Annotated in this window: 59 protein-coding genes, 1 riboswitch and 1 other annotated feature (2 of these 61 running past the window's edge); of the genes, 34 read left to right on the top strand and 25 right to left on the bottom strand. The window is 68.1% G+C overall.

What is annotated here, in order from left to right:
* From AC1DSZ_RS12885 to rplS, 4 genes are all read left to right on the top strand, one after another.
* Window positions 1–426, top strand: the 3' portion of a protein-coding gene (locus tag AC1DSZ_RS12885; protein WP_476838763.1) for a carbonic anhydrase. 306 nt of this gene lie to the left of the window's left edge; 426 of the gene's 732 nt are visible here — the last part of the coding sequence; its start codon lies beyond the left edge, outside the window; it ends in the stop codon at window positions 424–426.
* A gap of 3 nt (window positions 427–429) precedes the next feature.
* Window positions 430–1,377 carry a threonine/serine dehydratase gene (locus AC1DSZ_RS12880; RefSeq protein ID WP_476838762.1) on the top strand — a complete coding sequence of 316 codons (948 nt, stop codon included), beginning with the start codon at window positions 430–432 and terminating at the stop codon, window positions 1,375–1,377.
* Window position 1,378: 1 nt separating this feature from the next.
* A complete protein-coding gene (gene trmD, locus AC1DSZ_RS12875) occupies window positions 1,379–2,059 on the top strand; it encodes a tRNA (guanosine(37)-N1)-methyltransferase TrmD (RefSeq protein WP_476838761.1) in 681 nt (226 codons plus the stop codon).
* A gap of 121 nt (window positions 2,060–2,180) precedes the next feature.
* Complete coding sequence (gene rplS / locus AC1DSZ_RS12870; protein ID WP_188520142.1) at window positions 2,181–2,573, top strand: 50S ribosomal protein L19; 393 nt, start codon at window positions 2,181–2,183, stop codon at window positions 2,571–2,573.
* 31 nt (window positions 2,574–2,604) lie between these two features.
* Here the strand turns inward: rplS and AC1DSZ_RS12865 are convergent, their stop codons facing one another.
* Both AC1DSZ_RS12865 and AC1DSZ_RS12860 read right to left on the bottom strand, forming a co-directional pair.
* The gene (locus AC1DSZ_RS12865) at window positions 2,605–4,032 is read right to left on the bottom strand and encodes a hypothetical protein (RefSeq protein ID WP_476838760.1); all 1,428 of its coding nucleotides are present in this window, start codon (window positions 4,030–4,032) and stop codon (window positions 2,605–2,607) included.
* 10 nt (window positions 4,033–4,042) lie between these two features.
* A complete protein-coding gene (locus AC1DSZ_RS12860; protein ID WP_476838759.1) occupies window positions 4,043–4,951 on the bottom strand; it encodes a glycosyltransferase family 2 protein in 909 nt (302 codons plus the stop codon).
* A gap of 183 nt (window positions 4,952–5,134) precedes the next feature.
* On the opposite strand from AC1DSZ_RS12860, the gene leuC reads away from it, so the two are divergent.
* A complete protein-coding gene (gene leuC, locus AC1DSZ_RS12855) occupies window positions 5,135–6,538 on the top strand; it encodes a 3-isopropylmalate dehydratase large subunit (RefSeq protein WP_476838758.1) in 1,404 nt (467 codons plus the stop codon).
* Between the two features lie 71 nt (window positions 6,539–6,609).
* Here the strand turns inward: leuC and AC1DSZ_RS12850 are convergent, their stop codons facing one another.
* Window positions 6,610–6,921, bottom strand: a complete 312-nt coding sequence (locus tag AC1DSZ_RS12850) for a hypothetical protein (RefSeq protein ID WP_476838757.1) — start codon at window positions 6,919–6,921, stop codon at window positions 6,610–6,612.
* A 239-nt stretch (window positions 6,922–7,160) separates the two neighbouring features.
* Between AC1DSZ_RS12850 and AC1DSZ_RS12845 the strand changes: the two genes are divergently transcribed.
* The 3 genes from AC1DSZ_RS12845 (at window position 7,161) to leuD (ending at window position 8,493) form a co-directional block, all read left to right on the top strand.
* On the top strand, window positions 7,161–7,322 hold the full coding sequence (locus tag AC1DSZ_RS12845) for a hypothetical protein (RefSeq protein WP_244644024.1): 162 nt from the start codon (window positions 7,161–7,163) through the stop codon (window positions 7,320–7,322).
* 51 nt (window positions 7,323–7,373) lie between these two features.
* The gene (locus AC1DSZ_RS12840) at window positions 7,374–7,796 is read left to right on the top strand and encodes a metallopeptidase family protein (RefSeq protein ID WP_476838756.1); all 423 of its coding nucleotides are present in this window, start codon (window positions 7,374–7,376) and stop codon (window positions 7,794–7,796) included.
* Between the two features lie 91 nt (window positions 7,797–7,887).
* The gene (leuD, locus tag AC1DSZ_RS12835; RefSeq protein ID WP_476838755.1) at window positions 7,888–8,493 is read left to right on the top strand and encodes a 3-isopropylmalate dehydratase small subunit; all 606 of its coding nucleotides are present in this window, start codon (window positions 7,888–7,890) and stop codon (window positions 8,491–8,493) included.
* Between the two features lie 115 nt (window positions 8,494–8,608).
* Here leuD and AC1DSZ_RS12830 read toward each other — a convergent pair whose 3' ends face one another.
* The 6 genes from AC1DSZ_RS12830 to leuB all read right to left on the bottom strand — a co-directional run bounded on the left by AC1DSZ_RS12830 (window position 8,609) and on the right by leuB (window position 13,297).
* Window positions 8,609–10,177: a GMC family oxidoreductase gene (locus tag AC1DSZ_RS12830; RefSeq protein ID WP_476838754.1), complete on the bottom strand. Its 1,569-nt coding sequence runs from the start codon at window positions 10,175–10,177 to the stop codon at window positions 8,609–8,611.
* Window positions 10,178–10,198: 21 nt separating this feature from the next.
* On the bottom strand, window positions 10,199–10,741 hold the full coding sequence (locus AC1DSZ_RS12825) for a Twin-arginine translocation pathway signal (protein WP_476838753.1): 543 nt from the start codon (window positions 10,739–10,741) through the stop codon (window positions 10,199–10,201).
* A 53-nt stretch (window positions 10,742–10,794) separates the two neighbouring features.
* Window positions 10,795–11,190, bottom strand: coding sequence for a VOC family protein (locus AC1DSZ_RS12820; protein ID WP_476838752.1), 396 nt, complete (start codon window positions 11,188–11,190; stop codon window positions 10,795–10,797).
* Between the two features lie 7 nt (window positions 11,191–11,197).
* Window positions 11,198–11,617: a c-type cytochrome gene (locus AC1DSZ_RS12815; protein WP_476838751.1), complete on the bottom strand. Its 420-nt coding sequence runs from the start codon at window positions 11,615–11,617 to the stop codon at window positions 11,198–11,200.
* A gap of 102 nt (window positions 11,618–11,719) precedes the next feature.
* Window positions 11,720–12,073 (bottom strand): ribbon-helix-helix domain-containing protein, encoded by a 354-nt coding sequence (locus AC1DSZ_RS12810; protein WP_476838750.1) that lies wholly within the window; start codon window positions 12,071–12,073, stop codon window positions 11,720–11,722.
* 111 nt (window positions 12,074–12,184) lie between these two features.
* The gene (gene leuB / locus AC1DSZ_RS12805; RefSeq protein WP_476838749.1) at window positions 12,185–13,297 is read right to left on the bottom strand and encodes a 3-isopropylmalate dehydrogenase; all 1,113 of its coding nucleotides are present in this window, start codon (window positions 13,295–13,297) and stop codon (window positions 12,185–12,187) included.
* A 144-nt stretch (window positions 13,298–13,441) separates the two neighbouring features.
* Here leuB and AC1DSZ_RS12800 point away from each other — a divergent pair, with 144 nt between their 5' ends.
* On the top strand, window positions 13,442–13,939 hold the full coding sequence (locus tag AC1DSZ_RS12800) for a DsrE family protein (RefSeq protein WP_476838748.1): 498 nt from the start codon (window positions 13,442–13,444) through the stop codon (window positions 13,937–13,939).
* 3 nt (window positions 13,940–13,942) lie between these two features.
* On the opposite strand, the gene AC1DSZ_RS12795 is transcribed toward AC1DSZ_RS12800, so the two are convergent.
* From AC1DSZ_RS12795 to AC1DSZ_RS12785, 3 genes are all read right to left on the bottom strand, one after another.
* Entirely contained in the window at window positions 13,943–15,127 is a 1,185-nt protein-coding gene (locus tag AC1DSZ_RS12795) for a lytic murein transglycosylase (RefSeq protein WP_476838747.1), read from the bottom strand.
* 69 nt (window positions 15,128–15,196) lie between these two features.
* Window positions 15,197–15,496, bottom strand: coding sequence for a hypothetical protein (locus tag AC1DSZ_RS12790; RefSeq protein ID WP_476838746.1), 300 nt, complete (start codon window positions 15,494–15,496; stop codon window positions 15,197–15,199).
* A gap of 68 nt (window positions 15,497–15,564) precedes the next feature.
* Entirely contained in the window at window positions 15,565–16,431 is an 867-nt protein-coding gene (locus tag AC1DSZ_RS12785; protein WP_476838745.1) for a hypothetical protein, read from the bottom strand.
* A 472-nt stretch (window positions 16,432–16,903) separates the two neighbouring features.
* On the opposite strand from AC1DSZ_RS12785, the gene AC1DSZ_RS12780 reads away from it, so the two are divergent.
* Window positions 16,904–17,962 (top strand): aspartate-semialdehyde dehydrogenase, encoded by a 1,059-nt coding sequence (locus AC1DSZ_RS12780; protein WP_476838744.1) that lies wholly within the window; start codon window positions 16,904–16,906, stop codon window positions 17,960–17,962.
* Between the two features lie 173 nt (window positions 17,963–18,135).
* On the opposite strand, the gene AC1DSZ_RS12775 is transcribed toward AC1DSZ_RS12780, so the two are convergent.
* Together AC1DSZ_RS12775 and AC1DSZ_RS12770 are read right to left on the bottom strand one after the other, a co-directional pair.
* The gene (locus AC1DSZ_RS12775) at window positions 18,136–18,486 is read right to left on the bottom strand and encodes a hypothetical protein (RefSeq protein WP_476838743.1); all 351 of its coding nucleotides are present in this window, start codon (window positions 18,484–18,486) and stop codon (window positions 18,136–18,138) included.
* Window positions 18,487–18,530: 44 nt separating this feature from the next.
* On the bottom strand, window positions 18,531–19,256 hold the full coding sequence (locus tag AC1DSZ_RS12770) for a DUF429 domain-containing protein (RefSeq protein WP_476838742.1): 726 nt from the start codon (window positions 19,254–19,256) through the stop codon (window positions 18,531–18,533).
* 88 nt (window positions 19,257–19,344) lie between these two features.
* On the opposite strand from AC1DSZ_RS12770, the gene AC1DSZ_RS12765 reads away from it, so the two are divergent.
* A complete protein-coding gene (locus AC1DSZ_RS12765) occupies window positions 19,345–20,232 on the top strand; it encodes an HpcH/HpaI aldolase/citrate lyase family protein (RefSeq protein ID WP_476838741.1) in 888 nt (295 codons plus the stop codon).
* Window positions 20,233–20,247: 15 nt separating this feature from the next.
* On the opposite strand, the gene AC1DSZ_RS12760 is transcribed toward AC1DSZ_RS12765, so the two are convergent.
* The 4 genes from AC1DSZ_RS12760 to AC1DSZ_RS12745 all read right to left on the bottom strand — a co-directional run bounded on the left by AC1DSZ_RS12760 (window position 20,248) and on the right by AC1DSZ_RS12745 (window position 23,413).
* Window positions 20,248–20,529, bottom strand: a complete 282-nt coding sequence (locus AC1DSZ_RS12760) for a toxin-antitoxin system HicB family antitoxin (protein WP_476838740.1) — start codon at window positions 20,527–20,529, stop codon at window positions 20,248–20,250.
* Window positions 20,529–21,023: a putative toxin-antitoxin system toxin component, PIN family gene (locus AC1DSZ_RS12755; RefSeq protein WP_476838739.1), complete on the bottom strand. Its 495-nt coding sequence runs from the start codon at window positions 21,021–21,023 to the stop codon at window positions 20,529–20,531. The genes AC1DSZ_RS12760 and AC1DSZ_RS12755 overlap by 1 nt, the downstream gene beginning before the upstream one ends.
* Complete coding sequence (locus tag AC1DSZ_RS12750) at window positions 20,986–23,010, bottom strand: methylmalonyl-CoA mutase family protein (protein ID WP_476838738.1); 2,025 nt, start codon at window positions 23,008–23,010, stop codon at window positions 20,986–20,988. Before AC1DSZ_RS12750 ends, AC1DSZ_RS12755 begins: the two co-directional genes overlap by 38 nt.
* A gap of 94 nt (window positions 23,011–23,104) precedes the next feature.
* A complete protein-coding gene (locus tag AC1DSZ_RS12745; RefSeq protein WP_476838737.1) occupies window positions 23,105–23,413 on the bottom strand; it encodes a hypothetical protein in 309 nt (102 codons plus the stop codon).
* 154 nt (window positions 23,414–23,567) lie between these two features.
* Here AC1DSZ_RS12745 and ccrA point away from each other — a divergent pair, with 154 nt between their 5' ends.
* Window positions 23,568–24,854, top strand: coding sequence for a crotonyl-CoA carboxylase/reductase (gene ccrA, locus AC1DSZ_RS12740; RefSeq protein WP_476838736.1), 1,287 nt, complete (start codon window positions 23,568–23,570; stop codon window positions 24,852–24,854).
* Between the two features lie 5 nt (window positions 24,855–24,859).
* Here the strand turns inward: ccrA and AC1DSZ_RS12735 are convergent, their stop codons facing one another.
* The gene (locus AC1DSZ_RS12735; RefSeq protein WP_476838735.1) at window positions 24,860–25,753 is read right to left on the bottom strand and encodes a YihY/virulence factor BrkB family protein; all 894 of its coding nucleotides are present in this window, start codon (window positions 25,751–25,753) and stop codon (window positions 24,860–24,862) included.
* A gap of 177 nt (window positions 25,754–25,930) precedes the next feature.
* Between AC1DSZ_RS12735 and AC1DSZ_RS12730 the strand changes: the two genes are divergently transcribed.
* The 5 genes from AC1DSZ_RS12730 (at window position 25,931) to AC1DSZ_RS12710 (ending at window position 31,586) form a co-directional block, all read left to right on the top strand.
* Window positions 25,931–26,812, top strand: coding sequence for a DMT family transporter (locus tag AC1DSZ_RS12730; protein ID WP_476838734.1), 882 nt, complete (start codon window positions 25,931–25,933; stop codon window positions 26,810–26,812).
* A 94-nt stretch (window positions 26,813–26,906) separates the two neighbouring features.
* Complete coding sequence (locus tag AC1DSZ_RS12725) at window positions 26,907–28,586, top strand: acyl-CoA dehydrogenase family protein (protein WP_476838733.1); 1,680 nt, start codon at window positions 26,907–26,909, stop codon at window positions 28,584–28,586.
* A gap of 62 nt (window positions 28,587–28,648) precedes the next feature.
* Window positions 28,649–28,933, top strand: coding sequence for a hypothetical protein (locus AC1DSZ_RS12720; protein WP_476838732.1), 285 nt, complete (start codon window positions 28,649–28,651; stop codon window positions 28,931–28,933).
* A 108-nt stretch (window positions 28,934–29,041) separates the two neighbouring features.
* Window positions 29,042–29,677, top strand: coding sequence for a 2OG-Fe(II) oxygenase (locus tag AC1DSZ_RS12715; RefSeq protein WP_476838731.1), 636 nt, complete (start codon window positions 29,042–29,044; stop codon window positions 29,675–29,677).
* Between the two features lie 109 nt (window positions 29,678–29,786).
* Window positions 29,787–31,586, top strand: a complete 1,800-nt coding sequence (locus AC1DSZ_RS12710) for an ABC transporter ATP-binding protein (protein WP_476838730.1) — start codon at window positions 29,787–29,789, stop codon at window positions 31,584–31,586.
* On the opposite strand, the gene AC1DSZ_RS12705 is transcribed toward AC1DSZ_RS12710, so the two are convergent.
* Window positions 31,573–32,280 carry a fused DSP-PTPase phosphatase/NAD kinase-like protein gene (locus AC1DSZ_RS12705; protein WP_476838871.1) on the bottom strand — a complete coding sequence of 236 codons (708 nt, stop codon included), beginning with the start codon at window positions 32,278–32,280 and terminating at the stop codon, window positions 31,573–31,575. The genes AC1DSZ_RS12710 and AC1DSZ_RS12705 overlap by 14 nt on opposite strands.
* Window positions 32,281–32,447: 167 nt before the next feature.
* Here AC1DSZ_RS12705 and AC1DSZ_RS12700 point away from each other — a divergent pair, with 167 nt between their 5' ends.
* The 4 genes from AC1DSZ_RS12700 to AC1DSZ_RS12685 all read left to right on the top strand — a co-directional run bounded on the left by AC1DSZ_RS12700 (window position 32,448) and on the right by AC1DSZ_RS12685 (window position 36,809).
* On the top strand, window positions 32,448–32,954 hold the full coding sequence (locus AC1DSZ_RS12700; protein WP_188520308.1) for a GNAT family N-acetyltransferase: 507 nt from the start codon (window positions 32,448–32,450) through the stop codon (window positions 32,952–32,954).
* A gap of 114 nt (window positions 32,955–33,068) precedes the next feature.
* Window positions 33,069–33,602, top strand: coding sequence for an inorganic diphosphatase (gene ppa / locus AC1DSZ_RS12695; protein WP_476838729.1), 534 nt, complete (start codon window positions 33,069–33,071; stop codon window positions 33,600–33,602).
* Window positions 33,603–33,717: 115 nt separating this feature from the next.
* Entirely contained in the window at window positions 33,718–36,312 is a 2,595-nt protein-coding gene (locus AC1DSZ_RS12690) for a DUF3772 domain-containing protein (protein ID WP_476838728.1), read from the top strand.
* Window positions 36,309–36,809, top strand: coding sequence for a CAP domain-containing protein (locus tag AC1DSZ_RS12685; protein ID WP_476838727.1), 501 nt, complete (start codon window positions 36,309–36,311; stop codon window positions 36,807–36,809). The genes AC1DSZ_RS12690 and AC1DSZ_RS12685 overlap by 4 nt, the downstream gene beginning before the upstream one ends.
* Window positions 36,810–36,818: 9 nt before the next feature.
* Here the strand turns inward: AC1DSZ_RS12685 and AC1DSZ_RS12680 are convergent, their stop codons facing one another.
* On the bottom strand, window positions 36,819–37,640 hold the full coding sequence (locus AC1DSZ_RS12680) for an OmpA/MotB family protein (protein WP_476838726.1): 822 nt from the start codon (window positions 37,638–37,640) through the stop codon (window positions 36,819–36,821).
* Window positions 37,641–37,661: 21 nt separating this feature from the next.
* Complete coding sequence (locus AC1DSZ_RS12675; RefSeq protein ID WP_188520112.1) at window positions 37,662–38,429, bottom strand: motility protein A; 768 nt, start codon at window positions 38,427–38,429, stop codon at window positions 37,662–37,664.
* Window positions 38,430–38,607: 178 nt separating this feature from the next.
* Here AC1DSZ_RS12675 and AC1DSZ_RS12670 point away from each other — a divergent pair, with 178 nt between their 5' ends.
* Entirely contained in the window at window positions 38,608–40,449 is a 1,842-nt protein-coding gene (locus tag AC1DSZ_RS12670) for a glucan ABC transporter ATP-binding protein/ permease (protein ID WP_476838725.1), read from the top strand.
* Between the two features lie 21 nt (window positions 40,450–40,470).
* On the opposite strand, the gene AC1DSZ_RS12665 is transcribed toward AC1DSZ_RS12670, so the two are convergent.
* Entirely contained in the window at window positions 40,471–40,680 is a 210-nt protein-coding gene (locus AC1DSZ_RS12665) for a hypothetical protein (protein WP_476838724.1), read from the bottom strand.
* Window positions 40,681–41,055: 375 nt separating this feature from the next.
* On the opposite strand from AC1DSZ_RS12665, the gene AC1DSZ_RS12660 reads away from it, so the two are divergent.
* The 12 genes from AC1DSZ_RS12660 to folK all read left to right on the top strand — a co-directional run bounded on the left by AC1DSZ_RS12660 (window position 41,056) and on the right by folK (window position 51,057).
* Complete coding sequence (locus AC1DSZ_RS12660; RefSeq protein ID WP_476838723.1) at window positions 41,056–41,250, top strand: hypothetical protein; 195 nt, start codon at window positions 41,056–41,058, stop codon at window positions 41,248–41,250.
* A gap of 57 nt (window positions 41,251–41,307) precedes the next feature.
* Window positions 41,308–41,685 (top strand): hypothetical protein, encoded by a 378-nt coding sequence (locus tag AC1DSZ_RS12655; protein WP_476838722.1) that lies wholly within the window; start codon window positions 41,308–41,310, stop codon window positions 41,683–41,685.
* Between the two features lie 36 nt (window positions 41,686–41,721).
* Window positions 41,722–42,369, top strand: coding sequence for a general stress protein (locus tag AC1DSZ_RS12650; RefSeq protein WP_476838721.1), 648 nt, complete (start codon window positions 41,722–41,724; stop codon window positions 42,367–42,369).
* Window positions 42,370–42,539: 170 nt separating this feature from the next.
* Window positions 42,540–42,595, top strand: a sequence feature (sul1 is cis-regulatory element that is thought to sense ions involved in sulfur or methionine metabolism; They are found in Alphaproteobacteria).
* 136 nt (window positions 42,596–42,731) lie between these two features.
* Window positions 42,732–43,115 (top strand): hypothetical protein, encoded by a 384-nt coding sequence (locus tag AC1DSZ_RS12645; RefSeq protein WP_476838720.1) that lies wholly within the window; start codon window positions 42,732–42,734, stop codon window positions 43,113–43,115.
* A 213-nt stretch (window positions 43,116–43,328) separates the two neighbouring features.
* Window positions 43,329–44,039: a CBS domain-containing protein gene (locus AC1DSZ_RS12640; protein ID WP_476838719.1), complete on the top strand. Its 711-nt coding sequence runs from the start codon at window positions 43,329–43,331 to the stop codon at window positions 44,037–44,039.
* A gap of 36 nt (window positions 44,040–44,075) precedes the next feature.
* Complete coding sequence (locus AC1DSZ_RS12635; RefSeq protein ID WP_476838718.1) at window positions 44,076–44,831, top strand: ABC transporter ATP-binding protein; 756 nt, start codon at window positions 44,076–44,078, stop codon at window positions 44,829–44,831.
* On the top strand, window positions 44,828–47,173 hold the full coding sequence (locus AC1DSZ_RS12630) for an ABC transporter permease (RefSeq protein WP_476838717.1): 2,346 nt from the start codon (window positions 44,828–44,830) through the stop codon (window positions 47,171–47,173). The genes AC1DSZ_RS12635 and AC1DSZ_RS12630 overlap by 4 nt, the downstream gene beginning before the upstream one ends.
* Before the next feature lie 2 nt (window positions 47,174–47,175).
* The gene (locus tag AC1DSZ_RS12625) at window positions 47,176–48,363 is read left to right on the top strand and encodes an efflux RND transporter periplasmic adaptor subunit (protein WP_476838716.1); all 1,188 of its coding nucleotides are present in this window, start codon (window positions 47,176–47,178) and stop codon (window positions 48,361–48,363) included.
* 197 nt (window positions 48,364–48,560) lie between these two features.
* Window positions 48,561–49,190: a hypothetical protein gene (locus tag AC1DSZ_RS12620; protein WP_476838715.1), complete on the top strand. Its 630-nt coding sequence runs from the start codon at window positions 48,561–48,563 to the stop codon at window positions 49,188–49,190.
* A 116-nt stretch (window positions 49,191–49,306) separates the two neighbouring features.
* Window positions 49,307–50,143, top strand: coding sequence for a dihydropteroate synthase (folP, locus tag AC1DSZ_RS12615; protein WP_476838714.1), 837 nt, complete (start codon window positions 49,307–49,309; stop codon window positions 50,141–50,143).
* 70 nt (window positions 50,144–50,213) lie between these two features.
* Window positions 50,214–50,579 (top strand): dihydroneopterin aldolase, encoded by a 366-nt coding sequence (gene folB / locus AC1DSZ_RS12610; protein WP_476838713.1) that lies wholly within the window; start codon window positions 50,214–50,216, stop codon window positions 50,577–50,579.
* Window positions 50,572–51,057, top strand: coding sequence for a 2-amino-4-hydroxy-6-hydroxymethyldihydropteridine diphosphokinase (gene folK, locus AC1DSZ_RS12605; protein ID WP_476838712.1), 486 nt, complete (start codon window positions 50,572–50,574; stop codon window positions 51,055–51,057). Before folB ends, folK begins: the two co-directional genes overlap by 8 nt.
* Window positions 51,058–51,090: 33 nt before the next feature.
* Here the strand turns inward: folK and bluB are convergent, their stop codons facing one another.
* The gene (gene bluB, locus AC1DSZ_RS12600) at window positions 51,091–51,801 is read right to left on the bottom strand and encodes a 5,6-dimethylbenzimidazole synthase (RefSeq protein ID WP_476838711.1); all 711 of its coding nucleotides are present in this window, start codon (window positions 51,799–51,801) and stop codon (window positions 51,091–51,093) included.
* A 43-nt stretch (window positions 51,802–51,844) separates the two neighbouring features.
* Window positions 51,845–52,024: riboswitch (cobalamin riboswitch) on the bottom strand.
* Window positions 52,025–52,067: 43 nt separating this feature from the next.
* Window positions 52,068–53,792: the 3' portion of a phosphomethylpyrimidine synthase ThiC gene (gene thiC, locus AC1DSZ_RS12595; protein ID WP_476838710.1), read on the bottom strand. 117 nt of this gene lie beyond the right edge of the window; the window shows 1,725 of its 1,842 coding nt (coding positions 118–1,842); its start codon lies beyond the right edge, outside the window — the gene reads right to left on this strand; its stop codon occupies window positions 52,068–52,070.

Here is a 53,792-nt window from a genome sequence, read left to right as displayed (position 1 = left end):
CTGGAATTCGCCGTGATGGGCCTGCGGGTGGAGCACATCGTCGTGATGGGCCATGCGCTGTGCGGCGGCGTTCGCGCCTTCGCGGAGAGCGAGGCCGACCCCTATGCGCGCCCGCTGTCGCCGGGCGACTTCATCGGCCGCTGGATCAAGCTGATCGCGCCGGCCTATGAGGCTGTCGGCCCCGGCTCGCCTGCCGACGAGGGCTATGTCGAAAAGCTCGGCATGGCGTCGGTGGAGAACAGCATCGCCAACCTGCTCACCTTCCCGTGCATCCGCACGCTGGTGGAGAAAAAGCGCATCGCGCTTCATGGCGCCTATTTCGGCGTGACCACCGGGCGTCTGCTGATACGCGACCCGCAGACTCGCCGGTTCGAGCCGGTCGGTCCCGGGCCGGAAGGACGCTTCTCCCTAATGCATTGCGGCTGAGCCATGACGCTGCCGGTCACTCCCGAGAGCATCAGGGCCGCGCATCGGCGCATCGCCGCGCATGTCCGGCGCACGCCGCTCATGGCGGCTGATCCGTTCGCGGGCGCAGAGGTCACCTTCAAGCTCGAACTGCTGCAGCACGCAGGCTCGTTCAAGACGCGCGGCGCCTTCAACACGCTGCTGGGCGGGGTCGTGCCGCCGGCCGGCGTCACGGCGGCGTCCGGCGGCAACCACGGCATCGCAACCGCGCTGGCGGCTAAGCGCCTGGGCTACGAGGCGCGCATCTTCGTGCCCGAGATCTCGTCCCCGGTGAAGATCGCGGCTATCGGCGCCCAGGGCGCAGAGGTGGTGGTGGCCGGCGCGCGCTATGCGGACGCCCAGGAGAACTGCGACCGCTTCGCGGCCGAAAGCGGCGCGCTGAAGATCCATCCCTATGACGCCGTCGGGACCCTGGAAGGCCAGGGGACGGTCGCGCTGGAGTGGGAAGAGGATCAGGCCCGGCTCGGCTTCGCGCCCATCGAGACCATGCTGGTCGCGGTCGGCGGCGGCGGGCTCGCGGCCGGCATGGCGGGGTTCTGGGGCGGTCGCGTCAAGGTCGTGGCCGTGGAGCCGGAGGGCTCGCGGTGCCTCCATGCGGCCCTGGAAGCGGGCGAGCCGGTGGACGTGCCGGTCGAGTCGGTTGCGGCGGATTCGCTGGGCGCCCGGCGCGTCGGCGCGCTGCCTTTCGCGATCGCGCGCGCGGCGATCGACCACGTCGCGCTGGTGCAGGACTCGGCGATCCGCGCAGCCCAGAAGCGCCTGTGGGCGGATTACCGCATCGCCTCCGAGCCGGGCGGCGCGGCCGCGCTCGCGGCCCTGCTCAGCGGCGCCTACCAGCCGCGGCCGGGCGAACGCGTCGGCGTGCTGCTGTGCGGCGGCAACGTCGATCCGGCCAGCCTTGCCGCGCTTTGAGATGAGCTGGTCCGCGACCGTCCTGACGCTGTTCCCGGACATGTTTCCGGGGCCGCTCGGGCTGTCGCTCGCGGGCGACGCCCTGAAGCGCGGGGCGTGGTCGCTCGACGCCTACGACATCCGCAACCACGGTCTCGGCCGGCATCGGGCCGTGGACGACACTCCGGCGGGCGGCGGGGCCGGCATGGTGATCCGCGCCGACGTGCTGGCGGCCGCCATCGACGCGGTTTCGCCGGAGGGTGACGTCCGGCCCCGTCTGCTGATGAGCCCGCGCGGCCGACCGCTCGACCAGGCCCGCGTCCGCGAGCTCGCGGCCGGCCCCGGCGCGTTGATCGTGTGCGGGCGCTTCGAAGGCGTGGACGAACGCGTGATCGCGGGTCGCCGGCTGGAGGAGGTCTCAATCGGCGACTATGTGCTGTCGGGCGGTGAGATCGCGGCCCTGGTCACCATGGACGCCTGCGTGCGCCTCCTGCCCGGCGTCATGGGCAAGGACGCATCCGGCGACGACGAGAGTTTCGAGGGCGGACTGCTGGAATATCCGCACTACACGAGGCCGCGCGACTGGGAGGGCCGCGCCATCCCGGACGTGCTGCTGTCGGGCGACCATGGCCGCATCGCCAAGTGGCGCCGCGCCGAAGCCGAGCGGATCACGCGCGAGCGCCGGCCGGATTTGCTGCGCTAGCGCACCCGGCGGCTCGACAAAGCCCGCCCGCTCGTGTATGGACCCGCGTCCAACTGAAAACAGCGGCGCCGAACGCTTGGCCACGGATCAACCGAGGGCCTCATCCGGCAGGAGTAATGACATGGATATCATCCAGCAGATCGAGAAGGAGCAGGCTGACCGCCTCGCTTCCGTCCGCGCCATCCCGGACTTCCGTCCCGGCGACACCGTGCAGGTGAACGTCAAGGTCGTCGAAGGCGAGCGCAGCCGCGTGCAGGCCTATGAGGGCGTGTGCATCGCCCGCAACGGCGGCGGCATCCAGGAGAGCTTCACGGTTCGCAAGATCAGCTACGGCGAGGGCGTGGAGCGCGTGTTCCCGGTCTACTCGCCGCTGATCGAGTCCATCAAGGTGGTCCGCACCGGCAAGGTGCGCCGCGCCAAGCTGTATTACCTGCGTGATCGCCGCGGCAAGTCGGCCCGTATCGCCGAGCGCAAGGACGCGCCGAAGAACAAGGCCCCCAAGGCCGCCGTCTAAGACGCGAGCTGGCCGCCCGAGGGCGGCCGCTCTAGGAGCTTTGAGCCTGCGTGCGACCGATCGCGCGCAGGCTTTTTGTTGAGCGGACGCCTTCGAAGTCGAGCAGCCAGAGTACCGCCGCGTAAACGGCCGCGCCGGCCGCCATCATGGCGACGAGGCCCGGCGCTCCGCTGAGGAGAGTCCGCCACGGCCAAAGCGCCGCCGCCATGGCGGCGCATCCCGCCACGATGGCGGCGGCCGCGCGCCAGCTGGGGAAAGCCGGGAAGACGAGGCCGACCACCACCGCCTGCAGCGCGAAGGTGACGGCGGCCCCGCCGGTTTGCGCCCACGCGATGCCGATGGCCCCGTGGCGCGGGATCAGCAGCCAGCCCATCGCGACCGAGGTCAGCACGCCGGCCAGCATGCACCAGACGATCGGGGCGGTGCGCTCGGCCGCAAAGAGCGGCTGGTTCAGGATGAACTGCCGTCCGGTGGTGAACACGCATTGCAGCGTCACCCAGCCGGCGAGCGCCACGAAGCTGTCCCGCTGGTCGGGGCTCAGCGCGACCTGCGCAAAGGCGGGCGCCACCAGAAAGAAGCCGACCAGCATCGGGGCCAGCGCCGCGATCGAGAAACCGATGTTTTTCGACAGAACCGCGAGCCCGGCCGCCCTGCCCCGCTCGGCCATGGCGAGCAGCGCCAGCGGCAACAGCGCCAGCTCCAGCGCGAATCCGGCGGCGCTGACCGTGCGGGTGAGCAGCTCGTTCACGAGCGCATAGCCGCCATACGTGGATGCGCCGTGGCTGGCGACCGCCATGGTGGCGAGCGCGAGCGCGCCGCCCGCATTGGCGGCGTCCGCCACCACGCTGGCGCCGCCAAAGCGCAGGAACTTCATCGTGAGCGCGCCATCCGGGCGGCGCAGCGCGACGTGGAAGGGCCGGCGGGCGACCACGAGATAGAGAATGCTGGAGCACTGCGCGGCCGCGAGCGCCGCCAGCACGCCGAGCGCCTGCGCGCCGGCCAGAACGGCCGCGGCCGCGAAGGCCAGCGTCGAGGCGGCGCGGGGCAGGATCATCATGCCGAGATCGCGATCGTCGCAATCCGACCGGGCGATCGCGACGCGGCTCTCCGCATACCCCAGCGCGACCACGTGGATCACGATCGCGAGCAGCATTGCGGGGCTGACGCCGGCGCCTGCGACTGCGTAGCCGACAAGGCCCAGCGGCGGGATCGCCAGCACGGTCCAGCCGATCAGCCCCTCAAGCGTGCTCTGGCGCGCGGCGCGGCCGTCGCTCTCGCCGGCCCAGTAGCGGATCACGCTCAGGCACAGCCAGTCGAACAACGCGGTCACGCAAAACAGCACGATGCTGCGCGTGTAGGTGAGCTCGCCGAAGGCGGCGGGCGACAGCGTCCAGCTCAGCAGCACGATCAGGATCGCGCTGACGGCCGAGTTCGAGATCGAGATCAGGAAGCGGTTCACGTCGCGGCGCTCAGGCCTGCGGCGCGCCCGGAACCGCGAGAACGGGCGCGCCCTCCGGCTGACGTCCAGCCGCCACATAGCCCTCAATCGCGCCGCGCACCCAGTTGTACTTGGCGGTCGCGGTCGCGATGTCGCCCCGCAGCGCATAATAGGCGCAGCCACAGGCCGTCTTGGCGAAGTTCAGCGCCACGAACAGGGGCGAGAAACGGTGCCGCCGCAGCACCAGGCCGTAGCCGCGCGCATAGGAGCGCCGCCGCTCGAAATAGCCAGGCGATGGGACAACCACGTGCTGCTCGTGCCCGACATGCAGGCTGGGGTCGAACAGCCCGCGGCCGCCGAGTTCCAGCCCTCGCAGCAGGAAATCGGTCTCCTCGCCCGACCCGAACGGCGTGCCCGACCCGACGCCGAGCGCCTCGTCGAAGCGCAGCGCCGCATAGGGGCCGCTGCGGCGCATCGCCATCGCGGTGGAGATGCCCTGGCGGAAGGCCGTGCGCTTCTGCATCACGCTGCGCTCCGGCGCATAAGTGGTGCTGGACGACACGCCGTCGGCGTCGACCGCCTTGCCGCTGAGCAGCATCAGGGCCGGATCAGCCTCGAACTCGGTCGCCACGCGCGCCAGGAAGTCTTCAGGATACCAGCAGTCATCGTCCGGAAACGCCACATAGCGGCCCCGCGCGGCCGCGAGGCCGACATTGCGGGCGCGCGACAGGCCCTTGGGGCTGGTGCGGATCACGATCTCTTCGAGGCCCGGCCAGGACTTCACCTTGTGGGCGACGGCCTCGATCACGGCTTCGCTGCCCTGTGCGACCACGATGAGCTCGTAGTCGCGGCAGGTCGAGCGCGCGAGCGCGGCCAGGAACCGGTCCATCTCGGGCCGATCGCCGAGCGTGCACATCACGAGCGAGAACAAAGGCGCCATGCGGGATCTCCGGCCCGGTGTCCTAAAGGTCCCGGTCAGCCGCCACCGAACCACGGCCCGCTTAATTTTGCCTTAGACGCGCGCCGCACGCCGCGCGCACCGCACATGCCTCGGCGCTTCCCTTCGAGGCCCAGCTTGGGTAAATGAGACCCGGAAAACGCCACCCCGCACTGAGGCAGAGCCATGGCCGCGCGCACCTTGTACGACAAGATCTGGGACGACCACGTCGTCAACCAGCAGCCCGACGGAACCTGCCTGCTCTATATCGACCGTCACCTCGTGCATGAGGTCACGAGCCCGCAGGCCTTCGAGGGGCTGCGCGTCACCGGCCGCAAGGTTCGGGCGCCGCAAAAGACGCTGGCGGTGGTGGACCACAACGTCCCGACCTCCGATCGCCGGCACGGCATCGACGATCCCGAGTCGCGCATCCAGGTGCAGACGCTCGCCGAGAACGCCCGCGACTTCGGCATCGAGTATTACGACGAGCTCGACCAGCGCCAGGGCATCGTCCACATCATCGGGCCGGAGCAGGGCTTCACGCTGCCGGGCACCACCATCGTGTGCGGCGACAGCCACACTTCGACGCACGGCGCCTTCGGGGCGCTGGCCCACGGCATCGGCACCAGCGAGGTCGAGCACGTGCTCGCCACGCAGACGCTGATCCAGAAGAAGGCCAAGAACATGCGCGTGACCGTGGACGGCCAGCTGCCGCCCGGCGTCACCGCCAAGGACATCATCCTGGCCATCATCGGCGAGATCGGCACGGCTGGCGGCACCGGCAGCGTCATCGAATACGCCGGCGAGGCGATCCGCTCGCTGTCGATGGAAGGCCGCATGACGGTCTGCAACATGACCATCGAGGGCGGCGCCCGCGCGGGCCTGATCGCCCCCGACGAGAAGACCTTCGCGTATCTCAAGGACAAGCCCAAGGCCCCCAAGGGCATGGCCTGGGACATGGCGGTTGACTACTGGCGCACGCTGGTCACCGACGAGGGCGCGCATTTCGACCGCGAGATCCGGCTCGACGCCGCCAGCCTGCCGCCGATCGTCACCTGGGGGACGAGCCCGGAGGACGTCGTGTCGATCACCGGCACGGTGCCGCGGCCGGATGACGCCCCGTCCGAGCAAAAGAAGGCCGCCATCACGCGCGCGCTGGACTATATGGGCCTCAAGGGCGGCGAGCGCATGCAGGACATCCGGCTCGACCGGGTGTTCATCGGCTCCTGCACCAACGGCCGCATCGAGGATCTGCGGGCCGTGGCCAAGATCGTCGAGGGCCGCACGGTCGCGGCCAGCGTCAACGCGATGATCGTCCCGGGCTCCGGCCTTGTGAAGATGCAGGCCGAGGAAGAAGGCCTGGACAAGATCTTCAAGGCCGCGGGCTTCGACTGGCGCGAGCCGGGCTGCTCCATGTGCCTGGCCATGAACGCCGACAAGCTCGCGCCGGGCGAGCGCTGCGCGTCGACGTCCAACCGCAACTTCGAGGGCCGGCAGGGCTTCAAGGGCCGCACCCATTTGGTGTCGCCCATCATGGCGGCGGCCGCCGCCATCGCGGGCCATTTCGTCGACATCCGCGAGTGGCGCTGACGCGGGTTTGAGACCGTTCACGTAAAAAGCCCGGGCGTGAGCCCGGGCTTTCGTGTTTCAGGCGAGCGCGCTCACCAGCAGCGGCGGGTGGTGCGCCAGCCGCCCCAGTAGGGGTCCCAGCGGCGGACGACGCGGCAGCGCGGGCCGCCCCAATACGGGCGGGCGTAGTAGGGCCGGTAGCGCGGGCCGCCGCCCCAGTAGTGCCGACGCGGGCCGTAGTAGCCGTAGCCGGGGCCCCACTGGACCGTGGTGGTGAGGCCGTCCTGCTGGACGGGCGCGGCCGCGACCGGGGGAAGCGGCGCCGCCTGGGCGCCGGCCAGGCCGCCGAGCGTCAGAGCGCCGGCCGCCAGGACCTGGATCGCAAGTGAACGGGGTGAAAACATGTTATCTCTTCTCCTCATGTGAGGCCGTGCCCCTCGGCGTAGGCGTAGAGTTGCAACTCCAGGCTGAATGAAGCTGCAATGGGCCGTTCAGCCGCCGTTTAGATTCATGAACGTCGGTTTGGGCGCTTTCGGGCGCGAAACGGGGTCGAAAATTGGCGGGCGAGCGCAGACGCACGGACGAGGAACGACGCCGGGAATCGCAGGAGATCCTCGACCGTGCTCAATCGGAGAGCGGCACTGTGCTGAGTTCCGCGATGGCGCGGGCGGCCCGCCACTTCGGCGCCGCGGATGCTCCGGCGGAGGACCGCGTCGAGGTCTGGGGCAAGCGCATCGCCCGCGCGCTGGCGCTCTTGTTCGTGCTCTACCTGCTGGGCGACCTCACGGGCGCGTTCGGGCGTTGACGGAACGGGCCGCAACCGCCATCTGCGGCTGAACCCGCCGCGAGACCCCACATGACGTCCACCGCTTCCCTAGACTGGTCGGCCCTCGCGGCCCCGACGCTCGCCGACATCGAAAAGCTCGCCGCCGAGGCCTTCGCTCGCCTGCCGGCGGAGTTCCGGGCGCTGTGCGAGGGCGTGGTGATCAAGGTCGACGATTTCCCGGATGAGGAAACCCTGACCGAGATGCAGTGCGAGACGGAGTTCGACCTGCTCGGCCTGTTTCGCGGCGTCGGCCTCGCGCAGGCAGGCGCGACGCTGCAGACGGGGCAGTTTCCCAACATGGTCTGGCTCTATCGCCGGCCGCTGCTCGACTACTGGGCCGAGCACGACGAAACGCTGGGCCACCTCGTCACCCACGTGCTGGTGCACGAGATCGGGCACCATTTCGGGCTGAGTGACGACGACATGTACGGGCTAGAGGCGGCGGCGGAGTGACCCGCATGCTCCCAGAAAGCGGTTTCCCCCAGCCGGGCAATTGGTTTAGAACCCGCTGACACCGCGCCAACGCTCGCGAGAGATCGACACCATGCAGCCCTTCACCACGCTCACCGGCGTCGCCGCCCCGCTCGAGATCATGAATGTCGACACCGACATGATCATCCCGAAGCAGTACCTGAAGACCATTAAGCGCACGGGGCTCGGCGCGGGCCTCTTCGCCGAGATGAAGCTGAAGGAAGACGGGACGGAAAACCCCGATTTCGTGCTGAACCAGCCGGCCTACCGCAAGGCGCAGATCCTGGTGGCGGGCGACAATTTCGGCTGCGGCTCGTCGCGCGAGCACGCTCCCTGGGCGCTGCTGGACTTCGGCATCCGCTGCGTGATCTCGACCAGCTTCGCGGACATTTTCTACAACAACTGCTTCAAGAACGGCATCCTGCCGATCACGGTCAGCCAGGAAGACCTGGACAAGCTGTTCGACGACGCCAAGCGCGGCGCCAACGCGACCCTGACGGTGGATCTCGAGTCCCAGGAAATCCGCGGGCCGGACGGCGGCGTGGTGAAGTTCGACATCGACCCCTTCCGCAAGCACTGCCTGCTGAACGGCCTCGACGACATCGGCCTCACGATGGAAAAAGCCGCCTCGATCGACACCTACGAGAAAACCAAGACGGCCAGCCAGCCCTGGCTCTGAGCGCCTCGGGCGTAGGAACTGCAAAAACCCCGCCGGTGCGCCCGGCGGGGTTTTTTTGTTGAGTCAGCAACGATCGCGCCCGCCGGTGTCGGACGGCCGGCGCGTTCCGGTCGCCTTACACGATGTTCTTCGCCATCTGGCCGGCGATGTAGTCGGCCTGCCGCAGCGCCAGCGCCACGATCGTGAGGGTCGGGTTCTCGGCGCCGCCCGTGGTGAACTGCGAGCCGTCCGACACGAACAGGTTCTTGATGTCGTGAGCCTGCCCGTACTTGTTGACGACGCCGTCGCGCGGCTTCTCGGACATGCGGTTGGTGCCGAGATTATGCGTCGACGGATAGGGGGTGGTCGGAAAGGTGCGGGTGGCACCAACCGCCTCGTAGATGGCCGTGCCCTTGCCGTAGGCGTGGTTGCGCATGGCGACGTCGTTGGGATGGTCGTCGAAATAGACGTTGGCCACCGGCATGCCAAACTTGTCCTTGGCGGTCTTGTCCAGCGTCACGCCGTTCTTTTCCTGGGGCATGTCCTCGCCGACGATCCACAGGCCCGCCATGTTCTCGTAGCTGTCGAGCGCCGTCGTGAACTCGCGGCCCCATGAGCCCGGATCCAGGAAGGCCGCCATGAAGGGCAGGCCCAACGAGAGGGTCTCGAGTTCGTAGCCGCCCACGAAGCCGCGCTTGGGATCATGGATCGCCTCGTCGCGAACAATGCCCGCCATGGTGGTGCCACGCCACATGCGGACCGGCTTTTCGAAGACGCCGTAGACCGAGCCGGTCATGTGCCGCATGTAGTTCTTGCCGACCTGGCCGGACGAGTTGGCAAGTCCGTTCGGGTATTTGCTGCTCTCGGAATTGAGCAACAGCCGCGGGCTCTCGATGGAGTTGCCCGCCACCGCCACGATGCGGGCCTTCTGGCGCTGCATCTGGCCCTTGGCGTCATGATAGACCACGGCGCTCACCTTGCCGGAGGCGTCGTGCTCGATGCGGACCACATAGCTCTCGGGCCGCACCTCCAGCTTGCCGGTCGCCTCGCCCTTGGGCAACTCGGCGTAAAGCGTCGACCATTTCGCGCCGGACTTGCAGCCCTGGAAGCAGAAGCCGATCTGCTGGCAGGAGCCGCGGCCGTCGCGCGCGGCCGAGTTGATGGCCATGTTGCCGGTGTGGACCTCCTTGTAGCCGGTCTTGCGGGCGCCGGCTTCCAGCACCTTGAAGTTGTTGTTGCCCGGCAGCCCGGCGATCCCGTTGGTGCGGGTCACGCCCATGCGGTCCTCGGCCTTCGTGTACCAGGGCTCCATCTCGGCGAGCGTCACCGGCCAGTCGAGCAGATTGGCGCCCTTCACGTCGCCGTAGACGCTCTTCGTCCGGAATTCGTGCTCCTGAAAGCGCAGCGAGGCGCCGGCCCAGTGCACCGTGGAGCCGCCGACCGCCTTGACGATCCAGGCCGGCAGGTTGGCGAAGTCCTTGGCGACCCGCCAGGAGCCGGAGGTCGTGCGATTGTCCGTCCAGGCGAGCTGCGCGAAGGAGGCCCACTCGTCATTGACGAAGTCCTCGATCTCGTGGCGCTTGCCGGCTTCCAGGCACACCACCTTGACGCCCTTCAGGGCGAGTTCCGTCGCGAGCGTTCCGCCGCCGGCGCCGGAGCCGACGACAACCACGACGGTGTCGTCGTTCAGATCGAACGTAGCCATGATCCTAAATCCCCCTGCCCGTCAGAGCCACGTGATGTCGTTGAAGCCGCGGTTGATGTAGCCGCCCTTGCTGGCGCTATCGCCCTCGTAGCCAAACAGGGGCCAGACCTCTTTCTGGTTGTAGAGGCCCACCACCAGGTTGCCGCGCACGGTCTGGAAGAACTTGGTCGTCTGGACGCCCTTCAGCAGAGCGACGCGCTGCGCCTCCCAGCCGACCTGGGCGTACGGAACCCCGTGCTTCTTCTTGGCGGCGGCGTTGAGGGACGTGACGCCGTCCTCGATCAGCTTCTTAGTGGCGGGATCTGATCCCGCCTTGTCGTCGTAGCCCTTCACGGCGACGGCGTAGAAGCGGTCGGGCAGGCGATCATGCGGGTAGACGTCGCGCGCCATGCGGATCAGCGTCTGCATGGTTTCAGGCTTGAGGTTCTTCACCTCCAGCCCCCAGGCCTCGCCGCCGTGAACCAGGGCCGCGCCAGAAACCACGATGGCCGCGCCGCTCGCCAGAAATGCGCGTCGGCCCGGGTCCGCGGGCTGGTCGGGATCATGGATATGCTGGTCTTGCATCGTTTCCTCCTTGGGTGCGCCGGGTTGTCCCGGTCGTCATGTGCGGTCGAGGTTCAGCGGTAGCGTCCGTGCGCCTGCAAAACCTCGATCTTGTAGCCGTCGGGGTCCTGCACGAAGAAGAAGCGCGCCAGGAGCGCGCCTTCGCGGAAGAACTCCTTGATGGGATTGGGCGAGAGCCCCTCGCGCGTGAAGCGGGCGTGCTCGCCGTCGAGGTCATTCACCGCGAACGCGATGTGGCCATAGCCATCGCCCAGCGCGTAAGGCTCGCGCCGGTCGTGGTTGATGGTCAGCTCGAGCTCGAAGTCGGCGTCGGCGCTACGCAGATACACCAGCGTGAAGCCCTCGAAGGCGAAACGGTCGGCGATCTCCAACCCGAAGGCGGCGCGGTAGAAAGCGACCGAACGGGTTTCGTCCAGCACGCGGATCATGGAATGGATGGCCTTGGCCATGGTCTCCTCAGGGTTTCGCCGAAAGGCTCTTCAGATAGGCGATGATCAGTTTGCGCTTGGCCGGGTCGGCCTGGCGGTAGTTCATGATCGTGCCGGGACGGACCGCCTGGGCGTTGGCGATCCACGGGTCGAGCGTCGCCTCGTCCCACGTGATTTCGGCCGTCTTGAGCGCGTCCGAATAGGCGAATCCGGGAAGGCTCGCGGATTTACGACCGAAGACGCCGTGCAGGTTCGGGCCCTGCCGGGGCGGAGCTCCGGGCTCGGCCGCATGGCAGACGCCACAGCTGGTCAGGAATTGCTGCTTGGCGGCTTCGGGGTTCGCATCCTGCGCGAAGGACGGGACCGCGCAGAGCCCGAGCGCCGCCAGCGCGACGAGCAGGACCGGACGACGAAACGGCGGACGCGACGCAAGGGCCGGTGTAGTCAAGAAGCGTTCTCCCCATGGCCGCTTCTGGAGGCGGGCGGCTCATGGGCTGAAGGCTAGGGCCGGGAAGAGGCGGGCAGGTAGTAGCGCGATACTACGTGACGATTATTCGGCCGCGATGGCGGCGGGACCAGCGAAATGGCCCATGAAGTCGCGGGCGGCCTGGCGCCTCAACTCGGCTTCGGCCGAGGCTTCGCCGCGAATGTCCGCCACATAGGTCAGGCAGGCGCAGCGCAGCAGCGAGGTGAAGTTGTTCGGCTCGCCGCGAAACTCCAGCACCTCGTCGTGCAGCTTGGTGAGAAACTTGCCGAGGCTCACGTCCTGGCGCGCCGCGATCTCGTCCAGAATGGTCCAGAACGCAGCTTCGAGGCGGATCGAGGTGGCGTGGCCGCCCAGGCGGACCGATCGGGTCTGGTAGGCGTACTGCTCGGCAGGCAGGCTCGCGAACATCCGGCACATGTGCGCTTCTCCCCGTGCGCCGCGTCAGCGCGCGGCTCTTGGGCGACATGAAACGCCTTGCGTTGATGTTTGTCTATGGAAGACGGCGCCGCATGCGACGCCGCCCCTTTTTCAGCCGGCGAGGCGCTGCATTTCCTTGAGGATGGCGTCGCCCATCTCGCTGGTCGACACGGCGTTCTGACCCTTGGCGGCGATGTCGCCGGTGCGCAGGCCGCTCGCCAGCACGTTGGAAATGGCGCTCTCCACCATGTCGGCGGCTTCCAGCAGGCCGAAGGAGTAGCGCAGCGCCATTGCGAGCGAGCCCATCATCGCGATGGGGTTCGCCATGCCCTTGCCGGCGATGTCCGGGGCCGAGCCGTGCACGGGCTCGTAGAGCGCCTTGCGCTTGCCGGTGGCCGGGTCTTCGGCGCCCAGCGACGCGGACGGCAGCATGCCCAGCGAGCCGGTCAGCATGGCGGCGATGTCGGACAGGATGTCGCCGAACAGATTGTCGGTGACGATGACGTCGAACTGCTTGGGGTTGCGGACGAGCTGCATGGCCAGCGAGTCGGCGAGCTGGTGCTCGAGCTGCACGTCGGCGTATTCGGCCTTGTGCAGGGCGGTGACGACCTGGTTCCAGAGCACGCCGGACTTCATGACGTTGCGCTTCTCGGACGACGTCACCTTGTTGCGGCGCTTGCGCGCCAGCTCGAACGCGACCCGGCCGATGCGCTCGATCTCGGACGTCGTGTAGACCTGCGTGTCCACGGCCCGCTTCTGGCCGTTCTCGAGCGTGACGATTTCCTTCGGCTCGCCGAAATACACGCCGCCCGTGAGCTCGCGCACGATCACGATGTCCAGCCCCTCGACGAGCTCGCGCTTCAGCGAGGAGGCGTCGGCCAGCGCCGGATAGCAGATGGCCGGGCGCAGATTGGCGAAAAGAGCCAGGTCCTTGCGCAGGCGTAGCAGGCCGGCCTCGGGCCGCGCCTCATAGGGAACGTCGTCCCACTTGGGGCCGCCGACGGCGCCGAACAGCACGGCGTCCGCCTGCGTGGCGCGCGCCATGGCGGCGTCCGTGATCGCAACCTTGTGCGCGTCGTAGGCGGCGCCGCCGACCAGATCGGTCTCGGTCTCGAACGTGGCCGCGCCCTGCGAGCCCAGCCAGCTCAGGACCTTTTTCACCTCGGCCATCACCTCGGGGCCGATGCCGTCACCCGGCAGAAGGAGAATGTTGTGGCTGCTCATGATCGGCCCCGCTGCGAGGAACAAAAGTTGATGCGGTGTTTAAGTTTCGGCGTGTTGCTTGGCAAGCGAAAGGCCGGCTCTCATGTTTAGCAAATATCAATTGACGAGGCTGTATGAGTGACCGATACAGCCGGGAGCCACCGAATGAACCGCTCGATCGTTCTTCGCTCAGCCGCATTCGCGGGGCTGCTGGCGCTCGCGTCGGCGCCGAGCGTCGCACCGCAATTCTTCTCCGAGCCCGTCGTGGTGCCGCCGGCCATTCACGAGCCCTATGCGCGCCAGAAGGTCGTCTACCACGTGACGCAGGGCGGCGGCTGGTTTGGCCGGGACCATGCGGCGCGGCTGCAGTCCATGCTCAACCACGTCAACGCGGTCGGCAAGGACAAGCTCGACATGGTTGCGATCCTGCAGGGAGACGGCGCGAGCCTGCTCTACGACGCTTCCAGCAACAGCAAGCTCTCCGGCATGGTGGACAAGCTCCGGGGTGCGGGCATCCGCTTCGTGATCTGCCGGAACACCCTGGTCGGGCGGCATTATCCGGTCGAGGACCTGTATGGGGCGACCGCCAGGGACCTGGTGCCGGCGGGCGTCGCCGAAGTGGTCGACCTGCAGCAAAAGGGCTACGTGCTGGTCAAGCTCTGAGCTTCAGCGCCCGGCCCGCAGGGCATCCAGCACGGACCCGGAGGCGCGGCCGTTGCGGTCCATGCCGTTCTTGACCTGGAAATCCGCGATGGCCTGCCGGGTTTTCGTGCCGATCGCGCCGTCCGGCTGCCCGACGTCGTAGCCCTTGCGGTTGAGCATGGCCTGAACCTCGCGCCGCTCGGCGCGCGACAGCCCGCGATCGTTGGTCGGCCAAGGGGTCACGATGGGGCCGCCGCCCTTCAGGCGGTCCGACAGGTGCGCGATCGCGAGTGCATAGCTCTCGGCGGCGTTGTAGCCGTAGATCGCCTCGAAGTTCTTGGTCACCAGAAACGCCGGGCCGTTCGGGCCGGCCGGCATCATCAGGCCGGCCGAGCCGCCCGGCATGCCCCGTCCGTCGATCCGGCGCACGCCGAGGCGCTCCCAATCGGCCATCGGGCGCTTCTTGGTTCGGCCCGCCAGGCCGGTGTTGAAGCCCGGCGGCAGCTTGACCTCGAAGCCCCAGGTTCCGCCCGAGACCCAGCCGGCCTTGTTCAGGAAGTTGGCCGTGGAGCCGAGCGCGTCCGGAATGGAGTCCACCACGTCGCGTCGGCCGTCGCCGTCGAGGTCGACCGCGAGGCGCAGGAACGTGGAGGGCATGAATTGGGTGTGCCCAAAGGCGCCCGCCCAGGAGCCGGTCAGGTGCTCTGGCGCGACGTCGCCACGGTCGAGGATCTTCATCGTGGAGGCGAGTTCGCCGCGGAAATAGCCCTGGCGGCGACCGTAGCAGGACAGCGTCGCGAGCGACTGGACCAGCGGCCGCTTGCCGATGGCCTTGCCGAAGTCGGACTCCACCCCCCAGACGGCCACGATGACATGGCGGTCGACGCCGTAGCGGCTCTCGGCCGTCGCAAGCGCCTGGCTCCATTGGCGCAGCATGGCCTTGCCGTCCGCGACGCGTTCCTCGTCCACCAGGGCGGCGAGGTAGTCCCAGATCGGCGTCTTGAACTCGGGCTGATCGTTCAGAAAATCCAGCACCTTCATGTCGGGCTGAAGCCCGCGCGTCGCCGCGTCGAAGGTGGCGGCCGAGACGCCCCCCTGGACGATCGTGGAGCGCAGGCCGGACAGGCAGCCGCCGAAATCCGCCTGTGCGGCGGCGGGAGCGGCGGCGGCGACCAGGAGGCCGGCGATGGAGGCGATTCGGAGGATCATGCCGCCATCGTAAACGGTATTCGCGCGGGACAGAATCCCGCGCGGAGCCCGTTCTTCATCCAGCCGCGATCAGGGGCCGAAATTGACCGTCGTGCCGCAGCAGTTCGGCAGGTCCCAGCGGCTCGGCAGGGTCTCGCCGCCGAACCGGCTGTTGATGTTGGAATAGACCGGCGTGGCATTGCCCTGGCCGACATAGACGTAGTTGAGCTGGTAGCCGGTGCCGGGCTTCACCATCGTGCCGGCGTTCAGGTAGGACCGGCCCGTGACCGTGATCTCGTTGGTCCGGCGGCGGGTCTGCGCGTCCGCGGACACGACCGAGAGCGCGCCCGTGAGGGCCGCGAGGCCCAGGATTGCGGCGTGACGGAACATCTTATGCCTCGCATGTTGGGTTCGTGATTGTACAACATTTTCGAGGGCTCGTGGGTCCCGGCGCGGGATCACGAATGCGAGCGCAGGCGCAGGGCGGCGTCCGCGTCCGCGTCGAGCCAGCCGGCGCGCCGGCCGCCGGGCGTCGCTCGGGTCGCGCACTGGGGCAGGCGGTTGCGCTCGGCGCGCGTGAAGTACGCCTTGAGCGCGCGGTCGTCGCCTGCGCCCACGAGGTCCAGGCGGTCGAGCGCGCAGGAGAGCGTGACCCGGTCCGCGGGCCTGTCCGCGCCGCCGCACATCCACCCGGAGAGGCGCAGGTCCGCGTCGTCGGCGAGCACGCGCCAGGCCACGCACGCGTGCTGCGCGCCCGCGCGCGAGAGCACCACATCCGCCGTCTCCGCCGACCCGAACTTGGTGGGGGTGGGGACCGGGACGGCGCTGCGGGTGACCGCGTAGCCGGCCTCGGCGGCGCGGCGGGCGGTGTCGAGAAAGAGCGAGCCCGGCGCGGAGGCTTCCGAGCCGGGGCGATAGGCGACGATGCGGGCGAAGGGCTGCCCTGTTTCGGGGCGTCCGAAGGACTGGATCTCCTCGCGCCCACCGCCGCCCGCATGGCGGCGCGCCTCGATGGCGCGGCCCTCGCGCGGCAGGAGGGTGGTGTCCAGCGCGAACATCGCGATCGGGCGCGACACCTGCACCCAGCTGAGCGGTTCGGCCGGCGCGGTCGCGGCCGGCGCGTCGTCCGAACGCGCGAAGCGCGGTAGATCGGGGTTCCAGAGCAGCACGCCCCCGATCAGCGCCACCACGCCGGCGAGGCCGGCGACGCGGCCGACCCCGATCGCGCGCACGATCGCCCATGCGGCGCGGCCGACGCCGGCATCGCCCAGCGACGGCCCTGCGGCCCGCTCCATATCCGGAAAATACAACGTCGCTTGGGACATGACGCAACCCCATCCCGTCGCCCCGTTCTGGGGCGCGCTGAGCCAATCGATGGCTCCGATCCCTCCAATTGTCGGCAATCTGTTGAGTCGGCCGTTACCGCGCCGGGGGTTTCGCGGGGGAGAGTCAACGCTGGGTTGACCGACAGCGTTAACGCGACAGGCCCAAGGTCCGGTAAAGTCCGGCAAAGTCCGGCTAAGGGCGGCAAAGCCCGGCAAAGGACGGATTGACTTCACGCCCCCGCTCGTGCTTCTCCTGCGCGATCGGCGCGCCCTCGGGCTGCGCCTCCGGAACAGCGTCTCGCCATGCGCTTCGTCACGTCCAAAACGACGACGAAAACGCCGGCCGCCAAAGGCGGCGCGGCACGCTGACGCTCGTCCTCGCTCCGGATCATCCCCCGGCGGGGGAAGAGGACCCGCCGGTCAGGCGGGCTCGATCCGGGGGAGAGATCTCAAAGACGATAGGAACACGATCATGAGTTCGAAGGGCGCCGAAGGTTTTCGCGTGGCGGTCGTGGGGGCCACCGGCAATGTGGGCCGCGAGATGCTCTCCATCCTTGAGGAGCGGGCGTTCCCGATCTCCGAGGTGATCGCGCTGGCGTCGCAGCGCAGCCTCGGCCACGAGGTCTCGTTCGGAGACCGCGTGCTCAAGGTGCAGTCGCTGGACCACCACGATTTCTCCAAGACCGACATCTGCCTGATGTCGGCCGGCTCGGCGGTCTCGAAGGAATGGTCCCCGCGCATCGGCGCGCAGGGCTGCCTGGTGATCGATAACTCGTCCTGCTGGCGCTACGACGAGCGCGTGCCGCTGGTGGTGCCCGAGGTCAACGCTCACGTCCTGGCCGACTACATGGGCCGCAAGGACAAGCTCAACATCATCGCCAACCCGAACTGCTCCACGGCGCAGCTCGTCGTGGCGCTGAAGCCCCTGCACGACAAGGCCAAGATCACCCGCGTTGTGGTGTCGACCTACCAGTCGGTGTCCGGCGCCGGCAAGGACGGCATGGAGGAGCTCGATCGCCAGACCAAGGCGCTCTACTCCCTGCAGGAGGTCGCGGCCAAGAAGTTCACCAAGCGCATCGCCTTCAACGTGATCCCGCACATCGACGTCTTCATGGAGGACGGGTTCACGAAGGAAGAGTGGAAGATGAACGTCGAGACCAAGAAGATCCTCGACCCCAAGATCAAGCTGACGGCCACCTGCGTGCGCGTGCCGGTGTTCATCTCGCATTCGGAAGCCGTGAACGTCGAGTTCGCCAATCCGATCACGGCCGACGAGGCGCGCGACATCCTGCGGTCATCGCCCGGCGTGCTGGTGATCGACAAGCAGGAAGACGGCGGCTACATCACCCCGCACGAGGCGGCCGGCGAGGACGCGACCTACATCTCGCGCATCCGCACGGACTCGACGGTCGAGAACGGCCTCGCGTTCTGGTGCGTGTCCGACAATTTGCGCAAGGGCGCCGCCCTGAACGCCGTGCAGATCGCCGAGGCGATCATCAACCGCAAGCTGCTGAAGCCCAAGGCCGCTTAAGCAGGTCTTCCCGGAAGCTCAATATCCCCGTGCATCCCCTCTCCCCATCAGGGGAGAGGGACAGGGTAAGGGCGGTCCAAAAACACATTGCAGAGGTGGGGAGACCCTCACCCCAGCCCTCTCCCTGTGCCAGGGAGAGGGGGCGCGCTGCGGCACGGCCCCAGTGTCCCGCGTCAGACTTGAGTTTCGCCAGCGCCCCTTGAGGGCGACGACCCTGTCTCCAGGTTCAGCATCCATCTCACCCACGGGCAATCATGGGCGGGGGGCGCCTGCGCGGCTTCGAAGCCGGCCAGCAGCGCGCCTGTGAGCCACAGGTTGATGGAGGCGACGCGCTCCTGGCACTGGCGCACGGCGTCCAGGTCATCGGCGGTCGCCGGAGGCGTGTCCCACAACAGCCGCCGGGCGACAGCGAGGTCGTCGGGCGGGAGCACGGCGGTGGGCTCGGCCGGCCGATAGGCCACGACGCGGGCGAGCGCCCGGAGGGCGTCACGGTCGGGCCAGCCTGGATGGAGAGTGTCGGTCACGGGCTTGCCCTGGTGATCGCGCGACCGAGAACCGCCGCGCAGGCTTACATCCAGATTGCGACCGGGATGCCGTGCGCGTCAAAGGCTGGCTGCGCGGGCAGGCTGCGGGCCTCGCCACGCTGCAGCCGGATGGCCGTGACCAGGCACGCGCAAGCGTCGAGAACGTCATCGGCGCCAGCCCCGCGCGGCGGCCTGGCGTCCAGAAGGGATCGCGCCAGGCCGGCTCTTTCCAGCAGCGCGCGGCGCTGCTCCAGCCCCGGGCCGTGAGCTTGGGACTTCACCTTTTTCGGCTCGCCAAGCGGGCCGCCATTCAGGCGCATGAACGCGCCTTCGGGGTGGCTTTCAAAGATCCGCGACCGCAGCGGCGGATCGGCGCGCAAGAGGGCGTCGATTTCCAGGATCTTGGGAAACAGGAAGAAGCACTGCTTCGACACCTTGCGGGGCGGTTCGGAGGTCGCCAGCGCGGCCGCGCAGGCCGCTCCGTAATCAGGAGCGCTTACGGCCGACCGCGACGGCACTGAGAACACGGAGGACTGGCGCTCGCCCAGCAGGGGCCGAAGCAGCGCTTCCGGGCCACGGCCGCCGGGGCCGATCCGCTCCGGCAGCCCGATCGGCATGTCGACCGCCACGATGGCGTCCGCGGGCAACCGGCCGAGAAGCTCGGCGAAACGGGCGAAGACCTCGATGGTCGGCCCGGCTGCGCCAGGCTCCCGCACCGCCGCGACCCACCCGCCTTTGCAGCCGTCCACACCCGCCAACCAACGCGCCATTCCGGCCTCCGCTTCCGCCTTTCCGACGATGGCGCGCCCAAAAGGCCGCGTCTATGCTGCGCTGCGAAAACGATCCTTCAGGTGAGCCATGACGCAGACCGCCATCCGCCCCCGCCGCAGCGTGCTCTACATGCCGGGCTCGAACGCCCGCGCGCTCGAGAAGGCCAGGACGCTGGACGTCGACGGGGTGATCCTGGATCTCGAGGACGCGGTTGCGCCGGACGCAAAAGCGACCGCGCGCGAGCAGGTCGCAGCCGCGATCCGGGCCGGGGGCTTCGGCTCCCGCGAGGTGGTGGGTCGCATCAATGGCCTGGATACGCCATGGGGGGAGGGCGACCTGAAGGCGTTGGCGGCGGCGGGACCGGACGCCATCCTGGTCCCGAAGGTGTCGTCGCCCGCACAGGTGGTGCGCGTCGCGTCAATGATGAGCCAGGCGGGCGCGCCGGCGCATACGCGGCTCTGGGCCATGGTGGAGACGCCGCTCGCCATCCTCAACATCCAGGCGATCGCGGCGGCGGCGGCCGACCCGGCCAATCGGCTCACCTGCTTCGTGATGGGCACCAACGACCTCGCCAAGGAGACGCGCGCGCGCTTCACGGGCGACCGCATGCCCTTTTTCCACTGGCTGTCCGTGAGCGTCACGGCCGCGCGGGCCTACGGGCTCGACATCCTGGACGGCGTGTTCAACGGCATCACGGATGAAAGCGGCTTGCAGGCCGAATGCGAGCAGGGGCGGGATCTCGGCTTCGACGGCAAGACGCTGATTCATCCCAGCCAGATCGCGCCCGCCAACGCTGTTTTCGCTCCGACGGCCCACGAGGTGGAATGGTCGCGCAAGATCATCGCGGCGTTCGACCTGCCGGAAAACCGCGACAAGGGCGCGCTGCAGCTCGAGGGCAAGATGGTGGAGCGACTGCACGCCGAAATGGGCAAGCGCGTCGTCGCCATCGCGGACGCGATCGCGGCGCGGGTGTGAAAAGGCGGCAGAACACTAGTTCTGACGCGCTGCTCGCCTTGTGTAGCCAAGCGGCAGTTGGTCGTCCGGCGAGGGCGCGTGGCCCCGTGATGGGTCCAACAGGCGATCGAACGTGCTCCGATCGGCGTGCTCTGACCATTGCTGGAAGAGTTCGGCCGTTTTCAATGCCGCGAGTTTTTCGGCCGCAGCTGTCACGATGAGCTGATTGAGGGTCGTTCCATCGTCGCGCGCAACTTGCTCGAGAGCGGTCTTGAGGGATGCAGGCAGGCGTAGGGCAAAGTTGCTCTTGGTTCCCATTACAATCTCCTGAGCAGATCCCGAGGCGTTACAACGTCGACACCGAAGGATCGGGCCGCCACGTCCAGATCACGACTATTGAACGTGACGATTACGGCGGCTCCGCCGTTTACGGCGACCTCCAACACCATGTCGTCATCAGGATCACGAGCCCTCGGACGCCAGAGCATGTGAATCTCGATGGGCTGGATCACCCGGGCGAGTTCACCGAGAAAGCCTCGAATGTCTCCGACCGAAAGATCGCAAGCGGCCAGATGCTCGGGGCGGGACAACACGGCCTCGTACTCGAGAAACAGCGCGACCGAACTCAACGCGATCAATTCGCCATCTCCCGCCAAGCGCAAGACTTCGGCCGAAGCGCCCGCTGGGCTCCGGAGAGCCGTGACCAGAACATTCGTATCGATCACAACTCTCATATTGCGGGCAATATAACCCGGTGACTTGGGGCTGTCCAGATCACCGCCGCCCAGCCCGCCGGGGCGCGGGCGCGTCATCCTCGGGCGCGGTGCGGGGCGCCTTGGCGACGATGCGGACGATGTCCTTCATGATCTCGTCGATCACGTAGTTCTTGGGCGTGTAGACGGCCGTGACGCCGATGTTCTTGAGCACAAGCTCGTCCTCGGGCGGCACGATGCCGCCGACCACCACCGGGATGTGGCCGAGCCCCTGGGCGCGCATGCGGGCCATGACGTCGCGCACCAGCGGCACGTGCGAGCCGGACAGGATCGAGAGGCCGATCACGTGCGCGCCGGTCTCCTGCGCGCGGGCGACGATCTCGGCCGGCGTCTGGCGGATGCCCTCGTAGGTGACCTCGAAGCCGACGTCGCGGCCGCGCAGCGCGATCTGCTCGGCGCCGTTGGAGTGGCCATCGAGGCCGGGCTTGCCGACCACCATGCGGGGCTGTTCGCCGAGTTCGGCCGCGAGATCGGCGACCAGCAGGCTCACGTCGCGCTGGGCGTCGGAGGTGCGCGTTTCGGGCGTGACGCCCGTGGGGGCGCGGTACTGGCCGAAGATCTCGCGCAGGGCCTCGCCCCACTCGCCCGTGGTCACGCCCGCCTTGGCGCACGCGATGGAGGGCTCCATGACGTTGCGGCCCTCGCGCGCGGCGGAGCACAGCGCATCCAGGGCGGCGTCAGCGGCCTTCTGGTCGCGCTCGCTGCGCCAGGCGCGGATGCGCCCGATGGCCTCGATCTCGACCTGCTCGGGGACTGTCATCACGGAGGCTTCGCCGGCGGTGAGCGGCGAGGGCTCGGTCTCGCGCCAGCGGTTCACGCCGACCACCGTCTGGTCGCCGCCCTCGATGCCGGCGATGCGGCGGGCGTTTGACTCTACCAACATGCGCTTGAGATAGCCGCTCTCCACCGCCGCCACGGCCCCGCCCATGCGGTCTACGGCGGCGAGCTCGGCGCGGGCGAGGTCCTTGAGCTCCTCGACCTTGCGGGTGATCTCGACCGAGCCGTCGAAGATGTCGCCATATTCGAGCAGGTCGGTCTCGTAGGCCATGACCTGCTGCATGCGCAGCGACCATTGCTGGTCCCAGGGGCGCGGCAGGCCCAGCGCCTCGTTCCAGGCGGGCAGCTGCACGGCGCGGGCCCGGGCGTTCTTGGACAACACCACGGCCAGCATCTCGATGAGGATGCGGTAGACGTTGTTTTCCGGCTGCGGCTCGGTGAGGCCGAGCGAATTCACCTGCACGCCGTAGCGGAAGCGGCGATGGCGCTCGTCCGTGACGCCGTAGCGCTCGCGGGTGATCTCCTCCCAGAGCTCCGTGAACGCCCGCATCTTGCACAACTCGGTGACGAAGCGCATGCCGGCGTTGACGAAGAACGAGATGCGCCCGACCACCTCGGCGAAGGTCTTGTCGTCGACGCCCGCCGCCTTCACGGTGTCGAGCACCGCGACCGCGGTGGCGAGCGCGTAGGCGAGCTCCTGGGTCGGCGTCGCGCCGGCTTCCTGCAGGTGGTAGCTGCAGACATTGGTGGGGTTCCACTTCGGCAGATCGGCGGTGGTGAACAGCACGATGTCCTTCACCAGCCGCATCGAGGGCGCGGGCGGGAACACGTAGGTGCCGCGCGATAAATATTCCTTGATGATGTCGTTTTGCGTCGTCCCTTGCAGGGCCTTGCGGGGCGCGCCCTGCTCGTCCGCGACCGCGACGTACAGCGACAGCAGCCAGGCCGCCGTGGCGTTGATGGTCATCGAGGTGTTCATCTCGACGATCGGGATGTCGCTGAACAGCGCCCGCATGTCGCCCAGATGCGCGATCGAGACGCCGACCTTGCCGACCTCGCCGCGTGCCAGCACGTGGTCCGGGTCGTAGCCGGTCTGGGTGGGGAGATCGAACGCGACCGAGAGGCCGGTCTGGCCCTTGGCGAGATTGTTTCGGTAGAGCTTGTTCGACTCGGCCGCGGTTGAATGGCCCGCATAGGTGCGGAAGATCCAGGGCTTGTCGCGCTCGGGGCGGCCGCGGTCGGGGCTCATGCGTGCGGTCTCCGGTTGGCTCTCGCCATCATGCTGCATTGCGGCAACATGCGGCAAGGCCATGCGGGCCGCCACCCGGCTAAAGGTCTGAGCGTCAGTGCGTGAGGCTGCGCAGGCCGCCGGCCAGGAGAACCGCGCCAAAGGCGGAGCCGACCGCCACCGCGACCATGGTCGTCGCGTCCGTGCTGGTGACCGGCATGTAGTACATGTTCCAGAGCACGATGCCGGCGATCGCGCCGAAAAACAGCACCGCGGCATTCACGAAAATGCCGAATCCGAGATCCTGCATGATGCTGTCGACGATCCAGGCGGCGATCAGGCTCGCCATCAGGATGCCGAACAAGACCCAGTTCACCGCATCCTGCGGGATCTGGCCAAAACCGAAGGTGCGAAGAAGGTTCATTCTGTCCGCGATGTTCGGTGCAGCATGGGTTGAAAATAACCTGAACGTGCAAAGCGTTTGTTAATGGGCCAACGCGGCCTCAAACCTTCGCCCTATGGCGCAGTGCAGCATGACGGGTAAGATCACCGGGACATTTCCCCCAAGGAGGATCGCCGTGGCCCAGACCCAGACCGCCGAGCCCGCCCCCAAGAGCCGGGCCGTCAAGGACCTGTACGACATCGGCGAGATCCCGCCGCTCGGCCATGTGCCCGCCAAGATGTGGGCCTGGTCGATCCGCCGCGAGCGGCACGGCCCGCCAGAGGATGCGATGCAGCTGGAGGCCGTCCCGACCTGGACCATCGGCGACGACGAGGTGCTCGTGCTCGTGATGGCGGCGGGCGTGAACTACAACGGCGTGTGGGCGGCGCTGGGCCAGCCGATCTCGCCCTTCGACGGCCACAAGCAGCCGCTGCACGTCGCCGGATCGGACGCCTCGGGCGTCGTCTGGGCGGTGGGCCGCAAGGTGAAGCGCTGGAAGGTGGGCGACGAGGTGATCGTCCACTGCAACCAGGACGACGGCGACGACGAGGAATGCAATGGCGGCGACCCGATGTTCTCGTCGTCGCAGCGGATCTGGGGCTACGAGACGCCGGACGGCTCCTTCGCGCAGTTCTGCCGGGTGCAGTCGCGCCAGCTGATGAAGCGGCCGCAGCATCTCACCTGGGAGGAGAGCGCCTGCTACACGCTGACGCTGGCGACCGCCTACCGCATGCTGTTCGGCCATGCGCCGCACACGATCCGGCCGGGCGACAACGTGCTGGTGTGGGGCGCTTCCGGCGGGCTCGGGGTGTTTGGCGTGCAGCTTTGCGCGGCGTCGGGCGCCAACGCGATCGGGGTGATCTCGGACGAGACCAAGCGCGACTACGTGATGGGGCTGGGCGCCAAGGGCGTGCTCAACCGGAAGGACTTCAACTGCTGGGGCCAGCTGCCGACCGTGAACTCGCCGGAGTTCAACGCCTTCATGGGCGAGGCGCGCAAATTCGGCAAGGCGATCTGGGACATCACGGGCCGCAAGGACGTGGACGTGGTGTTCGAGCATCCGGGCGAGCAGACCTTCCCGGTGTCGACCTTCGTGGTGAAGCGCGGCGGCATGGTGGTGTTCTGCGCCGGGACGACCGGGTTCAACCTCACCTTCGACGCCCGCTTCGTGTGGATGCGGCAGAAGCGCATCCAGGGCTCGCACTTCGCGCATCTGAAGCAGGCGACGGCCGCGAACCAGTTCGTGATCGACCGGCGGATCGACCCGTGCATGAGCGAGGTGTTCCCGTGGGAGAAGATCCCGATGGCGCACACCAAGATGTGGAAGAACCAGCATGCGCCCGGCAACATGGCCGTGCTGGTGAACGCCCAGCGGGCCGGGCTGCGGTCCTTCGACGACGTGCTCGAGAACCAGCCGGGCTGAGACCGTCAGGCGCGGCGGCGCAGGAAGGCGCGGCCGCGCTCGATGACGTTGAGGCGCCGTTCCTGCTCGGCGTAGGTCTCGCGGACGCGGGCGAGCTCGGCGTTGAACTCGCCGCCATACACGAAGATGGACGCGATGGTGTAGAGAAACACCAGCGCGACCATCACGGAGGCCAGCCCCGCATAGGTGGACGCGTAGTTGTTGGCAGCCTTGGCGAGATAGATGCCGAAGGCGTGGCCGCACGACAGCGCCAGCGCGACCGTGAGCGCGACGCCGGGCACGATCTCCCGGAAGGCGCGGCGGCCGCAGGGCAGCCAGAGATGCAGGATCAGCAGCGCCGACACGATGATCAGGGTCGCTACGCCGAAGCGGCCGATCGTGATCACGTAGTTGTAGGGCTGCAGCTGCGGCACATACAGGATCGCGGTCTGCCACAGGATGGGGGCCAGCACGACCAGGAAGGCGAGCGACAAGAGCGCCGCCGCCCCCACCAGCACATAGGCGATTGATTCCAGCCGCAGCAGCCACCAGGCGCGGTGCTCCTTGAGCCGGTAGGCGCGGTTGAGGCCGATGCGCAGGCTCTCGACGCCGTTGGATGAAAAGTAGATCGCCAGCAGCACGCCCACCGTCAGGATGTCGCCGCGGGCGTTGTTCATCACGTTGTGGATCTCGTTGCTGAGCGGATCGGCAACGCGCGATGGCCAGGCCTCAAGCAATAGCCCGACGACCTCGTCGGCGAGCCGCTTGGAGCCGAAGAAGCCGGCCAGCGAGGTAATGAAGATCAGGAACGGGAACAGCGACATCAGCCCCGACAGGGCGATATGGGACGCGATGGCCCACCCGTCGTCCTCGACGAAGCGCCAGTAGGCGTCATAGATGATGCGTGGCAATCGCCGCATCGGGCCGTGTATTCTCCTCGACGCCGCATGGCGATCCCAAGGATCGCAGGCCATCCCCGAAGGATATGGCCCGGCTGAGCCTCGACCGCAACAACGTGCCTTGCTATGGGGGCGTTCCTGGCCAGAACGCCGCAGGTCCCGTCCGGGACGTCCTCCCGCCAACCGGAGAAGTTTCGCGTGTCCCCCAGCCTGCTGCGCGCCGCGCCGGCGGTGTTCGTCCTGATCTGGTCCACGGGCTGGATTTCGGCCCGCTACGGCGCGCCCTATGCGGATCCGCTGACGTTTCTGGCCATCCGCTTCGCGATTGCGGGCGCGCTGGTGAGCCTCATCGCCCGGCTGGCCGGCGCGCCCTGGCCGGCGTCCCGCCGCGAGGCGCTGCACGCGATGGCGTCGGGCGTGCTGCTGCACGCCATCTATCTCGGCGGCGTCTGGTGGGCGATCGCGCATGGCTTGCCGACCGGCGTATCCGGCCTGATCGCGGCCGTGCAGCCGATCATGACGGCGTTTCTGGCGCCGACGCTGATCGGCGAGAAGATTTCAGGCCGCCAATGGGTCGGCATCGCGCTCGGCTTCGTCGGCATCGCGCTGGTGCTGCAGCCCAAGCTCACCGGCGTGGATGCGGCCGGGCTCTCGGCCGTGGCGGCGCCGATCGTCGTGAACCTTGTCGGCATGGTCGGGGTGACGCTCGGCTCGTTCTACCAGAAGCGCTTCGTCGCGACTGGCGATTTGCGCACCATCACGGCGCTGCAATATGCGGGAGCGTTCCTGGCCGTGGCCCCGGCGGCGCTGCTGCTGGAGCCGCTGCGGGTGGAATGGAACCTCCAGGTCGTGCTCACCATGGCGTGGTCCGTGGTGGCGCTGTCGCTCGGCGCGATCGGGCTGCTGCTGCTCCTCATCCGCAACGGCGCGGTGTCACGCGCCGCCGCGCTGATTTATCTGGTGCCACCTACCGTCGCGATCGAGGCGTTCCTGCTGTTCGGCGAGACGTTGAGCGCCATCCAGATCGTCGGGATGGTGGTCACGAGCGCCGGCGTGGCGCTGGCGACGCGCAAGGGCTGAGCAGCCGCGCCCGCCAAAAGGCCCATTGCCGAGGGCTGCGCTCCGCGCCATGTTGCATTGCGAAAAACGCCGTGCAGGAGCCGAGGAGCCCCCGATGTCCGTCGCCGCCGCCCGAACCCACGACGCCCCCGACTGGCTCGCGCTGGCCGAAGACGCCGCCGCGGCGGTGTCGGCTCTCGCGGGCGAAGCCACGGCCGCGGTGCGGGCGAAGGTCAGCCGTGACGGAAAGATCTCGGCGGCGTTGCTCGAGCAGGAGCAGCACGCCGCGCATGGCCTCGCCTGGCTGGCCACCTACGCGGAGGCCATCCGCGAGCTCGCCGCCTATGGGCGGCTGCTGCAGGCCGAAGGACGCTACGGCGAAACCGAGGAACTGCTGATCGCGATCGGCGTGGGCGAGTATTGCGCCCAGGCGTTCGGCGGCATTCCGATGAGCCAGGGCGAGATCATCCGCCTGCCGGCGCTCGGCCTCTCGGCGGCGCAGATCGCGGCGCGGCGGACCGGCGCCGTGGAAACGCTGATCGCGGACGGCAATACGCCGGCCCACCGCGCCCGGCTGGTGGCCCGCATCCGCGACGCGCAGGGCGCGCCCACGATGGGCGACAGCGGGCTCGACGAGACGCTCGAGGCGATCCGGGCCGAGATGCGGAAATTCGCCGAGGCCGAGGTGCTGCCGCACGCCCATGGCTGGCACCTGCGCAACGATTACATCCCGATGGAGGTCGTCTCCAAGCTGGCCGAACTCGGCGTGTTCGGGCTGACGTTGCCGGAGGAATTCGGCGGACTCGGCCTTTCCAAGGTTTCGATGTGCGTGGTCTCCGAGGAGCTGTCGCGCGCCTATATCGGCGTCGGCTCCCTCGGCACCCGGTCCGAGATCGCGGCCGAGCTGATCATCGGCGGCGGCACCGAGGAACAGAAGGCGAGGTGGCTGCCGCTGATCGCCAGCGGCGAGGTGCTGCCGACGGCGGTGTTCACTGAACCCAACACCGGCTCGGACCTCGCTTCGCTGAAGACCCGCGCGGTGCGCGAGGGCGATGTCTACCGGGTCACGGGCGCCAAGACGTGGATCACGCATCCGGTGCGCGCCGACGTCATGACCATGCTGGTGCGCACCAACCCGGACGAGCCCGGCTATCGCGGCCTGTCGATCCTGCTCGGCGAGAAGCCGCGCGGCACGGACGCCGATCCCTTCCCGGCCAAAGGCATGTCGGGCGGCGAGATCGAGGTGCTCGGCTACCGGGGCATGAAGGAATACGAGCTCGCCTTTGACGGCTTCGAGGTCCCGGCCGAGAACCTGCTCGGCGGCGTCGAAGGGCAGGGCTTCAAGCAGCTCATGCAGACCTTCGAGTCGGCCCGCATCCAGACCGCCGCGCGCGCGGTCGGGGTCGCGCAGTCGGCGCTCGACATCGGCTTGCGCTATGCCGAGGAGCGCGTTCAGTTCGGCAAGCCGCTGATCGCCTTCCCGCGCGTCGCAGACAAGATCGCGATGATGGCCGTGGAGGTGAACATCGCCCGGCAGCTCACCTATTTCGCCGGGCGCGCCAAGGACGACGGCAAGCGCTGCGACGTGGAAGCCGGCATGGCCAAGCTGCTGGGCGCGCGCATCGCTTGGGCGGCGGCCGACAACGCCCTGCAGATCCATGGCGGCAATGGCTTCGCGCTCGAATACGAAATCTCGCGCGTGCTGTGCGACGCCCGTATTCTCAACATCTTCGAGGGCGCGGCCGAGATCCAGGCGCAGGTGATAGCCCGCCGTCTGCTGGACGGCGTTAACTAGACCGCAGCCGCAACGGCGAACCGCATTGCCTCTAAGGCGTTGATCTCTCGAAGGAGAGTTCGATGCGCACACTGGCAGGCTTCGTTATTCTGGCCGGGATGGCTTTAACAGCGCCGGCGGTCGGCGAGGAGCGCTCGGCCCAGCAGGCCTCCTCGCCACCCGCCGACAGCCAGGCGGCCGCGCCGGCGCCGATCCGCAGGGATCCGGCCGAAACAACCGGCGCGATCACGACCCGGAAGGTCGGGCAGGAGAGCGAGCGGGTCATCGATGGCCAGCGCTGCTCGGACGTCGCCGATCGTCCCGACGCCTATCCGCACGCGCTCTGGGTTCGCTGTCGTACTCCATGACGGCCCTGCGCGGCAGATTCGGCGACATTGGGATTCGTAAAATTGCACCCATAGGTAGCAATCGCTAGAAATCACCCCGGGGGCGAATGTTGCGCAACGGGGGAGACCATGGCCGCCGAGACGAGCATCATCAATTCGGACGTCGTGCGCGCCGCGCCAGTGTCGCGCGAGCCCTACAGCTTCTTTCTCGCTTCGGACGTGTTGCGCAAGGACATGGTCCCGCAACTGCGCGAGGAGTTTCCGAATATTACGAAGCCGGGATTCCTGACCGTCGACGACGTCGAGGTGAAAGGCGCCTTCAAGGCGCTGATCGACGAACTCGAGGGCCCGCGCCTCACGGCCCTGCTGTCGGAGAAATTCGGGATCGATCTCAGCCCCTATCCGCGGCTGACCACCATCCGGAAGATCTCGCAGGCCAAGGATGGCCGGCCTCACACGGACGGGCCCAGCAAGGTGATGACCCTGCTGGTCTACATGAACGACGCCTGGGACGACGGCGGCGCCGGCCGCCTGCGGGTCCTGCGCGGTCCGGACAATTTCGACGACATGGTGCTGGAGGTCCCGCCCACCATGGGGACCATGTTCGCGTTCCTGCGCGCCGATAACTCCTGGCACGGGCACCCGCCCTTCGCGGGCGAGCGCCGGGTCGTGCAGGTCGCGTGGGTCAAGGACGCGGCCGAGTTGGAACGCAAGAAGAAGCGCAACAGCCTGGCCAAGCTGTTCAAGGGCATCTTTGGCCGCTGACATGATCCTCGCCGAGGGTCGCGTCGCCACTTGCGCCGAAATGGGCTAAGAGCGGGTGAGACGCGCCGGACCCAAGCCGACGCTCCCCAGCCGCACGCAACAGGTTCTGATGGCCACCAAGCCGGCACGCACGCTCGTCAGCCACGACACGCTTCCGTATGTCCGCCGCCTCTGGGCCGAGTGGATGCGGCCGCATTGGCGGCAGCTGGCGCTGATCCTCGTCACTGTGCTGATCCTGGCCGGCGCGAGCAGCCTTTATCCGGTGGTGATCAAGAAGGCCTTCGACGCCTTCGACCAGCAGAACAAGCGCTTCGTCCAGCTCGTGCCCTTCGTGGTGATCCTGGTGACGGCCGTGAAGGGCTTCGCCATGCTGGCCCAGTCGATCCTGACCAACCGGATCGTCACCCGCATCGAAGCCGACATGCAGACGGCGCTCTACGCCAGCCTGATCGACTCGGACGTGGCGCAGCTCGGTCGCGAAACCCCGGCCGCGCTGACGCAGCGCTTCACCACCGATTTCGCCTTTATCCGGGAGGCGCTCACCAGGCTCTCGACCGTGTTCCTGCGCGACCTCGCGACCGCCATCGCGGTGGTGGGGGTGATGTTCTGGATCGACTGGGAGGTCACGCTGATCGCCCTGGTGGTGCTGCCGCTTCTCGCGCCCGCCATCGCGCGGATCGGTAAGAAGCTTCGCCGCACGGCGTTGTCGACCCAGGAACAGACGGCCCTGATGGCCGGCATGGTGTCCGAAAGCCTCGCGAGCATCCGCACGGCGAAAACCTATGGGCTGGAGGGTTATCTCAAGCAGCGCGCCGGCGCGTTCTTCGAGCAGATCCGCCGGCTCAAGATGAAATCCGCCAACCAGCGCTCACGGCTCGATCCCATCCTGGAGATCGGCGGCGGCTTCGCGGTCGCGGGCGTGCTGGTGTTCATCGGCTGGCGCATCATCAAGGGCCAGACCACGATCGGCGACTTCACGGGCTTCATCACGGCCCTGTTGCTGGCCGCGCAGTCGCTTCGGACGCTCGGCAATCTCAACGCCATCCTGCAGGAGGCCGTGGCGTCGCTGTCGCGCGTGTTCGCCGTGATGGACGAGCGGCCGACCATCCAGGATCGGCCGAACGCGCAGCCGCTGGAGGTGGCGGGCGGCGAGATCGCGTTCGAGAACGTGTCGTTCCGCTACGACGATCAGGTCGCCCTCCATGGCATCGACCTCGTGGTTCCGGCCGGCAAGATGACCGCCCTGGTGGGGCGGTCGGGATCCGGCAAGTCGACGCTGGTGTCGCTGGTGCCGCGCCTGTTCGAGGCGACGGACGGCGCGGTGCGGATCGACGGCGTGGACGTGCGCGACGTCACGCTCGCGAGCTTGCGGGCCAAGGTCGCGGTGGTGACCCAGGAGGCGGTGCTGTTCGACGACACCGTGCGGGCCAACATCGCGTTCGGCCGGCCGGACGCGACGCAGGACGAGATCGAGGCGGCCGCGCGGGCCGCGGCCGCGCACGACTTCATCATGGGCCTGCCGGACGGCTACGACTCGCCGGTCGGCGACCGGGGGTCGCGGCTTTCGGGCGGCGAGCGCCAGCGGATCGCGCTCGCGCGGGCGCTGCTCAAGGACGCGCCCATCCTGGTGCTCGACGAGGCAACCAGTGCGCTCGACGCCGAATCCGAGCGGGCCGTGCAGGACGCGCTGGCGGTGCTCACGCGCGGGCGGACCTCGCTCGTGATCGCGCACCGGCTCTCCACCATCCGGGCGGCCGACATGATCGTGGTGCTGGATCGTGGGCGCGTGGCCGAGAGCGGTCCGCATGATGCGCTGCTGGCGCGCGGCGGCATCTACGCCAAGCTGCACCGGCTCCAGGCCGGCGACGGCGGCCTGGAAATGGCCGAGTTCGATCTCACTCGCGCTTGAGCAGCCCGTCCACGATCACGTCGGACCAGAAGCTCGGCTTGAAGTCGCGCTCGAGCGCCTCGGGGTCGTAGACGGTCTCGACCCATTCGAGAAACGGCATGCCGCGCGCCAGCCCCTCGTCGCGGTAGCGCTCGAAGAAGGCGTCCAGGATCCCGGTCTTGGCGAAGCGGAAATGGCCGTAGCGCAGCGCGAGCTGGTCCATGGCCTCGTCGAGCGGCCGGTTCTCGTGAATCAGCAGGTAGAGGGCCGACATGAAGCCGGCGCGGTCCGCGCCCGATTTGCAATGAACGAGCGCGGGGTATTCGAGCGTTTCGAAGAAGCGCTTTGCCCCCAGCACGGCGTCGCGGTCCGGCGCGCCGCGCGAGCGCACCACATAGTCGACGAGCCGGACGCCCTCGCGCTCGCAGGCCTCCTTTTCGAGCGGCCAGGAGCCGTGCTCGCGCCCGCCGCGCAGGTTCACGACCGTGCGCAGGCCCTGGCGGGCGGCGGCGCGGATGTCGGGCGGGGCCGGCTGGGCGGCGCGCCAGAATTGCGGCGTCACCTTGTGCAGATTCAGGTAGGCGAGGCGGAACACGCCGTGGTCGCTGGCCAGCATGTTGGTCCAGGCTTTGACCCTATCCCAGGTGCCCCCGATGGGCCGGTCCCAACGCGCGATCCGCGCCATGCGGCGGGCGTAGCGGTCTTCGGGCTTCATCGACTTCAGCACGCGGCCGCGGCTCCGGGTTCTGGGCGGTCGCCCGGCCATAGCAGCCGCGGCCCGGCGTCGCAATCCCGCGCGCCCTGGCGGGGCTCCGCGTGCAACCGTCGCGTGCACGCCGGCGGGTCTTTACGGCTCGAATGTTCGGGGCCTATTCTTTGGGGGTGACCCAGGCCGCGATCTCCATCCGCCTCGCCCGGTCCGCCGACGCCTCCGATGTCGCCGCGGTGCATGACGCGGCGTGGCGCGAGGCCTATTGGGGCATCATCCCGGGCCGCGAGCTGGAGCGCATGGTGCAGCGGCGCGGGCCCGACTGGTGGAGCCGCGTGATCGCGCGCGGCGGGCGCATCGCCGTGCTGGAGTTCGACGACAAGGTGCGCGGCTATGCGAGCTATGGCCGCAACCGGCTCGCCGTGTCGCCCTACCGGGGCGAGATCTTCGAGCTTTACCTCGCGCCCGAGTTCCAGGGGCTGGGCTTTGGCCGGCGCCTGTTCGACGCCGCGCGGCGGGACCTGATCGGCCACCGGATGGGCGGCTTGATCGTGTGGTCTCTGGCCGACAATTCGCGCGCGGTGGGGTTTTACCGGCATCTCGGCGGCATCAAGGTGCGCGAGATGGAGGAGCGCTTCGGCGGCGAAGTGCGGCAGCGTTTCGCCTTCGGGTGGAGCTGACGCGCCGGCGACCTTGCCGGAAAGTCGTTCTTGTCCCCCGTCCGGGCGGCGTCTACAACCCACCCCACCTTATCAAGAGACCGGCCGCACGGGCCGGACGATCGGAGCAGTATGATGCGTATCGAAGCGGTGTCGCTCGGCAAGAACCCGCCCCACGAGGTCAATGTCATCATCGAGGTGCCGATCGGCGGGGAGCCGATCAAGTACGAGATGGACAAGGAGTCCGGCGCGCTGGTTGTCGACCGCTTCCTGTACACGTCCATGCGCTATCCCGGGAACTACGGCTTCATCCCGCACACGCTGTCGGACGACGGCGACCCCTGCGACGTGATCGTCGCCAACACGCGCGCGATCGTGCCCGGCGCGGTGATGAGCGTGCGCCCGGTGGGCGTGCTGTTCATGGAGGACGAGGCCGGCGGGGACGAGAAGATCCTGGCGGTGCCGTCGCCCAAGCTCACCCGGCGCTACGAGAAGGTCGAGAACTACACCGACCTGCCGGAGATCACGCTGGACCAGATCAAGCACTTCTTCGAGCACTACAAGGACCTCGAGACCACCAAGTGGGTGAAGGTCCTGCGCTGGGGCGACGCCGAGGAGGCGCGCAAGCTGATCCTCGAAGGCGTGGAGCGCTACAAGGCGTCCAAGTAGGGCCTGATCGCGGGCTCGCGGCAGCCTGCGCCTTGCTTCGGTCGCATCCTTGGGCATCTTGTCGGGCTGCCGAATCGTGGCGGCCCGCCCTGGGTTCGCTGACCGGAAGGATCGCATGCCCGCACGCCTGACGGCCGCCAGGCCCTTCGCCATCCGCCTCGCCGTGCTCGCCGCCTTGGCGGCCGGATCGTTGTCGTGGATGAGCAGCGGCCACGCCCAGTGGCTGTTCGCGCAGGAGACGCCAGCCGCCGCGCCGACGGCTTCGCCACCATCCCCCCCGGCTCCCGCCAACGCCGCTCCGGGCTCCATCACGGCCCAGCGCACCAAGCTCGAGGGCATCCGCCTCCAGCTCGACCAGCTCGAGGCCGGCGTCGCCCGGCGCGAGACCGACCAGGCGCTGCAGCAGGTGCGGCCGACGCTGGAGCCGCTGGCCGAGCAGGTCCGCAACGTCGTCACCGAGCTGACGCCGCGCGCCGACGCGATCCGTTCGCGCCTCAAGGAGCTCGGCCCGAAGCCCGACGACAAGTCCCCGCCCGAGTCGCCGGACGTCGCCAAGGAGCGCGATGAGCGCAACGCCTCGCTGAACGAGGTCGACGAAACGATCCGGCTGGCGCGCAGCCTCCTCGTGCAGGTCGACCAGATCGACAAGGAAGTGGTGGACCGCCGCCGCGACCAGTTCGCCAAGCGGCTGTTCCAGCCCTCCGAGAGCGTCCTGTCGCCGTCGCTCTGGCTCGATGTGGGCGCGTCGTCGCCGCACGACGTGCGGGCGATCTCGGTCGTGGCCGGGGACGCCATCGAACGGGCGCGCCAACGCCTGTCGCCCACCGGCGCGGCCGCCTTCGCGGGCGCTCTCGCGCTGGCGCTGCTGCTTATCCTGCCGGTCCGGCGCTTCGCGCTGGCCTTCGTGAAGCGCGATCGGCTCGCCGGCCAGCCCAACCGGTTCCAAAAGGCCATCGCGGCCGCCACGGTGACGCTCGTGAGCGCGACCGCCCCGACGCTGGCGGCGTTTCTGCTTTACCAGATCGTGCGCGGGCTCGAATTGCTGCCCACCCGGCTGGAGCCGGTGTTCGGCTCGCTGGTGGCCGGCATCGCGTTCATCAGCTTCGTGCAAGGGCTCGCGGACGGGTTGCTCGCTCCGGGGCGCATGAACTGGCGCCTGTACAACGTGTCGGACGATCGCGCCGACTGGCTGATGCGGCTCGCCACCCTTATGGCGGTGCTGCTGGCCTCCAGCCGCGTGCTGGAGACGCTGTACCAGAGCATCGCGGCCGGCCTGAAGCTCTCGATCGCCACCAAGGGGTTCTTCGCCCTTGCGGTCGCGGCCGTGGTGGGCCGGGCGCTGCAGCTCATCCGGTCCGTGGACTCCTGCGACGAGGCCGCGTTCGGGCCGCATGTCTCGACCGAGCCGGACCTGACCGGGCCGCTGCGCATCGCCGGCTGGATCCTGGTCGCCACCGTGGTGAGCGCCGCCGTGGTGGGCTACATCGCGTTCGCGTGGTTCCTGGCCGAGCAAGTCGCCTGGGCCGGCATCGTGATCGCGGTGCTGATGCTCTCGATGACGCTGCTGGACGAGTTCGTGACCGGCGCGTTCTCGGACAGGGGCCGGACGTCGCGGCTGGTGCAGTCCACGGTCGGGCTTTCGCGCGGGTCATTGGAGCAGATCGGCATCCTGGCGGCGGGCTTCGGGCGGGTCGTGCTGCTCGGCCTCGCGCTGCTGCTGCTGCTCGCCCCGTGGGGCGTAGAATCGGGCGACATCTTCTCCTCCGTGCGGGCGCTGTTCTTCGGCATCACAATCGGCGGGGTGACGCTCTCGCTCTCGACGATCCTGCTCGCGATCGTGTTCTTTGCGGGCGGCATCTTCATCACCCGGGCGGTGCAGCGCTGGCTGCAGTCAAAATACCTGCCGCACACGCATCTCGACGCCGGGCTGAAGAACTCCATCACGATGGGGTTTGGGTATCTGGGCTTCGTGCTCACCTCGGCGGTGTCGGTCAGCTATCTGGGGCTCAGCCTCGACAAGCTGACCATCGTGGCCGGCGCGCTATCGGTCGGTATCGGTTTCGGCCTCCAGTCGATCGTGAACAACTTCGTGTCGGGCCTGATCCTGCTGGCCGAGCGCGGCATCCGGGTCGGCGACTGGGTCGTGGTGGGCGGCGAACAGGGGCATGTGCGGCGTATCAACGTGCGCGCCACCCAGATCGAGACCTTCGACCGCGGCACCCTGATCGTGCCGAACTCCAACCTCGTCTCCGGCGTGGTGAAGAACTGGGTGCATGCGGACCGCACCGGCCGTGTCCTGATCTCGGTGCCGGCGCCCCGCCATGCCGACGCCGACACAATCGCCAAGCTGCTGCGTGACGCCGCCGCCGAGCACCCGGACGTGATGGAGGACCCCGCGCCGCGAGTTCTGTTCAAGAGCATCAAGGGCGACGAGCTCAGCTTCGACCTGATCGCGTTCGTGTCGGACGTCGACATGGTGTCGCGCGTATCGAGCGACCTGCATTTCGTGATCTTCCGTCGCCTGAAGGACCTGGGCATCGGCCAGCCGCCCGGCACGCCGAAGTTCGAGATCGAAGGCATTTCGGACCTGCGCGGCGAAGTGGAAGCGCTGCGGCACGGATTGCTGCCCGGCGGCCGCCGCACAGGACGCAGCGAAAACGGCGTCGGTTCAGCGACCGAGCAGAAGCCCCCAGAGGAAACGCAGCCTTGAAGCATCATCTCGCCGTTTTGGCGACGTTGTCGGTCGTCGCCCTTGCGGGCTGCACGGTCGCGCCTCCTCCCAGCGTCGAAACCGTGCCGACCTTCTACCAGCGGCTCGACCAGGGAGCGGCGCTGGACGAGGCGGCGGCGCTCGACATGATCAACGCCTATCGGGCGAAATCAGGCCTCGCGCCGCTCGCGCTCGACGCCGAGCTCGTCGCGCAGGCGCGCCGGCGCGCCAGCGGAGTGGCCGAGACCGACACGTCGACATGGGGCGAAACGCCGACGATCTCGGCGCAAAAGGCCGGGCTCGGCGTCAACCGGGCCGAGCGCGTTTCGGCGGGTTATCGCACGCTCGCGGAGGCGTTCTCGGGTTGGCGGGATTCGCCGCCGCACAATCGCGTACTGCTGGCCCCGACCGGACGTCACTTCGGCATCGCGGCGGTTGACCGGCCGGGCGCGAAATACCGCGTCTACTGGGACATCATCGTGGAAGGCGGCCGATAAGGTCTCGTCTCAGAACTTGCCGAAGGGCAACGGCGGCGCCTCGCGCAGCAGCGTGATCGTCACCCGGCGGTTGGCCGGCAGATAGGGGTTGTCCGGAAACATCGGCTCCGTGTCGGCCTTGCCGGTCACGGACGCAAAGCGGTTGTCCGGAATGCCGGCGTTGGCCAGGATCTCGCGCACTGCGGCGGCGCGGCCGACAGAGAGGTCCCAGGCGGTCCAGCCCGGCCGCGATCCGGGCCGCGCCGCCGAGGTGTGGCCGCCCACCGCGATGCGGTTCGGCATCTTGCGGACGGCCGGCGCAATGGATTGCAGCACCTTGCGGGCGCGCTCATAGGGCTCGCGCGAGCCGTCGGGGAACATCGCCCGGCCGTCCTGGTCCACCAGCGAGATGTTCAGGCCGTCCTTGGTTTCCTCGATGATGATGTTCTTGGAGATTTCGGTGATCTCCGGCATGTCCTGCAGCGCCTGGCGGAGGGACGCGGCCGCGAGCGCAAAGGCGCGGTCGAAGGACGTCACCGCGATGCCGTCGTCCGGCCGGTCGAACTGGCTCGGGGCCGTGAAGTCCGACCCCTGCTCGGGCGGCGCCTGCTTGATGTTCTTGAGATTGGGGCGCGTCGGGATGCCGTCCGACTCGATCACGCCCGCGAAGCGCGACTCGCGCTGCACCCCGAAGGCGTCGCGCATGGAGCCGGCGACCGCCTGCATCTTCTTCTGATCCTGCGTCGACATGGCGGTGAGCATCACGAAGAAGCTCATCAGCAGCGCCATGAGGTCCGCGAAGGTCACGAACCAGCCGTGCCCGCCGTGGCCTCCAGCTTTCTTGCGCGCCATGGGCTGTTCCCTTCAGCCCCGTCAGGCGGCTTCGGCCATGCTGTGGCGGTCGTGATCGGACAGGTAGGCCATCAGCATTTCGCGCACGATGGTGGGGCTCTTGGAGTCGCGGATCTGCAAAACGCCGTCGATGATCAGCGTCCGCGAGATGTCCTCCTCCTCGAGCTTCAGGTGCAGCTTGTCGGCCAGCGGCAGGCAGATGAGGTTGCCGACCAGCGCGCCGTAGAGCGTCGCGAGCAGCGAGATCGCCATGAAGGGGCCGAGCTTGGAGGGGTCGTCCATGTTGGCGAACATCTGCACCATGCCGACCAGCGTGCCGATCATGCCCCAGGCCGGCGCGGCGTCGCCCACGTGGCGGTAGATCTTCTGGCCCTCGTCGAGGCGCTGCAGGAAGTTGTCGCGGTCCCGCTCCATGGCGTCGCGGATGAAGTCGCGGTCGTAACCATCAGCGAGGTAGCGCACGCCCTGGGCCAGAAAGGGATCGTCGACCTGGACGTTCTCCAGCGAAGTCGGGCCCGTCTTGCGCACCGTGTCGGCGATCTTGGTGATCTCGTCGATGAGGTCGCGCGGATTCATGCTGCGCATCTTGAACGCGAACTTGATGCCCATGGGCAGGCCGTGCATCAGCGCCGAGAATGGAAAGCGGATGATGGTCGCAGCCGTGCAGCCCCCGCCGATCACGATCACCGCGTGGATGTCGTAGTAGAGCGAAAAGCTTCCGCCCATCGCAATCAGGGTGAAGACGACGCCGAATCCGAACACCAGACCGACGGCGGTTGCGAAATCCATGACGGTGCTTTCCCGGCGTTCTGGGGCCTGCAAGGCGCTTCTGCGCTCAGATGGAACCAACCATACGTTTCGGCGGCTGAAAGAACGGTTAAGTGAGCCCGGCCGTACGGCGCTGAATTCGCAGGTTGGCGTTCGCTCTCCGCATGAGATAAACGGCCAAGGCAGCCTGAGTACCGACATGTCGACTTTTCGTCTTTACGTCCGCGTCTTGCAGCAACTCGGCCCCGAGGCGCGCCTGGGCGTGTTGCTCGCCATGGCGAATGTCGGCCTCGCGGTCGCGCAATTCGCCGAGCCGCTGTTGTTTGGCAAGATCATCGATCTCCTGTCGCACGCCCAGGCCGTGAAGGTCGCGCCCAGCTGGGGCGAGCTCGCGCCGGTGATCGCCGCATGGGTGGGTTTCGGCCTGTTCACGATCGCGGGCGGCGTGCTGGTGGCGTTGCACGCCGACCGTATCGCGCATCGCCGACGCCTGGCCGTGATGGCGAACTTCTTCGAGCACGTGCTGACCCTTCCGCTGTCCTTCCACACGGCGACGCATTCGGGCCGCGTGTTGAAGGTGATGCTGGATGGCGCCGGCGGCATGCAGGGCCTGCTGCTGTCGTTTTTCCGCGAGCACTTCGCGTCTTTCGTGACGCTGGTGGTGCTGCTGCCGCTGAGCCTGTTCATCAACTGGCGGCTGGGCCTGCTGCTCGTGATCCTGATGGTCGTGTTCACGATCCTGACCACCAGCGTGCTGCGCAAGACCGAGACCATGCAGGGCTCGGTTGAGCGCTACAACTCGTCCCTCGCCGAGCACGCCTCGGACGCGCTCGGCAACGTGCCGGTGATCCAGAGCTTCACCCGCATCGAGCACGAGACCCGGGCGATGCGGGACCTGACCGACCAGCTCCTGAAGGCGCAGATCCCGGTACTGTCCTGGTGGGCGCTCGCCGCCGTGGCGACGCGCGCCTCCGCGACGCTGACGATCTTGGGCATCTTCCTGCTCGGCACCTACCTGAACCTGCAGGGCCTCGCCACGGTGGGCCAGATCGTCGCCTTCATGAGCCTCGCCACCATGCTGATCTCCCGCATGGAGCAGGTGGTGACCTTCATCAACGCGTTGTTTCTGCAGGTGCCGAAGCTGCAGGAGTTCTTCGACGTGCTGGACACCACGCCGGCCGTGCGCGATGCGCCGGGGGCGCCGGATCTCGGCCGCGCCACCGGACTGGTGGAGTTCCAGGACGTCAGCTTCTCGTATGACGGCAAGCGCTCGGCCGTGACGGATGTGAGCTTCGCCGTGCAGCCGGGCGAAACAGTTGCGCTGGTGGGCGCGACCGGCTCGGGCAAGTCGACCACGCTGGGCCTGCTGCATCGCGCCTTCGACCCGCAATCGGGCCATATCCGCATCGACGGACGGGACATCCGCGACGTGTCGCTCACGTCGCTCCGCCGCAACATCGGCGTGGTGTTCCAGGAGCCGATGCTGTTCGCGCGCGAGATCGACGAGAACCTGCGGGTCGGGCGGCCGGACGCCACGGACGCTGAGATTACGCTCGCGCTGGAGCGCGCCCAGGCGGCCGAGTTCATCCAGCGGCTGCCGGCGGGCGTCGACACCATGGTGGGCGAGCGCGGGCGCTCCCTGTCGGGCGGCGAGCGCCAGCGCATTTCGATCGCGCGGGCGCTGTTGAAGGACCCGCCCATCCTGATCCTCGACGAGGCCACTTCGGCGCTGGACGCCGGCACGGAGGCCAAGCTGCAGATCGCGCTCGAAGAGGTGATGGCCGGGCGCACCACCTTCGTGATCGCGCACCGGCTCGCCACCATCCGGTCGGCGGACCGCATTCTGGTGTTCGACCATGGCCGCATCGTCGAGACCGGGTCCTTCGACCAGCTCGTGGCGGCCGGCGGGCGTTTCGCGGCGCTCGCCAAGGCGCAGTTCATGGACGAGGGGCCGAAGCCGACGGCGAGCCTCCCTGCGGGCACAAGCGTCCCTGCGGGGACGGACGTCCCGGCGGCGACGGGCGTTCCTGCGGGCAAGTGAGTTCGGCGCGCGCCGGCGCGATCAGTAGTCCGGCGGCGCGTTCACCTGTTCGGGCATGAAGCCGTGCATGACCCGGACACGATGGCCGGGCGTTTGCGCCAGCGTTTCGCCGAGTTCCAGAAGAAGCATGTCGAGAAGTCTGGCGACCAGCGGTTCCTGGGTTGGATTGGCCAGACGGCGGGCGCTGGAGCACAGCGCCAGAACATGTTCGAGCCGCTCAAGCTGACTCATGGCGAAACCCTCCTGATCCGTCTATCACGCAAACCATTGTGACGGATCCTTCAGCAACACGACTTGGCGGCAAGGTCTTTCCCCGCCACCCTGAAAACACCGGGTCTCTCAATATCGTGAGACCATCGTTCTGCGCGACCATTCATGATCCGAAACCGGATTTGGGAGCGCCAAGACAGTAGACTGCAATTAGGGTCGCTCGACAATAGGAAAGATTGATAGATGTCATCATTTCGACATCTTTGCTTGGCATTAATAAATCATGCGCTTCCCGGATTGTCCGAGTGGGTGCGCGGCCCGAGCCTTCGTCCGACCACGGATGTAATGGCGTCATGAACGCTCGGGAACTGCCGCGAACGCCGCCTGGGGTAACCCATGGCGGCTTTTTCGCGTCTACACCGCGAAGATGCGCGCCTCGTTGCCATTCAGATCCAAGACGCAGCTATAGTCACGCTTCAGGTTTCGGCAGCAAAATTCCTTGCTGGTGAGCCTGCAAGGATGCCGAAGCTGAAACTCGGCAGCACCCTCCATGATCTTTCTTACGCAGATTTCATGGAACACTTAGGTTGACCATGAATTAGGCAGGTGCAGCAAATCACCGCTGCGTCATTTTGCGGGAGATTATTCATGAAGCGTGTCTTGGTGCTCGTCAGCGCCGCCCTGCTGCTCAGCGGCGCGGCCATGGCCCAGACCAACCCCGCTCCCGCTTCGCCCGGAACGGGCAGCGCGACGGGATCGTCCAACAAGGCCGTGAACCCGAACGGCAATGCGCCCTCCAGCGCGAACACGTCCGGAACGGTGAACATCGTGAAGTCGAGCGCGCTCGAGAAGGGCGCCAACAGCTTCACCGAGGGCCAGGCCAAGTCCAAGCTCGAAGGCGCCGGCCTCACCAATGTGACCGACCTGAAGAAAGACGATCAGGGGATCTGGCGCGGCAAGGCCATGCACAATGGCAAGAGCGTCACGGTCGGTTTCGACTACAAGGGCAACATCGCGGCTGAGTAAGCCTGCGCGCCCGATTTTGATCATTGGAGATTTGTTATGAACAGCAGAACAGTAGCCGCCGTATTCGACAATTATTCCGACGCCGCCACCGCGGTGGGACGCCTGGAAAGCGCCGGCGTGTCGCACCAGGACATCAGCATCGTGTCGAACGACGCCGCCGAGCGCGATCGTTACTCGGCCACCACCGGTTCGCCGGTGCATGACGACGCCAAGACGGGCGCCGGGACCGGCGCAACGGTCGGCACCACGCTCGGCGCCGGCGCAGGCCTGCTGGCCGGCCTCGGCATGCTGGCCATTCCGGGCCTCGGTCCGGTCGTGGCGGCCGGCTGGCTCGCGTCGACCCTGGTCGGCGCCGCGGCGGGCGCCGCCACGGGCGGCATCCTGGGCTCGCTCGCCGGCGCTGGCGTCGATGAGGCTGACGCGCACACCTACGCGGAAGCGGTGCATCGCGGCGGCACGCTCGTGACCGTGCGGGCCACCGACGCCAACCACGCGCAGATCGTCGACATCCTCGACGACGAGGGCACGATCGACCTGAGCCAGCGCGAGTCCACCTGGCGCTCCGAGGGCTGGAACGGCCGCTACACCGGCGCGGACGCCGCCGTCCCGACCGCCTCGACGGCGGCCGGCGTTCGTCGCGACACCACGCTGGGCAGCACCCGGGTTCGCTCCTACACGGTCTGACCTGATATCGCGGGCGGCTTCTTCGGTCGCCGCCGCAGCAGACCGCCGCCCGGGCTCCCCCGGGCGGCGGTTTTGCGTTGGGGAAGGGCTCATCGCCGCAAGTCGTAGGCGCGATCACCCTCAATTAGCGTATTGCGACCGGCGCGGGGGGCGGCTAAAAAAGCTTATCGCAAGGACCCGGTGAGATTCCGGGTGGCTCTTCCGGCCGCCGATCCGCCGGACAACGCAAATGTCCGAGACTTTGACGCCGCTCAACTCCGTAGCGCGCTCGTCTTGCTTATGCGGATCCTCGTCATCATGATATTAACCAAAACCGTCCGGCGCGACGGGTCTTCCGATCTGCGCATCATGGCGCGCCAGCCATGACGAAGAAGCGTCCCGTCGAGCAGGGCATCCTGGATGCCTTGCGCCAGGTCGAGCACATGAGCGCTCCAAACCTCGCGCGAACGATCTATGACGTCGACGAACCCACCCCCGCGCAGCGCTCGGCGGTCCGGCGCGCCCTCGCGGTGCTGCAGCGGAACGGCCAGGTCGTGAAGCTCGGCAACCTCTTTCACGGCGAGCGATGCTCCTATGCGGTTCCGGAAACCGCGCTCGCGGTGCTTCGACGGCTCGTCGAGGGGCTCGGCCCGGAGATTCTGGCGATCGACAAGCGTCTCGCGCGCTTCTTCGCCGAACGCGGATCCCTGGCGTTCGTCGGCGGCCTCGGGTGGCTCGACATCGCCGCTCGCCTGGGATGTATCTGAGCCGGCCCAGGCCGGCGACAAGGGCAATCGCCCCCCTTGATTGATCCAGGTCAGCGCCTGCGTCGACGTGATGGTCGATGATCGGGCGCCTCGGGCCTGCGCGGCGTTTGTGCGGGTCTGGGTTCGGTCCCGGGCGCGCTGGCCGAGGCGAGGCGGCTCACTCCGCCCGCAGGTCACGTTTCGACGCCCCGGATCGCCCGAAAGGGGGAGCACGTGAAAGCGAAAGACGTGATGTCGTTCGGAGTGGTGTCCGTCAGGGACACGGCTCCGCTCGCGGACGCCGTCCGGGCGATGCTGGCCCACCGGGTCAGCGGGCTGCCGGTCACGGACGCCGGCGGGAGCCTCGTGGGGATGATCTCCGAGGGCGACCTCTTGCGACGGTCGGAACTCGCCACCGAGCCGAACCGGCCGAAATGGCTGGAGTTCCTGCTCGGACCCGGGCGCATGTCCGCCGAATTCGCCCAGACGCATGGGCGTGTGGTGTGCGAGGTCATGACGCCAGACGTTGTGAGCGCCGAAGAAGACACGGACCTCAGCGCCATCGTTCAGCTCATGGAGAAGCACCGGATCAAGCGCGTCCCCGTGCTGCGAAACGGGCAACTGGTCGGCATCGTCAGCCGCGCCGACCTGCTGCGCGCGCTGGACGCGATCCTGGCGCGCGGCAAGATCGCCGCCCCGGCGTCGGACGCTGATATCCGCGCCAATCTCCTGGCGGCGTTCGAAGCGCAGGGCTGGGCGCCGAAGGCGACGATCCGGCCCTCCGTGACAAACGGCGCAGTGACGCTGTCCGGCTGCGTTTTCGACGACCGCGAGCGGGACGGGCTTCGCGTTCTGGCCGAGAACGTGCCCGGCGTGACGACAGTCAACGACGAGATGGTCACCATCGTGCCCTTCAGCGACGCGTTCGCGCCGCCGGGCCCATGAGCGATTTCTCGCGGAGGGGTACCGGGAAGGCGCCGCATGGGTGAGAGCGCCAGCCCCCCATCCGTCCTGAGCCAGCCCGTTCGGCAGGGCGATCCGGTCTTCGTGGCGCGCAAGCTCTGCCGGACCTACGGGGCCGGCGCGGCGACCGTCTTCGCGTTGCGGGACCTCGACCTCGACATCATGGCCGGGGAGTTCGTGGTGTTGCTGGGGCCGTCTGGCTCAGGCAAATCGACGCTGCTCAACATCCTGGGCGGGCTCGACGCGCCCACATCGGGCACGGCGCGCTGGCGCGATCACGAACTCACCGGCTCGAGCGAGGCGGACCTGACCCGCTATCGCCGCGAGCATGTCGGCTTTGTCTTCCAATTCTACAATCTGATCCCGAGCCTGACGGTGCTCGAGAACGTGCAGCTCGTGGCCGAGATCGCCGAGAACCCGATGGAGCCGAGGGACGCTCTTTCGCTGGTCGGGCTGGAGCAGCGGCTCGACCATTTCCCGTCGCAGCTCTCCGGCGGAGAGCAACAGCGCGTGGCGGTGGCGCGCGCCATCGTCAAACGCCCGGACGCGTTGCTGTGCGACGAACCCACCGGCGCGCTGGACGTTGAAACCGGCAAGCTCGTGCTCCAGGCGATCGACCGCGCCAACCGCGATGTCGGCGCCACCACGGTGGTGATCACCCACAACAGCGCGATCGCCGGCATGGCCAACCGGGTGCTCCGACTCGCGGGTGGGCGCATCGTCGGCGAGCATGTCAACGATCGCCGCCTCGCGCCCGGCGAGCTGAACTGGTGACGCTGCTCGACCGCAAGCTCCTTCGCGATCTCTGGTCGCTTCGCGCTCAGGTGGTCACGATCGCGCTTCTGATCGGCGCCGGCGTGACGGTTCTGGTCGGGTCGGTCGGGACCTATACGTCGCTGGTCGCCAATCAGGACCGCTTCTACGACAAAACCCGTTTCGCCCATGTCTGGGCCGAGGTCGAAAGGGCGCCCAGGAGCCTGCTTCCGCGCCTGTCCGAGATCCCGGGCGTCGGCGTCGTCGAGGCCCGGGTGGTTCGGGACGTCCGGCTCGATTGGCCCCGATCGGCGCTTTCGGTGGCGGGGCGGATCGTGTCCCTGCCGCCATCCGGCCAGACGGCCTTGAACAGGCTCACGCTCGAGCGAGGCCGCTGGGTCGAGCCTGGTCGAAGCGAGGTCCTCGTCAGCGCGGGTTTTGCGGAAATCTGGTCGGTGCAGCCGGGCGATCCCATTCGGGTGATCCTGAACGGCCGCATGCAGGCGTTCAGCGTCGCCGGCATCGCGTATTCGCCCGAGTACGTCTACGCGTCCCGGCCGGGCAATCCACTGCCGGACGATCGGACCTTTGCGGTGTTGTGGGCGGACGAGGACGCGGTGGCGGCCGCCTTCGACATGAAGGGCGCATTCAACGCGGTCGCCGCGACCCTGGCGCCAGGGGCGTCCGAACAGTCCGTCCTTGCTGCGCTGGACGCCGTGCTCGACCGCTATGGCGGACGGGGCGGGTATGGGCGGCGCGATCAGCCTTCGCACCGGTTCCTGTCGGATGAACTCGCCGAACAGCGCACGCTGGCGCTGACCGTGCCGACGATCTTCTTCGGCATCGCGGCCTTTCTGCTCAACATCGTCCTTGCCCGTCTGGTCGAGGCGCAGCGCGAGCAGATCGCCGCCCTGAAAGCGCTTGGTTTTCCGTCCCTGCCCATCGCCATGCACTACCTCAAGTTCGTCATCGTGCTCTGCGGCCTTGGCTGCGCCGGCGGGGTGGCGATGGGCGTCTGGTACGGCCACGGCATGCTGAACAACTACCGGCCGTTCTTTCGCTTCCCGGAGCTCATCTACGAGATGCCGGCGCTCGTGCCGCTGTTCGCGGTGCTGTTGAGCGTGGCGGCCGGATCGGCGGGCGCGCTCTCGGCCGTGCGCCGCGTGCTGGCGCTGCGCCCTGCCGAGGCGATGCGCCCGGCGGCGCCGGCCGCCTTCAGCCACGTGATGCTCGGTCGTCGATGGCGGCCCAAGACCAAGATGGCGCTGCGGGGGCTTGCGGGCCGGCCGGTGCGCTCGATGCTTTCCGTGCTCGGCCTCGCGATGGCCGTGCCGATGATCGTGATGGGGCTGTTCTGGTGGGACGCGCTCGCCTTCATGATCGCGGTCCAGTTCGAGGGCGTCGACCGCGCCGACGCGGTGGTGTCGTTCACGGATCCGGTCGCCGGAAGAGCCGCCCGCGAGATCGCCGCGATCCCGGGCGTGCTGGCCGTGGAGGGGCAGCGGGTCGTGCCCGTCCGCCTCCGCGCCGGTCCGCGAGACTATCGGTTGGGGCTGACGGGGCTTTCGGCCGGCGCGCAGCTGCGCGTTCCCCGGGAGCAGGACCTGCGCCCGGTTGCGGTTCGCCCGGACGGTCTGACGCTGACCCGCGGGCTGGCAGAGCGGCTTGGCGTCGGCGTCGGTTCGACCCTGGTGGTCGAGGCGCTCGACGGAAAACGCCCGGCGGCCGCCGTGCCGGTCGTCGCCCTCGCGGACGAACTTCTGGGCTTCAGCGCCTATATCGACATCGACGCCCTGAACCGCCTCATGCGCGAGGGCGACCGCATCTCGCAAGCGGCCATCAGGGTGGATCCCGCACGCGCGTCCGCCATCTGGCGATCCCTGTCCGACCGGCCGCGCGTCGTCGCCGTGGCGGTGAAAAGCGTCTGGCTGCAGGTTTTCGACGAGAAAATCGCCGGGATGGTGGTGGTGTCTGCGGTCGTCCTGACGCTGTTCGGGCTGATGATCGCGGTCGGCGTGGTCTACAACAGCGCGCGCATCGGTCTGCAGGAGCGCGCCTGGGAACTCGCGAGCCTGCGCGTGCTGGGCTTCACGCGCGGCGAGGCGTCAGGCATCCTGCTGGCCGAACTCGCCGCACAGATGCTGATCGCGATCCCGATTGGCCTCGTGCTCGCCCGGCAGCTCGTCGCCGGCCTGCTGGCGCTGCGCGACAATGAGAGCTTCCAGATCCCGGTCGTGATCAGCGCTCCCACCTACGCGATCGCGGCGCTGGCTGTTGCGTTTGCGGGTATCGGCTGCGCGCTGCTGGTGCGGCGCCGGGTCGACCGGCTGGATCTCGTGGCTGCGTTGAAGACGCGGGAGTGACGATGGCCTGGACCCGAAAGGCTCTGATCGGCGTGCTGGCCGCGATCGCGATCGGCGCCACGCTGGCGTGGGCGTTCTGGCCGAGGCCCAGCCTGGTGGAGGTGGGCGAGGTCACCCGGGGCGTGTTTCGCGCCAGCGTGGAGGAGGATGGCAGGACCCGCATCCGGAATCGCTACGTGGTGTCCGCCCCGCTGGCGGGGCGCGTGCTGCGGTCCCGGCTGAAAATCGGCGACGCCGTCCGGCAGGCGGACACGGTGGCGACGCTGCTTCCGTCCTTGCCGCCGCTGCTGGAGAGCCGGACCCGGCGCGAACTCGAAGAGCGGGTCGGGGCCGCCGAAGCCACCGTCCAGGAAACGCAGGCCCGGCTCGAGCGCGCCACCGAACAGGAGGCGCAGAACCGCGCCGACGCCGACCGCGTAAAGACCCTGAACCAGAAGGGCATTTCATCGGCCCAGCAGCTCGAACGCGAGGAACTCGCCTTGCGGCTGGCGCAACGCGACCGCGAGGCCGCGCAACTGCGCCGCCATGCCGCCGAGCACGAGCTCGCGCAGGCGAAGGCGCTGCTGGCGCGGTATAACGACCAGGATACCGTCGACCGCTGGGACGTCACCGCCCCGGTGGACGGCTGCGTGCTCCGGCTCAGCCAGGAAAGCGAAGCCGTCGTGCCGAGCGGCGCGCCGCTTGTGGAGCTCGGCGATCCGCATGATCTGGAGATCGTTGTCGACCTCCTGACCACGGACGCCGTCGAGGTTCGGCCCGGCGCCGACGTTGTGATCGACCATTGGGGCGGACCGGAGCCGCTGGCCGGCAAGGTCCGCCTGGTGGAGCCGGCGGGCTTCACCAAGGTCTCGGCGCTTGGGGTGGAAGAGCAGCGTGTCTGGGTGGTGATCGACATCACGAGCCCGCGCCCGAGCTGGTCGGGACTCGGCGACGCCTTTCGGGTCGATGTCCGTATCGCGGTAGCGGAGATCCAGGACGCGATTCTGGCGCCGGCGAGCGCCCTGTTCCGCCGGGGCGACGGCTGGGCGGCGTTCGTGATCGAGGGCGGGCGGGCGCGCGAACGCGCCGTGCAGGTGATCCGCCGCACCGCGCAGGTGGCCGCCGTCGCGCAGGGGCTCGCGGTGGGTGATCGGCTCGTGGTCTTTCCCCCGACCAGCCTCGTCGACGGCGGCCGGGTCGCCACCCGGTAACGACGCAGCGCTCAGTTCTTCGGACCCAACTCGAACGTGCTTGCGCGCCTGCCGCAACCATGCGCAGCGTGGCGGTTCGGCGTCCGGCGGCGCGCCGTGATGCGTCAGCGCGCGCCCGCGGGGCGTCGTTGGACCCCAGGCCAGGTTGCTCCGGCGCGTCGGTCTTCGCCCCGCCAACGATGGAAGGCTACCGGCCAGTGACGGAACGGATGCGGGAACTCGCGGGCGAGATCGTGCGCCTTCAGGGAGAGCTGGATCGCGAGATCGAGGCCCGCCGCAAGGTGCTCGGCTGGACGGTGAAAAAGCGGCTCGTCGCCTTCGAGCACGGGATCGCGATGGAAAACAAACGCCTGCGCGTCACCGTCGCGAGCTTCCTGGCCCACTCCAACCTCGTGAAGATCGTGACCGCCCCGGTGATCTATTCGCTGGTCGTGCCGATCGCGATGCTGGACGGGTGCGCGAGCCTGTACCAGGCCGTCTGCTTTCGGGCTTACGCGATACCGCGGGTTCGGCGCAGCGACTTCGTCAGCCTCGACCGGCGCCACCTCAGCTACCTCAACTGGATCGAGGCGCTGAACTGCCTTTATTGCAGCTATGCGAACGGCGTGATCGCGTATGTGCGTGAGATCGGCAGCCGCACGGAGCAGTACTGGTGCCCGATCAAGCACGCGCTGCGGATCAGCGACCCGCACAAGCGCTATTACGAGTTCCTGGAATATGGCGACGCCCAGGGCTACCGCGCCCGGCTCGGTGAATTCCGAGCCGCGCTTGCGGCCGAAGCAGAAGCGCCGCCGCCGGATCTGAAGCCCTCCGACGCTCGCGAATGAGGGCGGCCGCCTGAGGCGTGTCGAGCGCCGCAACCGTCGCGAACATCTGCGGCCGCTTCTCGACAGAGGTGCATTTCGGGTCGATAAGCGGGCGCGTCTAGACCGAGTGGACCGCCATGCAGCCTCCTGGCTTCCCCGCCCGCACGCTCATCATGGGCATCGTCAACGTCACCCCGGATTCGTTCTCGGACGGGGGCGACTTCTTTGATCCCGAGGTGGCTATCCGCCATGCGCAGGACCTCGAAGCCGAGGGCGCCGACATCGTCGATCTCGGGGGTGAATCCACCCGTCCGGGGCATCAGGCGATCGGCGCGGAGGAAGAGCAGCGCCGCGTGCTCCCCGTGGTCGCGGCCCTCGCGCCGGCGCTGTCGCGCCCCATTTCGATCGACACCTACCGTGCGGACACCGCCCGAAAGGCGCTGGCCGCCGGGGCTCGCATCATCAACGACGTCTGGGGTCTCCAGCGCGACCCGGACATGGTCGCGGTGGCGGCCGACCATGACTGCGACGTGGTTGTCATGCACAACCGGGAGACGATCGATCCCTCGCTCGACATCGTCGAGGAGTTCCGGCGCTACTTCGATCGCACCATCGGGCTGGCGCGCCATGCAGGGCTCCGCGAGGAGAGGCTGATCCTCGATCCCGGGATTGGCTTTGGAAAGAGCTGGGCGCAGAACATGGATGCGTTGCGGCGCGTGGCCGAACTCAAGGCGTTCGGATTTCGCGTTCTGGTCGGGGCATCGCGGAAATCTTTTCTGCGCCGCATCCTGGGCGACGATGTTGCCCCGAAAAGCCGGATTTTCGGCACGCTCGCGGCCCATTCGGCTGCGATCGCGGGCGGCGCCGACATCATCCGCGTTCACGACGTGAAAGCGCATGTCGACGCCGTGCGCACCCTCGACGCGCTTTGGCGCGATCGTGGCGGCGCGGGATACCCCCCGAACGCGACGTGAACCGCGCGCCGCGATGTTTCCAGCCGGATGCGCGCGCGCGAGCTAGCAGTTCTTCGCGCCAGGAGCTTTCATGACCGACCGCGTCACCCTTTCGCGCCTTGCCGTTTATGCACGCCATGGCGTGCTGCCCGAGGAGGCGACCCTCGGCCAGCGTTTCTACATCACGCTCACTTGCGAGCTGGATCTTCGCCCGGCCGGCGCGGCGGATGATTACAACCAGGCCGTATGCTACGGCGCCCTGGCGGATCTTGCGGTCGGGATCGCGACACAGCGCCGCTTCAAGATCATCGAGGGCCTTGCCGAAGCGATCGCCTCAGCCGTGCTGGACGCCCACCCGCGCGTCCAGGCCGTGACGGTCAAAGTGGAAAAACCGGAGGCGCCGGTGCAGCACATCCTCGATACGGTCGCGGTCGAGATCGAGCGCCGCCGTGGCTAGGGCGTGGCTGAGCCTGGGCGGCAATATCGGCGTCGACGCGGCCGCCAAGCGCGCCGCCATCGCGGACGCGCTGCGCCGGCTGGCCGACCGGGAGGTGCGCGTGATCGCGCGCTCCGGCGATTACCGCACTCCTCCCTGGGGGCCGGTTGCGCAGGACTGGTTCGTGAACGCCTGCGCGGAGATCGAGACCGATCTGGGCCCGCGGCAGCTGCTGGACCTGCTTCTTGCGATCGAGCATGACATGGGCCGCGTGCGCGTCGAGCGCTGGGGTCCACGGCTGATCGACATGGACATTCTGGCCTACGAGGGCGTCGTTCTGGAAGGCCCCGATCTCACCCTTCCGCACCCCCGCATGATGGACCGCGCTTTCGTTCTCGCGCCACTGGCCGAGATCAGCCCGGACCTGCTGATCGGGGGAACGTCCGTCGCACAGGCCCTCGCGCGCCTGGATGCGTCGGGAATCCGGCGACTGGGATGAGCTCGCCGGCGCGAGCCCATCGCCCGGCGACGGTCAGGGTCGGCGAGCTTTCGCCCGCGCGGCGTTGAAGATTGGATTATTTTCATCGTGAGCTCCCCACCGATCGAAGGAGACCAGCGCCGGCAGCTCGGCCCGTTTCGCCCAGCCTGCCGCCTGGAGATCGGGTTCCTTGTTGAACGTGCTGACATAGCCGAGGCAGAGATAAGCCACCGGCACGATCTCATCCGGGATCCCCAGGATCGAGCGGAGCCGTTCGGACTTGATGATGCTCACCCAACCCACGCCCACGTTTTCGGCCCGGGCGGACAGCCACAGGTTCTGGACGGCGCAGACGGCGCTGTAGATGTCCATGTCAGGCTGGTGCGTCCTCCCCAGCACCACCGGCCCCGCTCTGTTCCGGTCGCACGTCACGCAGACGCCGATCGGCGCCTCGCGGATGCCCTCCAGCTTCAGGTTTCGGTAGGCCCGCGCCCGCACGGGATCGAAGCGCCGTTCGGCTTCATTGTTCGCCTCCGTGAACGCCTCGTGAAGGGCGGCCTTGATGGCGGGATCGCTCACCACGATGAAGTCCCACGGCTGCATGAAGCCGACGGACGGAGCGTGGTGCGCCGCTCGCAAGATGCGCCCGATCACCTCGGGCGGTACCGGGCGCGGCAGGAACTCGCCGCGCACGTCTCGCCGATTAAAGATGCAGTCGTATACGGCCGTGCGCTCCTGGTCGGAGAACAGCCCATTCGCGTCCATGATTCCCCTCACAGATCGAAGCTGGCCGCGCTCCGTCCGCGAGCGTGCCCTATGGGTTCAGGCCGGTCTTCTGACTTGGGATCGTCCCGTTTCCGCGCCTTCCCGGCAAAAGCCAGTGGCATCCAGCGAAAGCGGTCCCCCTTACAGCGTTGGGCACGTGGCGGAGTTTCACCGCCTTCCCGATTCTCCCGAGTGTTCGGGCTCCTGAACGGACCGATGATGCCACGCGCCGGAGCTGCGCGCCAGCGCAGCCCCGGCTGCGCGTCTCACCCTTGCGGCACGTAGAGGCTCGCCCCCGAGGCGACGAACTCGGCGCTTTTGGCGGCGAGGCCTTTCTGGCGTTCCTCCTCCGCGAGGGTGTCGGCCCGGATGTCCTGGCTGATCTTCATCGAGCAGAATTTCGGACCGCACATCGAGCAGAAATGCGCGACCTTGTGCGCGTCCTTCGGCAAGGTCTCGTCGTGGAACTCCCTGGCGGTGTCGGGATCCAGCGACAGGTTGAACTGATCCTCCCAGCGGAATTCGAACCGGGCGCGGGACAGGGCGTCGTCGCGCAATTGCGCCGCCGGATGCCCCTTGGCGAGGTCCGCCGCGTGGGCGGCGATCCGGTAGGTGATCACGCCGGTCTTCACGTCGTCGCGATTGGGCAGGCCAAGATGCTCCTTCGGGGTGACGTAGCAGAGCATCGCTGTTCCGAACCAGCCGATCATGGCCGCCCCGATGCCGGAGGTGATGTGATCGTAGCCGGGCGCGATGTCGGTCGTCAGTGGCCCGAGCGTGTAGAAGGGCGCTTCGCCGCAGGTCGCGAGCTGCTTGTCCATGTTGGCCTTGATCTTGTGCATCGGCACGTGGCCGGGGCCCTCGATCATGACCTGGCAACCCTCGCGCCAGGCGACCTTCGTGAGCTCGCCCAAGGTGTCGAGCTCGGCGAACTGGGCGGCGTCATTGGCGTCCGCGATGGAGCCCGGACGGAGGCCGTCACCCAGCGAGAACGACACGTCGAAGCGCCGCATGATGGCGCAGATCTCGTCGAAGCGTTCGTACAGGAAGCTTTCGCGATGATGGGCAAGGCACCAGCGCGCCATGATCGAGCCGCCGCGCGAGACGATGCCGGTGACCCGCCGGGCGGTGAGCGGCACGTGGGCGAGCCGCACGCCGGCGTGGATCGTGAAATAGTCGACGCCCTGCTCGGCCTGTTCGATCAGCGTGTCCTTGAACACCTCCCAGTCGAGCCTGGCGGGATCGCCGTGCACCTTCTCGAGCGCCTGGTAGATTGGGACGGTGCCGATCGGAACCGGCGCATTGCGCAGGATCCACTCTCGGGTGTTGTGGATGTTGCGGCCGGTGGAGAGGTCCATGACGGTGTCGGCGCCCCAGCGGATCGCCCAGACCATCTTCTCGACCTCTTCGGCGACCGACGACGTCACGGCCGAGTTGCCGATATTGGCGTTCACCTTCACGAGGAAGTTGCGGCCGATGATCATCGGCTCGAGCTCGCGGTGATTGATGTTGGCCGGGATGATGGCGCGCCCGGCGGCGATCTCCTGCCTGACGAATTCCGGGGTGACATGGGCCGGAATGGCGGCCCCGAAGCTTTCGCCGTGCGCGAGCGCTTCTTCCGCGCCCGCCAGGGGCAGCTCGCGGCCGAGATTTTCGCGGGCGGCGACATAGCGCATTTCTTCCGTGATGATTCCGGCCCGGGCGAACTCGTATTGGGTGACCAGGGCGCCCGGAGTTCCGGTCAGGACCCGCCGTTCGGCTGGGCAAGCCGGGGCGAGCGCGTCGGCCGAGACGGACCCATTGTCCTCGGGCCGGACGGCTCGGGGCTGGGCGGCGACGAGGCCGGGACGGATCGAAAGCCAGAGAGAGCGAGCCTCGGGCAGGCCGGCAGCCAGATCGATCACGGCGTCGGCGTCCGTGTAAGGGCCGGAGGCGTCGTAGACGCGCAGCGGCGGCTCCTGCGTTCCGGCGCTGAGCACGATCTCGCGCAC

This window comes from Alsobacter sp. P4_H11, from assembly GCF_056400925.1.
Note: the sequence above shows the minus strand (reverse complement) of the source record. Positions and strands in the feature narration are given on the sequence as shown.

Coding starts and splice junctions, on each gene's coding strand:
- AC1DSZ_RS12840 (WP_476838756.1), top strand. CDS start 7,374: ATGACGTCCACCGCTTCCCTAGACTGGTCGGCCCTCGCGGCCCCGACG.
- AC1DSZ_RS12795 (WP_476838747.1), bottom strand. CDS start 15,127: ATGATCCTCCGAATCGCCTCCATCGCCGGCCTCCTGGTCGCCGCCGCC.
- AC1DSZ_RS12860 (WP_476838759.1), bottom strand. CDS start 4,951: ATGGCGCCTTTGTTCTCGCTCGTGATGTGCACGCTCGGCGATCGGCCC.
- leuD (WP_476838755.1), top strand. CDS start 7,888: ATGCAGCCCTTCACCACGCTCACCGGCGTCGCCGCCCCGCTCGAGATC.
- folP (WP_476838714.1), top strand. CDS start 49,307: ATGCAGCCTCCTGGCTTCCCCGCCCGCACGCTCATCATGGGCATCGTC.
- trmD (WP_476838761.1), top strand. CDS start 1,379: ATGAGCTGGTCCGCGACCGTCCTGACGCTGTTCCCGGACATGTTTCCG.
- AC1DSZ_RS12690 (WP_476838728.1), top strand. CDS start 33,718: ATGCCCGCACGCCTGACGGCCGCCAGGCCCTTCGCCATCCGCCTCGCC.
- AC1DSZ_RS12670 (WP_476838725.1), top strand. CDS start 38,608: ATGTCGACTTTTCGTCTTTACGTCCGCGTCTTGCAGCAACTCGGCCCC.
- AC1DSZ_RS12820 (WP_476838752.1), bottom strand. CDS start 11,190: ATGGCCAAGGCCATCCATTCCATGATCCGCGTGCTGGACGAAACCCGT.
- rplS (WP_188520142.1), top strand. CDS start 2,181: ATGGATATCATCCAGCAGATCGAGAAGGAGCAGGCTGACCGCCTCGCT.
- AC1DSZ_RS12785 (WP_476838745.1), bottom strand. CDS start 16,431: ATGTCCCAAGCGACGTTGTATTTTCCGGATATGGAGCGGGCCGCAGGG.
- AC1DSZ_RS12790 (WP_476838746.1), bottom strand. CDS start 15,496: ATGTTCCGTCACGCCGCAATCCTGGGCCTCGCGGCCCTCACGGGCGCG.
- AC1DSZ_RS12825 (WP_476838753.1), bottom strand. CDS start 10,741: ATGCAAGACCAGCATATCCATGATCCCGACCAGCCCGCGGACCCGGGC.
- ppa (WP_476838729.1), top strand. CDS start 33,069: ATGCGTATCGAAGCGGTGTCGCTCGGCAAGAACCCGCCCCACGAGGTC.
- AC1DSZ_RS12635 (WP_476838718.1), top strand. CDS start 44,076: ATGGGTGAGAGCGCCAGCCCCCCATCCGTCCTGAGCCAGCCCGTTCGG.
- AC1DSZ_RS12800 (WP_476838748.1), top strand. CDS start 13,442: ATGAACCGCTCGATCGTTCTTCGCTCAGCCGCATTCGCGGGGCTGCTG.
- leuC (WP_476838758.1), top strand. CDS start 5,135: ATGGCCGCGCGCACCTTGTACGACAAGATCTGGGACGACCACGTCGTC.
- AC1DSZ_RS12705 (WP_476838871.1), bottom strand. CDS start 32,280: ATGAAGCCCGAAGACCGCTACGCCCGCCGCATGGCGCGGATCGCGCGT.
- AC1DSZ_RS12830 (WP_476838754.1), bottom strand. CDS start 10,177: ATGGCTACGTTCGATCTGAACGACGACACCGTCGTGGTTGTCGTCGGC.
- leuB (WP_476838749.1), bottom strand. CDS start 13,297: ATGAGCAGCCACAACATTCTCCTTCTGCCGGGTGACGGCATCGGCCCC.
- folB (WP_476838713.1), top strand. CDS start 50,214: ATGACCGACCGCGTCACCCTTTCGCGCCTTGCCGTTTATGCACGCCAT.
- AC1DSZ_RS12810 (WP_476838750.1), bottom strand. CDS start 12,073: ATGTGCCGGATGTTCGCGAGCCTGCCTGCCGAGCAGTACGCCTACCAG.
- AC1DSZ_RS12735 (WP_476838735.1), bottom strand. CDS start 25,753: ATGCGGCGATTGCCACGCATCATCTATGACGCCTACTGGCGCTTCGTC.
- AC1DSZ_RS12675 (WP_188520112.1), bottom strand. CDS start 38,429: ATGGATTTCGCAACCGCCGTCGGTCTGGTGTTCGGATTCGGCGTCGTC.
- AC1DSZ_RS12750 (WP_476838738.1), bottom strand. CDS start 23,010: ATGAGCCCCGACCGCGGCCGCCCCGAGCGCGACAAGCCCTGGATCTTC.
- AC1DSZ_RS12780 (WP_476838744.1), top strand. CDS start 16,904: ATGAGTTCGAAGGGCGCCGAAGGTTTTCGCGTGGCGGTCGTGGGGGCC.
- AC1DSZ_RS12665 (WP_476838724.1), bottom strand. CDS start 40,680: ATGAGTCAGCTTGAGCGGCTCGAACATGTTCTGGCGCTGTGCTCCAGC.
- AC1DSZ_RS12660 (WP_476838723.1), top strand. CDS start 41,056: ATGGCGGCTTTTTCGCGTCTACACCGCGAAGATGCGCGCCTCGTTGCC.
- AC1DSZ_RS12720 (WP_476838732.1), top strand. CDS start 28,649: ATGCGCACACTGGCAGGCTTCGTTATTCTGGCCGGGATGGCTTTAACA.
- AC1DSZ_RS12745 (WP_476838737.1), bottom strand. CDS start 23,413: ATGAACCTTCTTCGCACCTTCGGTTTTGGCCAGATCCCGCAGGATGCG.
- AC1DSZ_RS12765 (WP_476838741.1), top strand. CDS start 19,345: ATGACGCAGACCGCCATCCGCCCCCGCCGCAGCGTGCTCTACATGCCG.
- AC1DSZ_RS12770 (WP_476838742.1), bottom strand. CDS start 19,256: ATGGCGCGTTGGTTGGCGGGTGTGGACGGCTGCAAAGGCGGGTGGGTC.
- AC1DSZ_RS12625 (WP_476838716.1), top strand. CDS start 47,176: ATGGCCTGGACCCGAAAGGCTCTGATCGGCGTGCTGGCCGCGATCGCG.
- AC1DSZ_RS12760 (WP_476838740.1), bottom strand. CDS start 20,529: ATGGGAACCAAGAGCAACTTTGCCCTACGCCTGCCTGCATCCCTCAAG.
- AC1DSZ_RS12710 (WP_476838730.1), top strand. CDS start 29,787: ATGGCCACCAAGCCGGCACGCACGCTCGTCAGCCACGACACGCTTCCG.
- AC1DSZ_RS12650 (WP_476838721.1), top strand. CDS start 41,722: ATGAACAGCAGAACAGTAGCCGCCGTATTCGACAATTATTCCGACGCC.
- AC1DSZ_RS12725 (WP_476838733.1), top strand. CDS start 26,907: ATGTCCGTCGCCGCCGCCCGAACCCACGACGCCCCCGACTGGCTCGCG.
- AC1DSZ_RS12850 (WP_476838757.1), bottom strand. CDS start 6,921: ATGTTTTCACCCCGTTCACTTGCGATCCAGGTCCTGGCGGCCGGCGCT.
- AC1DSZ_RS12680 (WP_476838726.1), bottom strand. CDS start 37,640: ATGGCGCGCAAGAAAGCTGGAGGCCACGGCGGGCACGGCTGGTTCGTG.
- AC1DSZ_RS12880 (WP_476838762.1), top strand. CDS start 430: ATGACGCTGCCGGTCACTCCCGAGAGCATCAGGGCCGCGCATCGGCGC.
- AC1DSZ_RS12655 (WP_476838722.1), top strand. CDS start 41,308: ATGAAGCGTGTCTTGGTGCTCGTCAGCGCCGCCCTGCTGCTCAGCGGC.
- AC1DSZ_RS12715 (WP_476838731.1), top strand. CDS start 29,042: ATGGCCGCCGAGACGAGCATCATCAATTCGGACGTCGTGCGCGCCGCG.
- bluB (WP_476838711.1), bottom strand. CDS start 51,801: ATGGACGCGAATGGGCTGTTCTCCGACCAGGAGCGCACGGCCGTATAC.
- AC1DSZ_RS12755 (WP_476838739.1), bottom strand. CDS start 21,023: ATGACGCGCCCGCGCCCCGGCGGGCTGGGCGGCGGTGATCTGGACAGC.
- AC1DSZ_RS12645 (WP_476838720.1), top strand. CDS start 42,732: ATGACGAAGAAGCGTCCCGTCGAGCAGGGCATCCTGGATGCCTTGCGC.